Origin of the sequence: Paenibacillus sp. MB22_1, from assembly GCF_047200555.1 — a bacterium.
Classification (GTDB): Bacteria; Bacillota; Bacilli; order Paenibacillales; family Paenibacillaceae; genus Fontibacillus; species Fontibacillus phoenicis.
In genome coordinates, this window is sequence record NZ_JBLADV010000001.1 from 403,699 (window position 1) to 459,190 (window position 55,492).

61 protein-coding genes and 1 pseudogene (2 of these 62 running past the window's edge) are annotated in these 55,492 nt (G+C 54.0%); 48 read left to right on the top strand and 14 right to left on the bottom strand.

Annotated features, from left to right (window positions below; translation table 11 throughout):
- The 11 genes from ACL02P_RS01725 to ACL02P_RS01775 form a co-directional block, all read left to right on the top strand.
- Positions 1-1,607, top strand: the 3' portion of a protein-coding gene (locus ACL02P_RS01725) for a recombinase family protein (protein WP_412836714.1). It extends 37 nt beyond the left edge of the window; 1,607 of the gene's 1,644 nt are visible here — the last part of the coding sequence; its start codon lies off the left edge, out of view; it ends in the stop codon at positions 1,605-1,607.
- Complete coding sequence (sigK, locus tag ACL02P_RS01730; RefSeq protein WP_157268721.1) at positions 1,561-2,094, top strand: RNA polymerase sporulation sigma factor SigK; 534 nt, start codon at positions 1,561-1,563, stop codon at positions 2,092-2,094. The genes ACL02P_RS01725 and sigK overlap by 47 nt, the downstream gene beginning before the upstream one ends.
- A gap of 179 nt (positions 2,095-2,273) precedes the next feature.
- The gene (locus ACL02P_RS01735; RefSeq protein ID WP_036624286.1) at positions 2,274-2,924 is read left to right on the top strand and encodes a TetR family transcriptional regulator; all 651 of its coding nucleotides are present in this window, start codon (positions 2,274-2,276) and stop codon (positions 2,922-2,924) included.
- Between the two features lie 80 nt (positions 2,925-3,004).
- Positions 3,005-3,892, top strand: coding sequence for a transporter substrate-binding domain-containing protein (locus ACL02P_RS01740; protein WP_036644787.1), 888 nt, complete (start codon positions 3,005-3,007; stop codon positions 3,890-3,892).
- Between the two features lie 92 nt (positions 3,893-3,984).
- A complete protein-coding gene (locus tag ACL02P_RS01745; RefSeq protein WP_009224296.1) occupies positions 3,985-4,629 on the top strand; it encodes an amino acid ABC transporter permease in 645 nt (214 codons plus the stop codon).
- Positions 4,630-4,648: 19 nt separating this feature from the next.
- Positions 4,649-5,395 carry an amino acid ABC transporter ATP-binding protein gene (locus tag ACL02P_RS01750; protein ID WP_009224295.1) on the top strand — a complete coding sequence of 249 codons (747 nt, stop codon included), beginning with the start codon at positions 4,649-4,651 and terminating at the stop codon, positions 5,393-5,395.
- A gap of 22 nt (positions 5,396-5,417) precedes the next feature.
- Entirely contained in the window at positions 5,418-5,840 is a 423-nt protein-coding gene (locus tag ACL02P_RS01755; protein ID WP_412837304.1) for an OsmC family protein, read from the top strand.
- Positions 5,841-5,950: 110 nt separating this feature from the next.
- Positions 5,951-6,850 (top strand): manganese catalase family protein, encoded by a 900-nt coding sequence (locus ACL02P_RS01760; protein ID WP_009224293.1) that lies wholly within the window; start codon positions 5,951-5,953, stop codon positions 6,848-6,850.
- A gap of 157 nt (positions 6,851-7,007) precedes the next feature.
- A complete protein-coding gene (locus ACL02P_RS01765; protein ID WP_009224292.1) occupies positions 7,008-7,865 on the top strand; it encodes an ABC transporter ATP-binding protein in 858 nt (285 codons plus the stop codon).
- A complete protein-coding gene (locus tag ACL02P_RS01770) occupies positions 7,858-8,514 on the top strand; it encodes an ABC-2 transporter permease (RefSeq protein ID WP_412836715.1) in 657 nt (218 codons plus the stop codon). Before ACL02P_RS01765 ends, ACL02P_RS01770 begins: the two co-directional genes overlap by 8 nt.
- A complete protein-coding gene (locus ACL02P_RS01775; RefSeq protein WP_085168734.1) occupies positions 8,511-8,876 on the top strand; it encodes a GntR family transcriptional regulator in 366 nt (121 codons plus the stop codon). The genes ACL02P_RS01770 and ACL02P_RS01775 overlap by 4 nt, the downstream gene beginning before the upstream one ends.
- On the opposite strand, the gene ACL02P_RS01780 is transcribed toward ACL02P_RS01775, so the two are convergent.
- From ACL02P_RS01780 to ACL02P_RS01790, 3 genes are all read right to left on the bottom strand, one after another.
- Complete coding sequence (locus ACL02P_RS01780; RefSeq protein ID WP_412836716.1) at positions 8,877-10,160, bottom strand: glycoside hydrolase family 27 protein; 1,284 nt, start codon at positions 10,158-10,160, stop codon at positions 8,877-8,879. It abuts the gene before it with no gap.
- 114 nt (positions 10,161-10,274) lie between these two features.
- Positions 10,275-11,156, bottom strand: coding sequence for a helix-turn-helix domain-containing protein (locus ACL02P_RS01785; RefSeq protein WP_412836717.1), 882 nt, complete (start codon positions 11,154-11,156; stop codon positions 10,275-10,277).
- 472 nt (positions 11,157-11,628) lie between these two features.
- On the bottom strand, positions 11,629-11,922 hold the full coding sequence (locus tag ACL02P_RS01790) for a TRAP transporter large permease subunit (protein ID WP_083791439.1): 294 nt from the start codon (positions 11,920-11,922) through the stop codon (positions 11,629-11,631).
- On the opposite strand from ACL02P_RS01790, the gene ACL02P_RS01795 reads away from it, so the two are divergent.
- From ACL02P_RS01795 to ACL02P_RS01810, 4 genes are all read left to right on the top strand, one after another.
- The gene (locus ACL02P_RS01795; RefSeq protein WP_036644670.1) at positions 11,855-12,058 is read left to right on the top strand and encodes a hypothetical protein; all 204 of its coding nucleotides are present in this window, start codon (positions 11,855-11,857) and stop codon (positions 12,056-12,058) included. The two genes, ACL02P_RS01790 and ACL02P_RS01795, sit on opposite strands and share 68 nt — an antisense overlap.
- A gap of 115 nt (positions 12,059-12,173) precedes the next feature.
- Positions 12,174-12,392, top strand: coding sequence for a hypothetical protein (locus ACL02P_RS01800; protein ID WP_009224279.1), 219 nt, complete (start codon positions 12,174-12,176; stop codon positions 12,390-12,392).
- Between the two features lie 5 nt (positions 12,393-12,397).
- Positions 12,398-12,847, top strand: a complete 450-nt coding sequence (locus ACL02P_RS01805) for an S-layer homology domain-containing protein (RefSeq protein WP_412836718.1) — start codon at positions 12,398-12,400, stop codon at positions 12,845-12,847.
- A complete protein-coding gene (locus tag ACL02P_RS01810; RefSeq protein ID WP_036644667.1) occupies positions 12,844-13,077 on the top strand; it encodes an S-layer homology domain-containing protein in 234 nt (77 codons plus the stop codon). Before ACL02P_RS01805 ends, ACL02P_RS01810 begins: the two co-directional genes overlap by 4 nt.
- 57 nt (positions 13,078-13,134) lie before the next feature.
- Here ACL02P_RS01810 and ACL02P_RS01815 read toward each other — a convergent pair whose 3' ends face one another.
- Entirely contained in the window at positions 13,135-14,115 is a 981-nt protein-coding gene (locus ACL02P_RS01815) for a glycoside hydrolase family 43 protein (protein ID WP_009224277.1), read from the bottom strand.
- A 232-nt stretch (positions 14,116-14,347) separates the two neighbouring features.
- Here ACL02P_RS01815 and ACL02P_RS01820 point away from each other — a divergent pair, with 232 nt between their 5' ends.
- The gene (locus ACL02P_RS01820) at positions 14,348-15,568 is read left to right on the top strand and encodes an oxalate decarboxylase family bicupin (RefSeq protein ID WP_260071885.1); all 1,221 of its coding nucleotides are present in this window, start codon (positions 14,348-14,350) and stop codon (positions 15,566-15,568) included.
- Here the strand turns inward: ACL02P_RS01820 and ACL02P_RS01825 are convergent.
- From ACL02P_RS01825 to ACL02P_RS01835, 3 genes are all read right to left on the bottom strand, one after another.
- Positions 15,553-15,936, bottom strand: coding sequence for a hypothetical protein (locus ACL02P_RS01825; protein WP_260071884.1), 384 nt, complete (start codon positions 15,934-15,936; stop codon positions 15,553-15,555). The two genes, ACL02P_RS01820 and ACL02P_RS01825, sit on opposite strands and share 16 nt — an antisense overlap.
- Before the next feature lie 2 nt (positions 15,937-15,938).
- Positions 15,939-16,538, bottom strand: coding sequence for an ImmA/IrrE family metallo-endopeptidase (locus tag ACL02P_RS01830; RefSeq protein WP_260071883.1), 600 nt, complete (start codon positions 16,536-16,538; stop codon positions 15,939-15,941).
- A gap of 128 nt (positions 16,539-16,666) precedes the next feature.
- Entirely contained in the window at positions 16,667-17,017 is a 351-nt protein-coding gene (locus tag ACL02P_RS01835; RefSeq protein WP_412836719.1) for a helix-turn-helix domain-containing protein, read from the bottom strand.
- A gap of 290 nt (positions 17,018-17,307) precedes the next feature.
- On the opposite strand from ACL02P_RS01835, the gene ACL02P_RS01840 reads away from it, so the two are divergent.
- From ACL02P_RS01840 to ACL02P_RS01855, 4 genes are all read left to right on the top strand, one after another.
- Entirely contained in the window at positions 17,308-17,595 is a 288-nt protein-coding gene (locus ACL02P_RS01840) for a hypothetical protein (RefSeq protein WP_028537377.1), read from the top strand.
- A 429-nt stretch (positions 17,596-18,024) separates the two neighbouring features.
- Positions 18,025-18,957 (top strand): peptidoglycan recognition family protein, encoded by a 933-nt coding sequence (locus tag ACL02P_RS01845; RefSeq protein WP_339299699.1) that lies wholly within the window; start codon positions 18,025-18,027, stop codon positions 18,955-18,957.
- A 20-nt stretch (positions 18,958-18,977) separates the two neighbouring features.
- Positions 18,978-19,256, top strand: coding sequence for a holin (locus ACL02P_RS01850; RefSeq protein ID WP_009224256.1), 279 nt, complete (start codon positions 18,978-18,980; stop codon positions 19,254-19,256).
- A 50-nt stretch (positions 19,257-19,306) separates the two neighbouring features.
- Positions 19,307-19,573: a hypothetical protein gene (locus ACL02P_RS01855; protein WP_412836720.1), complete on the top strand. Its 267-nt coding sequence runs from the start codon at positions 19,307-19,309 to the stop codon at positions 19,571-19,573.
- A gap of 241 nt (positions 19,574-19,814) precedes the next feature.
- Here the strand turns inward: ACL02P_RS01855 and ACL02P_RS01860 are convergent, their stop codons facing one another.
- Positions 19,815-19,928 carry a putative holin-like toxin gene (locus ACL02P_RS01860; protein WP_232282255.1) on the bottom strand — a complete coding sequence of 38 codons (114 nt, stop codon included), beginning with the start codon at positions 19,926-19,928 and terminating at the stop codon, positions 19,815-19,817.
- Between the two features lie 367 nt (positions 19,929-20,295).
- Here ACL02P_RS01860 and ACL02P_RS01865 point away from each other — a divergent pair, with 367 nt between their 5' ends.
- The 6 genes from ACL02P_RS01865 (at position 20,296) to ACL02P_RS01890 (ending at position 26,207) form a co-directional block, all read left to right on the top strand.
- On the top strand, positions 20,296-21,408 hold the full coding sequence (locus tag ACL02P_RS01865) for an amidohydrolase/deacetylase family metallohydrolase (protein ID WP_412837305.1): 1,113 nt from the start codon (positions 20,296-20,298) through the stop codon (positions 21,406-21,408).
- Positions 21,374-22,477, top strand: a complete 1,104-nt coding sequence (locus ACL02P_RS01870; RefSeq protein WP_412836721.1) for a DgaE family pyridoxal phosphate-dependent ammonia lyase — start codon at positions 21,374-21,376, stop codon at positions 22,475-22,477. Before ACL02P_RS01865 ends, ACL02P_RS01870 begins: the two co-directional genes overlap by 35 nt.
- Before the next feature lies 1 nt (position 22,478).
- On the top strand, positions 22,479-23,234 hold the full coding sequence (dagF, locus tag ACL02P_RS01875; RefSeq protein WP_412836722.1) for a 2-dehydro-3-deoxy-phosphogluconate aldolase: 756 nt from the start codon (positions 22,479-22,481) through the stop codon (positions 23,232-23,234).
- Positions 23,227-24,249 (top strand): sugar kinase, encoded by a 1,023-nt coding sequence (locus ACL02P_RS01880; RefSeq protein ID WP_412836723.1) that lies wholly within the window; start codon positions 23,227-23,229, stop codon positions 24,247-24,249. Before dagF ends, ACL02P_RS01880 begins: the two co-directional genes overlap by 8 nt.
- An 11-nt stretch (positions 24,250-24,260) precedes the next feature.
- Positions 24,261-24,983 carry a GntR family transcriptional regulator gene (locus tag ACL02P_RS01885; RefSeq protein WP_009224250.1) on the top strand — a complete coding sequence of 241 codons (723 nt, stop codon included), beginning with the start codon at positions 24,261-24,263 and terminating at the stop codon, positions 24,981-24,983.
- A 204-nt stretch (positions 24,984-25,187) separates the two neighbouring features.
- Positions 25,188-26,207, top strand: a complete 1,020-nt coding sequence (locus ACL02P_RS01890) for a glycosidase (protein WP_009224249.1) — start codon at positions 25,188-25,190, stop codon at positions 26,205-26,207.
- A gap of 94 nt (positions 26,208-26,301) precedes the next feature.
- Here the strand turns inward: ACL02P_RS01890 and ACL02P_RS01895 are convergent, their stop codons facing one another.
- Positions 26,302-27,027, bottom strand: coding sequence for a hypothetical protein (locus ACL02P_RS01895; protein ID WP_412836724.1), 726 nt, complete (start codon positions 27,025-27,027; stop codon positions 26,302-26,304).
- Between the two features lie 3 nt (positions 27,028-27,030).
- A complete protein-coding gene (locus tag ACL02P_RS01900) occupies positions 27,031-27,777 on the bottom strand; it encodes a glycoside hydrolase family 88/105 protein (RefSeq protein WP_412836725.1) in 747 nt (248 codons plus the stop codon).
- A gap of 236 nt (positions 27,778-28,013) precedes the next feature.
- On the opposite strand from ACL02P_RS01900, the gene ACL02P_RS01905 reads away from it, so the two are divergent.
- From ACL02P_RS01905 to ACL02P_RS01935, 7 genes are all read left to right on the top strand, one after another.
- Positions 28,014-28,673, top strand: coding sequence for a class II aldolase/adducin family protein (locus tag ACL02P_RS01905; protein WP_323077231.1), 660 nt, complete (start codon positions 28,014-28,016; stop codon positions 28,671-28,673).
- A gap of 17 nt (positions 28,674-28,690) precedes the next feature.
- Positions 28,691-28,993 carry a hypothetical protein gene (locus ACL02P_RS01910; RefSeq protein WP_412836726.1) on the top strand — a complete coding sequence of 101 codons (303 nt, stop codon included), beginning with the start codon at positions 28,691-28,693 and terminating at the stop codon, positions 28,991-28,993.
- Positions 28,977-30,272 carry a rhamnulokinase gene (locus ACL02P_RS01915; RefSeq protein WP_412836727.1) on the top strand — a complete coding sequence of 432 codons (1,296 nt, stop codon included), beginning with the start codon at positions 28,977-28,979 and terminating at the stop codon, positions 30,270-30,272. The genes ACL02P_RS01910 and ACL02P_RS01915 overlap by 17 nt, the downstream gene beginning before the upstream one ends.
- Complete coding sequence (gene fucU / locus ACL02P_RS01920) at positions 30,266-30,697, top strand: L-fucose mutarotase (RefSeq protein ID WP_412836728.1); 432 nt, start codon at positions 30,266-30,268, stop codon at positions 30,695-30,697. Before ACL02P_RS01915 ends, fucU begins: the two co-directional genes overlap by 7 nt.
- Positions 30,698-30,821: 124 nt before the next feature.
- Positions 30,822-31,556, top strand: coding sequence for an SDR family NAD(P)-dependent oxidoreductase (locus tag ACL02P_RS01925; protein ID WP_412836729.1), 735 nt, complete (start codon positions 30,822-30,824; stop codon positions 31,554-31,556).
- Between the two features lie 56 nt (positions 31,557-31,612).
- Entirely contained in the window at positions 31,613-32,590 is a 978-nt protein-coding gene (locus tag ACL02P_RS01930) for an aldo/keto reductase (protein ID WP_016311327.1), read from the top strand.
- A gap of 21 nt (positions 32,591-32,611) precedes the next feature.
- Positions 32,612-33,265 carry a ThuA domain-containing protein gene (locus ACL02P_RS01935; RefSeq protein ID WP_412836730.1) on the top strand — a complete coding sequence of 218 codons (654 nt, stop codon included), beginning with the start codon at positions 32,612-32,614 and terminating at the stop codon, positions 33,263-33,265.
- Positions 33,266-33,384: 119 nt separating this feature from the next.
- On the opposite strand, the gene ACL02P_RS01940 is transcribed toward ACL02P_RS01935, so the two are convergent.
- A complete protein-coding gene (locus tag ACL02P_RS01940; RefSeq protein ID WP_412836731.1) occupies positions 33,385-33,507 on the bottom strand; it encodes a hypothetical protein in 123 nt (40 codons plus the stop codon).
- Between the two features lie 261 nt (positions 33,508-33,768).
- Here ACL02P_RS01940 and ACL02P_RS01945 point away from each other — a divergent pair, with 261 nt between their 5' ends.
- The 4 genes from ACL02P_RS01945 (at position 33,769) to ACL02P_RS01960 (ending at position 38,923) form a co-directional block, all read left to right on the top strand.
- A complete protein-coding gene (locus ACL02P_RS01945) occupies positions 33,769-35,850 on the top strand; it encodes a bifunctional aldolase/short-chain dehydrogenase (protein WP_412836732.1) in 2,082 nt (693 codons plus the stop codon).
- Between the two features lie 121 nt (positions 35,851-35,971).
- Positions 35,972-36,700, top strand: coding sequence for a (Fe-S)-binding protein (locus ACL02P_RS01950; RefSeq protein WP_412837306.1), 729 nt, complete (start codon positions 35,972-35,974; stop codon positions 36,698-36,700).
- On the top strand, positions 36,697-38,199 hold the full coding sequence (locus ACL02P_RS01955; RefSeq protein WP_412836733.1) for a LutB/LldF family L-lactate oxidation iron-sulfur protein: 1,503 nt from the start codon (positions 36,697-36,699) through the stop codon (positions 38,197-38,199). Before ACL02P_RS01950 ends, ACL02P_RS01955 begins: the two co-directional genes overlap by 4 nt.
- Complete coding sequence (locus ACL02P_RS01960) at positions 38,192-38,923, top strand: lactate utilization protein C (protein WP_323079110.1); 732 nt, start codon at positions 38,192-38,194, stop codon at positions 38,921-38,923. Before ACL02P_RS01955 ends, ACL02P_RS01960 begins: the two co-directional genes overlap by 8 nt.
- Positions 38,924-38,944: 21 nt before the next feature.
- On the opposite strand, the gene ACL02P_RS01965 is transcribed toward ACL02P_RS01960, so the two are convergent.
- Complete coding sequence (locus ACL02P_RS01965) at positions 38,945-39,700, bottom strand: DeoR/GlpR family DNA-binding transcription regulator (RefSeq protein ID WP_260071004.1); 756 nt, start codon at positions 39,698-39,700, stop codon at positions 38,945-38,947.
- Positions 39,701-39,956: 256 nt separating this feature from the next.
- Between ACL02P_RS01965 and rhaB the strand changes: the two genes are divergently transcribed.
- The 8 genes from rhaB to ACL02P_RS02005 all read left to right on the top strand — a co-directional run bounded on the left by rhaB (position 39,957) and on the right by ACL02P_RS02005 (position 51,027).
- Positions 39,957-41,414 (top strand): rhamnulokinase, encoded by a 1,458-nt coding sequence (rhaB, locus tag ACL02P_RS01970; RefSeq protein WP_339299659.1) that lies wholly within the window; start codon positions 39,957-39,959, stop codon positions 41,412-41,414.
- A 66-nt stretch (positions 41,415-41,480) separates the two neighbouring features.
- Positions 41,481-42,737, top strand: a complete 1,257-nt coding sequence (gene rhaA / locus ACL02P_RS01975) for an L-rhamnose isomerase (RefSeq protein ID WP_339299657.1) — start codon at positions 41,481-41,483, stop codon at positions 42,735-42,737.
- Between the two features lie 65 nt (positions 42,738-42,802).
- Positions 42,803-43,648 (top strand): rhamnulose-1-phosphate aldolase, encoded by an 846-nt coding sequence (gene rhaD / locus ACL02P_RS01980; protein ID WP_397376616.1) that lies wholly within the window; start codon positions 42,803-42,805, stop codon positions 43,646-43,648.
- Positions 43,649-44,322: 674 nt separating this feature from the next.
- Positions 44,323-45,810, top strand: a complete 1,488-nt coding sequence (araA, locus tag ACL02P_RS01985) for an L-arabinose isomerase (protein WP_412836734.1) — start codon at positions 44,323-44,325, stop codon at positions 45,808-45,810.
- Between the two features lie 152 nt (positions 45,811-45,962).
- On the top strand, positions 45,963-47,063 hold the full coding sequence (locus ACL02P_RS01990) for a GntR family transcriptional regulator (protein WP_009224225.1): 1,101 nt from the start codon (positions 45,963-45,965) through the stop codon (positions 47,061-47,063).
- Between the two features lie 165 nt (positions 47,064-47,228).
- The gene (gene araD, locus ACL02P_RS01995) at positions 47,229-47,924 is read left to right on the top strand and encodes an L-ribulose-5-phosphate 4-epimerase (protein WP_009224224.1); all 696 of its coding nucleotides are present in this window, start codon (positions 47,229-47,231) and stop codon (positions 47,922-47,924) included.
- Positions 47,925-47,946: 22 nt separating this feature from the next.
- Complete coding sequence (locus ACL02P_RS02000; RefSeq protein ID WP_036644640.1) at positions 47,947-49,623, top strand: ribulokinase; 1,677 nt, start codon at positions 47,947-47,949, stop codon at positions 49,621-49,623.
- 273 nt (positions 49,624-49,896) lie between these two features.
- Positions 49,897-51,027: a sn-glycerol-1-phosphate dehydrogenase gene (locus ACL02P_RS02005; protein WP_412836735.1), complete on the top strand. Its 1,131-nt coding sequence runs from the start codon at positions 49,897-49,899 to the stop codon at positions 51,025-51,027.
- A gap of 376 nt (positions 51,028-51,403) precedes the next feature.
- Here ACL02P_RS02005 and ACL02P_RS02010 read toward each other — a convergent pair whose 3' ends face one another.
- Positions 51,404-52,273 (bottom strand): LysR family transcriptional regulator, encoded by an 870-nt coding sequence (locus ACL02P_RS02010; protein ID WP_412836736.1) that lies wholly within the window; start codon positions 52,271-52,273, stop codon positions 51,404-51,406.
- Between the two features lie 134 nt (positions 52,274-52,407).
- Here ACL02P_RS02010 and ACL02P_RS02015 point away from each other — a divergent pair, with 134 nt between their 5' ends.
- Positions 52,408-53,319, top strand: coding sequence for a DMT family transporter (locus tag ACL02P_RS02015; RefSeq protein WP_412836737.1), 912 nt, complete (start codon positions 52,408-52,410; stop codon positions 53,317-53,319).
- Positions 53,316-53,940, top strand: a pseudogene (locus tag ACL02P_RS02020) (SDR family NAD(P)-dependent oxidoreductase). The gene ACL02P_RS02015 and the pseudogene ACL02P_RS02020 overlap by 4 nt, the downstream one beginning before the upstream one ends.
- Before the next feature lie 74 nt (positions 53,941-54,014).
- Here the strand turns inward: ACL02P_RS02020 and ACL02P_RS02025 are convergent.
- Positions 54,015-54,932 (bottom strand): ArsR/SmtB family transcription factor, encoded by a 918-nt coding sequence (locus ACL02P_RS02025; protein WP_009224218.1) that lies wholly within the window; start codon positions 54,930-54,932, stop codon positions 54,015-54,017.
- A 378-nt stretch (positions 54,933-55,310) separates the two neighbouring features.
- Here ACL02P_RS02025 and ACL02P_RS02030 point away from each other — a divergent pair, with 378 nt between their 5' ends.
- Positions 55,311-55,492, top strand: partial view of an alpha-N-arabinofuranosidase gene (locus ACL02P_RS02030; protein WP_412836738.1) — the 5' portion only. It continues 1,339 nt past the right edge of the window; the window shows 182 of its 1,521 coding nt (coding positions 1-182); the start codon lies at positions 55,311-55,313; the stop codon falls past the right edge of the window.

Consider the following 55,492-nt stretch of genomic DNA (forward strand, 5'->3'; position numbering starts at 1 on the left):
TGCAAGCATCAGAGGGCACCAGCCTGGATGCGCAAGTAGAATTATGTATTCGGAAAGCCAAGGATTTGGGAATCCCGAAAGCCAATCTGAAAATTTATCGCGAAGAGGGTTTTACGGGTGAGGACATCGACCGTCCGGCGATGAATGAATTGAGACAAGACGTCGCACAGGGAAAGATCGCTCGATTGATTGTTACCCATCCCGATCGATTGACAAGGGACTTAACCGATAAATTAATCCTCTGCCGAGAGCTGGAGCGGAACCAGGTTGAATTGGTGTTCGTGGACACGGAATATCGGAATACGCCGGAAGGGCAGCTGTTTTTCAATCTCATGAGCTCGATTGCTCAATATGAGCTGTCCTTAATCAAGAAGCGGACGGTACGTGGAAGACTTAAAGCGGTGGAAAAAGATAAGAAGATCATGCCCATGCGTGTGGCTCCCTATGGATATGACCTTCATGAAAATACTTTGATTATCAATGAGCAGGAAGCCGAATTTGTCCGGAAGATATACCACTGGTATGTTCATGAGAACTATACGCTTCGTGAAATCGGGGATCGACTCTATGCGTTGGGGGCGGTACCTAAACGAGGGGAAAGCAGGAACTGGAGCGCCAGTTCCATTCGAAGGGTTCTTACTTCTGAGGTGTACATTGGCAAATTCTATTACAATCGTAGAGAAACCCGGAAGATCCGCGGGGAGAAAACCAAGAACGGCACACCGAAGAAAACGTATGCGTTTCGCGAGGAGAAGGACTGGATCGAGGTTACCGTGCCAAGTATCATTGACCCGCAACTGTTTGAATTAGCCCAGGTGCAGAAAGAGAAAAACATGAAACGGTCAGGAAATGTAAAGTATGAGTATTTGTTAAAATCCATGATCCGGTGTGGACATTGCGGCAGAATGTGGCAAGCAACTACTTATACAGGCCGGGTAAATAAAGAAACGGGAGAAAAGATCCGTTACACCTGCTACAGATGTCCAAACCTCTTCCCAAAGAAGTATGGTGAAGGAGTTGAGAAGTGCCCCACTCAAACGTTACGAGCCGATATGCTGGACCATTACGTCTGGAAACTGATTCTGGAGACGCTGTCTAATCCAGATGATTATATGGAGCGGCTGCAAAGCAAATCGAATGAAATTAACCTGGAACTTCAATCCGCCGCGGACCACATCAAACGTCAGCTGGAGCAGAAGGAGAAGGAAAAGGAAAAAATCAAAATCATGTTCAAGCGGGAGGTCATTGATGAGCAGGAGATGCTTACCGAAATGCAAAAGATTAATGCCGGACTAAAGTCGTTGGAGCAAGAGCTTGCCGGGTACGAAAAGCAGTTGTCAGAACAAGCGGAGAAGGAAATATCGGCCAATCGGATTGCAGAGGTCTCCAAAGCTGTCCGATACTTCATCGAGAGCGCCGGTCACGAGCTTACCCTTGAGGAGAAGCGACATATTGTAGAGATGTTGGTTGATGAAATCATTATCCGATACGACGGGAACGAAGTACAGATTACTGCAGTCGGAGCACTAGATGAGTTAAAACGCCAACAATTTATTCAGCATGAAGTCGACATCGTTTCGTGTTCACAACCTCAAGAAATTCGATAACACCGGCGAGGATCTCGAGGACCTCATCTCCATCGGCACGATTGGTCTAATCAAGGCGATCGAGAGCTTCCGACCGAATAAAGGGACGAAGCTTGCGACCTTTGCGGCCCGTTGTATCGAGAACGAAATCCTGATGCATTTGCGTTCGCTCAAGAAAACACGCAAGGATGTCTCTTTGCACGATCCAATCGGAACCGACAAGGAAGGAAATGAAATCACCCTCATTGATATTTTGGGGACGGAAGCGGATGATGTGGTGGACCGGGTGCAGCTCAAAATGGAAAAGAGCAAAATTTACCGCAACCTGGACATCCTGGACGCGCGGGAGCAGGAAGTCATCAAAGGGCGTTTCGGGCTGGAGCATGGGGGAGAAGAACGGACCCAGCGCGAAATCGCCAAGGAGCTCGGCATCAGCCGCAGCTATGTGTCACGAATTGAGAAGCGAGCGCTCATGAAGCTGTATCATGAGTTTTATAAGAAGAAATAATGTTGCGGTTGATTGAAATATGATGATGTAAAAAGCGGGTTTGCGTTGCTGCGCAGAACTCGCTTTTTTTGTTTCCATAGCGATTTGAATGGGTCATGATTTTGCGTAATTCATTCATGGGTTGACAATATCATATAAATCCTATAGGATTTAATTACAAACTGACTGACTAGTCAATCATGTGGGGTGGGAACAGATTGAGCGGAGAGAAAGAAGCCCAAATCAACAGTGATCGCAGAGAGCATATTCTGCAAATTGCCATGAAGCGATTTGCCAAGGATGGCTATCATGCAACAAAAATTTCCGATATTGTCGCTGAGGCGGGTGTGGCTCAAGGGACGTTCTACTGGTACTTCAAAAGCAAAGAAGCGATTGCGCTGGAAATTGTGAAGGAAGGCCGGGAAAAATTGCTTGACGTCATCCGTCATGGATACCGACGGGAAGCAGGATCGGTGCAGGACATGGTACATGCCTCCGAAGCTCTGCTGGAAAGTCTGTTTCGGTTTGCCGAATCCAACCGGTATTTAATAGAGCTTATTTTCGGCAGAGGTGAAGGGGTTGAAACGATTCGCCATGCGATCCGGGAAACGAGAGCAGCTATGGAGAACTCTTTTCTTCTTAACATTCGCAGGGCGATTGAGTTAGGCATGCTCCCGGCTTCCATCGATGCTGAATTCCGTGCCACGATGATTATGAGCTTGATCGAAGGCGTCATTTCACGTTGGTTGCTCGGGTTCGCGCCGCCAGGCAGCGGGATCGAATCCAAAACGGCTCAGCAGCTTGCCGCGGAGACGGCCAGATTCGAATTTTTTGGTTTGCTTGGTGTTTAGCTTTGATTGGATAATGATCTGCCGTTTCGGAATTTTACCCATTCTGCTACCCAATAAATAAAAAGGAGAGATCATCCATGCTGAAAAGTAAGAAATCCAGAAATATGCTGTTTCTAACATTATCCGCCGTATTGCTCGTAGTTCTGGCATTGACTGGCTGCGGTTCTAACAATAACGGCAATAACGCGCCAAGCTCGGCTCCTTCCAACAATGCGGCGAACGGAGGAAGCTCCGCAAATACCGGAAGTGATTTATTGAACGAAATTAAAACAGCGGGTGTGATAAAGGTAGGGCTTATGGGGACTTACGCTCCTTACAATTTCCTGAATGAAAACAAGGAAATCGATGGTTTTGATGCTGACGTTGCGAAAGAAGTAGCCAAACGGCTCGGCGTTAAAGTCGAGTTTGCTCCGCAGGAATTCTCTGGACTGATTCCTAGTCTGCAGGCTGGAAAAATCGATGCCATTATCAGCCAGGTTACGATTACTGACGAACGCAAGCAGCAAATTGATTTTACCCAGCCGTATATTACGAACGAAGTTAAAATCATCGTAAAAGAGGATAATGACTCGATCACGAAGCTGGAAGACTTTAAAGGGAAAAATATCGGCGTGGGACTCGGCACAAACGATGAATCCTATCTCCGGAATGACGTGCTGCCGCAGGTTGGCAACTTCGAGATCAAAACCTATGACGATGTGATTACTTCCCTGCAGGATTTGAATGCGGGACGGATCGATGCCACCATCAATAACTTGTACGCCTTGAAACCCATTGTCGACAAAAACGGCTATAAAATTAAAGCGGTGGGCGATGCGATCAAATCCGACCAAGCGGGTATCGCGATCCGCAAAAATAACCCGGAATTCCTGGCCGCTCTGGATCAGGCTTTGACCGATATGAAAGCGGATGGCACCTATAACACTATCTTCCAAAAATGGTTTGGCGAAGAGCCGCCGGCAGAATAAAGAATCGTGAAAAGGATAAGGCCTTGAAGAATTCGTATTCTTTCATGGCCTTCTCGCTTTAACCATGGAATCAAAAGGGGATTCAAACGACAATGAATCTGGTATGGGATAACCTTCCTTTCTTGCTGAAAGGTGCTTATTACACGCTGCTTGTTACGGTTGTATCCATGTTTTTCGGACTGATCATCGGTTTGGTGGTTGCGATTGCGCGACTAAAAGGGAATTGGCTGGTTCGCGGAATTGCCCGCGTATATGTGTCGGTTATTCGAGGTACGCCGCTTCTTGTCCAAATTTTTATCGTTTATTACGGGGTTGTAGATTACGGAATTACGCTGGGTCCGCTGACAGCCGCTTATGTGGCATTGAGCATCAACGTGGGCGCCTATCTGTCTGAAACGTTCAGAGGGGCGATTCAGTCAATTCCGAAGGGCCAGACGGAAGCCGCTTATGCGACGGGCATGACGGGCTGGATGACGATGAGAAGAATCATTCTGCCGCAAGCAGCTCGGGTGGCCATTGCGCCTATGGGTAATACTTTTATCGGAATGCTTAAAGAGACGGCGCTGGTGTCGGCCATTACGGTCACCGAGTTGCTGCGTTCAGCGCAGCTGCTGATCGCTCAATATTATGTCTATATGCCTTTTTTCGTTGGGATCGCCGCCATGTATTGGATCATGAGCACTGTGTTCTCGGCCATTCTGAATGCGGTGGAGAAGCAGTTGTCCAAAGTATATTGAGGCATGAGGTGGAGCAAATATGATTCAAACGACAGGATTGTCCAAGTCTTTTAACGGAGCAGAGGTGTTGAAAAGCATTGATCTGCATGTAGCTCCCAAAGAAATCGTTGTGCTGCTCGGACCAAGTGGTTCCGGCAAAAGCACCCTGCTGAGATGTCTGAACGGCCTTGAGGAGCTGGACGGCGGATCGCTTGAGGTGAATGGTGTTCGAGTGGACGCATCCATGCCGTCTAAGAAGAAACAGGCCGCCTTCCGTGAAATTCGTCGTCATACGGGAATGGTCTTTCAGCAGTTTAACTTATATCCGCACAAGACAGCGCTTGGCAACGTGATCGAATCGCTGTTATCTGTGAAGAAAATGAAAAAAGAAGAAGCCGTACAGATCGGCGAACGACTGCTGGATCGGGTTGGACTGTTGGCGAAGAAGGATGAATATCCCTCGAGGCTGTCCGGCGGCCAGCAGCAGCGGGTGGCAATTGCCCGAGCATTAGCCATGGAGCCGGCGATCATGCTGTTTGACGAGCCTACTTCAGCTCTTGATCCCGAGCTTGTCGGAGAGGTGCTGGAAGTTATGCGCCAGCTGGCCCGGGATGGGATGACGATGGTCATCGTCACTCATGAAATGAAATTTGCCCGTCAGGTCGCCAATCGGATCGTGTTTATGGATGGCGGTGTAATTGTGGAATCGCAGGAACCGGAAGTTTTTTTTCAGAATACGGAGTCCGAAAGAGCTCGTAAGTTTATCAATCAACTTCAGGAGCATTAACAACAGAAAGTAGGTAATGATGATGAAGGTTATGACAACCTGGAATGGAAAACGTTTGTTTACATCAGTCGGGGATTCCGGTTATCCGGTAAGAATGGACGCTACGCCAAAATACGGCGGCGACGGCACAGGTGCAACACCCATGGAGCTTTTGCTGGCCGGACTGGCCGGATGTATCGGCATTGACATCACCATGATTCTGAATTCATTCCTTGAGAAGATCACTTCACTAGAGATCGAAGCGGACGGTACCCGGAAAGAGCAGAATCTGTCCGGCTTTACCGCCATTGAGCTGATCTTCCGCGTTGAAGGAGACATTCCAGATTATCAAATTTGGAAAGCTATTCAAATGGGCAAAGAGAAATATTGTGCTGTATCGGACTCGCTGAAGGCCGACATCAGCTACAGACTGATTCTCAACGGTCAAGAGGTTTTCCAGCCATAAACAAAAGGCACTTCCACACCAAAGCTTCGGACGATCAATACCCGTCCGGCATAATATCCGAGCTATCCCCGTAGGCTTTTAGTAATTGAGACTTATGGGGAGGTACATGCATGTTTAAACGCGTAAACCGATTGGCCATTGAATTGCCCAGACCGAAAGCCCCGGATCCGAATGGCGCCAGCGTCGTTCAGGAACTGTTAGGCGGACGGTTTGGTGAAATGTCGACGCTAAATAACTATTTGTTTCAGTCCTTTAATTTCCGGGGAAAAAGCAAGCTCAAGCCGTTTTACGACCTCGTCGCGAGTATTACGGCAGAGGAGTTTGGTCACGTTGAGCTGGTGTCGAATACGATCAATTTAATGCTGGAAGGTACGACTCGTCCCGGGGATCCGGATTCCACTCCGTTAGGGAATACGAAGGATCTTCGTTTCTCCCCTCACTATATTGAATCCGCTCAGACCTCTCTGCCGTATGACTCAATGGGGCGTCCTTGGAACGGATCGTACGTCGTTAGCAGCGGCAACTTGATCTTCGACTTGCTGCATAACTATTTCCTGGAGTGTGGTGCACGGACGCATAAGGCCCGCGTCTATGAAATGACCGATCATCCGACGGCCAGAGCAATGATCGGTTATCTTCTTGTGCGCGGCGGCGTGCACGTGTTGGCGTATGCGAAGGCGCTTGAGATCGCAACCGGAGTGGATGTCACCAAAATGCTGCCCATCCCGAAAATTGAAAATCGGAAGTTTGATGCGACCCGTCCTTGGGAAGCCGCTGGTGAGCATCGCAGATTGTATACGTTCAGCGATCATGACTATCACGGCATCGCCCAAATTTGGCGCGGCCAGCATCCGACGGACGGCGGCAGGCTGGAAGCATTTGCCGGACTGCCGGGGTACAGCGGCGAAATTCCAGAACTGGAGCCGATTCAGGAGGAATTCGCCCCCGGCATATCGCCAGAGGATTTGGTGGAAATCGCGAAACGGCTGCAACGCGCCGCTGGGCTCTGAGTTTTGTACGAATACTCTGATTTTGAACACCCGTCAACTGCATTGTTGAGCGGGTGTTTTTTTTACATATGAAAGGCAGCCTTCGATTGACGCTTCCTCCCATCCGTGATATATTGTGTATACACGATATACACAATTTAAAAAGAGGGGGTATTCCATGCTGGCATTAGATGTTCGACATATTCATAAGAAATTCCCCGCCTTTGAGCTGAAGGATGTTTCTTTCCAGTTGGAGAAGGGATACATCATGGGCTTTATCGGAGTTAACGGTGCAGGGAAAACGACGACGATCAAGTCGATTTTAAATATGACTCGGATCGACAGCGGTGAGGTTTACATTCTGGGCAAGAACATGGCGGAACATGAGCTGGAATTAAAGCAGGAGATAGGATTTGCTTTCGGGAGCATTGATTTTTACACGCGCAGTAAGATTAAGACGTTGACGGATACCATTAAGAGGTTTTATGAAAATTGGGACGATCAAATCTACTCCTCCTACATGAAGAGATTTAACTTGGATGAGAATAGAAAGATCGCCGAACTGTCAACGGGCATGAAGGTCAAATACAGCCTGACGCTTGCTTTGTCCCATGGGGCCAAGCTGCTGATCCTCGACGAGCCGACCAGCGGGCTGGATCCGGCTTCACGGGATGACCTGCTGGATCTTTTTCAGGAGCTGATTGCTGATGGCGAGGTGAGCATTCTGTTCTCCACCCATATTACCTCCGACTTGGAGAAGTGCGCAGATTATATTACCTTTATCTCAAACGGGCAAATTGTGCTGAGCGGGGAGAAGGATGAATTCAAAGAATCCTATCTCCTCGTGAACGGTTCCGAGGGCCAGCTTGCACAGGTGAAGGACCGGATGATTTCCTACAAAACGAACTCGTTTGGCTTTACGGGCTTGATCCATGCGGATGACTTTGACCCGACTTCGGGAATCCGAGCCGCCACGCCAAGCTTAGAGGATATTATGATTTACTATGCGAGAAAAGGGGGGCAGAACCATGATTAATTTGATCCGAAAAGATATCCGACTGGGTGTACATCCTCTATTATTGAGCATGCCTGTGTTAATGGGCGTTTTGATGTTTGTTCCTGGCTGGATTTACTTCATAGTGATTTTGTATTTTTGTTGGATCACCATCCCCAATATGTTTAACCAACTGAGAGCACAAAACGATTTGATGTTTACCTCGATGATGCCTGTTACGAAACGGGACATTGTGAAAGCGCGGATTATCGTGATCGCCGGACTGGAATTAGCGCATGTGGTGATTGCCCTAATCTTTGGCCTGGTCAGTCAGCGCTTCTATTCGGATATAACCTACTTCTTCTTCCCGCCGAACTTAGGATTCTTTGGTCTCTGTTTGGTGATGCTGGCGATCTTTAACCTGATTTTTATTCCGATGTATTACAAGACGGCGTATAAATTTGGTATGGCACTGCTGATCTCCACTGTAGCAGCTACATTGTTTGCAGGGATCACCCAGTGGATCGGGATCGCGAATTCGGGGATGAATCGTATGTTTTATGGGACGGAAGCGAATCAATTGGCAGTTCAAGCCTATATTCTGATCGCAGGAATCGTGATTTTCATTGCGCTTACCGCAGTGGCTTACCGGATGGCGGTCAAACGATTCCTTCAAGTGGAGATCCAATGAACATCGCGATATCCAATACTTCGGAGAAACCGATCTATCAGCAACTGTTCGAGCAAATTAGCGCCCAAATTCTAAAAGGGGAGCTGGAGAGCGGCTATATCCTGCCGCCCATCCGGCAAGCAGCTCATGAGCTGCGGGTGAGTGTCATCACCGTCAAGAAGGCGTGGGAAGAACTTGAGCGGCGCGGCTTGATCCATACGGTGACCGGCAAAGGGTGTTTTGTCGCTGAATTTTCCCCCGAAGAGATGCAGCGCATCCGCAACGAAATGGTGATGGAACAGTTGGCTAGCGAAGTGTCCTATTACAAGTCCTTTGGTCTGACCTTGGATGAGATGATTGAGTTGTTGAAGAAGGTGTACTGACTATTCCAACCGATACAACCGCACCCCGTGCGGCGGGATCGTAGTCCGAAGCTCCCCAGCCGTCGTAAGCTCCGCGGGAGCTTCGCTCCACAGCTCGGTTCCGGAAGAAATGTCGGATAAACCGATTTGCTCCAGAGGGAGCTCCAGCGGCAGCGCGCTTTCCCCTACATTAAAAACAGCTGCATAGTTGAACCCTTCGGGATGTTCGGCCGTCCAAACGATCAGGTCGTCTTGCCGAAGGGCTTCTTTGGCGCCGCGGCTTTCCCGGTGCATCCGCAGCACCTCGCGGTTGGTCAGCAGCGACAAGGTCCATTCGTCATTGTCTCGGAGTTCCCCGCCAAAGATCAACGGCGAACGGAAAATGCTCCAAAGCGACATCATCGTTAATTGCTCGTCGCGGGTGAACCGGGTCCAGCGATCCGCCCCGCCGCCGTCCACCGAGCGGATGCCGATATGCCCCAGCGGCAGCATGTCGCAGTCCGGCCATGACCCGGCTTGCGGGACGCCCTGCCATGCCCGGCAGCGGTCGAACATGTCCCTTAGCAGCGGCCACTGGTCCCAGAAATCGTCCGTCATGCGCCACATGTTAGCCTGTTCGGCGAAGAAAGCTGCAAGCTCCACCGGAGCCGGTCCGGGGGATAAGCTGAGCACCATCGGACGGCCGCAGCGCTTGATCGCCTCGGAGATCAATGCAATTTCGGCTTGGTGGGTGCCGTAAAGCCGGGAAGTGGCAATATCGTCCACTTTTACGAGATCAACGCCCCATGAGGCATATAAGGCAAAAAGCGAATCATAATAGGCCTGCGCTCCTTCTTTGGAGGCATCCACACCGTACATATCGGTATTCCAGGGACAGATCGAATTGGGATGTGCAATATCACGTGCGGTTGCGGTCGTCCCCAAGATCGGTGTGGCGGCGTGAACGGCTTGCCGCGGAATGCCGCGCATGATATGAATGCCGAATCGCAGCCCGAGGCTATGCACATAATCCGCTAACGGCTTGAAGCCTTGGCCGCCGGCCGCAGAGGGGAAGCGATTCTCGGCAGGCATCAGCCGGGAATAGCCGTCCATCACAAGCGGAACAAACGGCCGATATTGAGAGGAATGGGCTCCCGGTTCATACCATTGAATATCCACGGTGATATAGCTCCAGCCGTAGGCTCTGAGATGCTTCGCCATGTATTCCGCGTTGCCGCGAATCTCTTCTTCCGTCACGGCTGCGCCGTAGCAGTCCCAGCTGTTCCAGCCCAGCGGCGGAGTTGGTGCAATCTGCTGATGGTCCATTTTCAAAACTCCTTTATTGGATGGATAATTATTGCTCTTGATAGGTTCATCTTACCTAAAGGAGTTTTGTGATATCTATAGTAACTTTGAGACGATCATAGCAAAATATTGCGGTCAATCGAAGAAAAGCTTGCGATAGACCAGACTTTCGCCTCCGCTGCGGAACTCTCCGGGGGTGAGCCCGGTCAGGCGGCGGAAGGCCTTAATGAAGTAACTTCCGCTGGAGTAACCTACCCGCTCAGCAATGGTCTCAATGCTTAGTGACGTACCGCGAAGCAGGTCCATCGCTTTTTCGGTGCGGACACGGGTCAGATAAGCGCCTGGCGTAAGTCCCGTACTGTCCGAAAACCGGCGGATCAAGTGGTACTTGGACAAGCTAACATGCTCGGAGAGCTGATCGATGCTGATCATTTGCGCATAGTTGCTCTCCATCAACTCGGCGGCGCGTTTGACGCTTTCCGGCCAGTTCTCTTTGTCTTTCCGCGACGTGACCTGCATTCTGGCTAATTCTGTGACGAACTGATAAACGCAAGACGAGGCGATGAAGGGATCGGTGATGCGACCTGCCCCTGCATCGGTGACGATCATACGCGCCAACCGCACCGGTGCGGAGTCTGCGGGAAGATGAAGAACTTCTCCGGCTTCGCTGAGGAATCTTCGCCATAAGGGGAGAACCACATTCGGCCGGAACAGCAGGAACAAGAACTCCCAAGGCGCTGTAGCTTCTTCCGGGTAATAATAGCGATGGGAACTCGGAATTTCGGCGAGGAACGCTTGTCCGGCGGTAACGCGGTGAGATCGCTCGCCCAACTCAAAGACACCTTCTCCGGAGAGGGTATATTGGAACAGGAGCAAAGGCCCGTCCGTTCGCTCTAATCCATCCCAATAATAAGAGGGATCCGTGATCGAGTCATAGCCGGCGGCAAATAATACGCACAGCGGGAGTTCCTGATCTTCAGCGAACCGGAAGCCATAAGTTCCTCTTGTCATGACCATAGGGAGCCTCCTTACCACTTCAAGTTTGGAACGAAAAGGCCATTATCCCATAAGTATAAAGGAGAAAACATACGGTGGAAAAAGAAATGCAATAACAAGCCCTTGTCAGGCACCAACACTTTCGTTTTATAAAGCAGGTGGATAAAAGTTCCTTCTTACGCATCCCATCATGACCTGTTATAGTGGACCCGGAAAAACCATATAAGGGGAAGGTCATGATCAAAGTACTTATCATTTACGATGAATCCAATTATCCCGCATCATTGGTTTGCGACCTTAAGCGTGAAGCCATTCAGGTGGAGAGCGTGCAGGACGGGGGAGAAGGCGCTTCGTAAAACCGCTGTTTTCAAGCCGGATGTATTGATTCTGGATCTAGCCGCTCCCCAATATAAAAGGTACGAGGGTTACCGCGTGCCGCTAGATAGTAGCCAGCCAGGGGTGATTGTGCTGAGTGAACAAAACGACATTGCCGTTAAAGTGCGTGCCCTCGAACAGGTATCATGAACAAAATGATATAAGGGTTATCTGATACATCAAGGAACAGATCAGTCAGCAAAGAAGGGACTTGCAGATAAGCGAGAATCCAGCCGAAGGCATCGCTTGCGGCGATCTGGAACAGCACCATCGCCACCGTGCGAAACGTCCGCTTGAACACAAGGCCGACCTGACGAAGCGGGACGTCCCGGTAAACAAAGAAGGTGGGGACAAACGCATATACGCAAGCGATTGCCCCGGCTTTCGTCGCCGTAAACCAACCGCTGGCAATCCCGGGTCATTCCAGTTTGGCGGCTCCGCAGTACGGCATGAATCCGGGCGATAACCTCTTCCGGAACAAAAGGCTTGATCATGTAATCGTCCGCCCCGCCGTCCAAGCCCGCCAGCCGGTCCGGGGCGTACGGTGATGTGGAAGGTCGGCTACTCAATTAATGGATAGCCTCAACGCTGTGGGCGATCGCCTGTGCGCAATTTTACACCGGTGATGATCTGGCCAATCTGGATAGCTATGGCCTGGAACTGTTGACCAACGATGAGGTGATTGCCGTCAACCAAGCCGGCCGTCCGGCGCATGCAGTCTCAATGGCTACCAATCAGCAGGTGTGGTACGCCAATAATGGAGAAGGAACGTACACCGTAGCTTTGTTTAATCTGGGCACTAAAGGCGCATCCATGAATGTGAAGTGGAGCGACATCTTGTCTGGACGGCGCCGCTTCGGTCCGCGATTTGTGGGCCCATAAGGAGCTTGGCGATTTGCATATCTGGATTGTCCAACAGCCTGCACACGATCAAGCTGGTGAAAAAATCAGGCCGATTTATGCTGGATGCGTTTAGAGTGCAAATTCCCGACCTGATTAACCTCACCGAAGCGACCTTTGATCAGGAGCCGTCCGCTCAAGAGGATATCCAACATTTCAGCACCTTCGCTTTGGTGAAGATGGCCGCAGCATTGTCGACGCATAAAGCCTATATCAGCGGTTATCCCGGGGGTCTGTTCAAACCGGAGAACCGTATCACTCGTGCGGAGATGGCCGCCATGTTGGCCAAGGCGGTGGATCTGAAGGAGACGGCAGAGGCGCATAGATTCAGCGATGTTCCGGCAGGTCATTGGGCTGCCGAGGCCATTGCCAAAGCGTCCCGCATAGGCCTGATGCAAGGGTATGCCGATGGCAGCTTTAAGCTGGACAGCCGGTGACATGGGCGGAAATCACGGCGATCGCCGTGAAGTTTATGAGGTCTGCCGCGGGGCAGCTGGGCGCAGGCTTCTCGGACACCGCCGGCCATTGGGCGGAAGAGGCGATCCGTTCGGCCCAAGCGGCGGGAATCGTCAGCGGTTATGCTGACGGCAAGTTCCGGTCTGCGAGATTGCGGAGGCGTCAACGGAGCACACGGCGATGCCGAGAGCGGAAGGCGGGGAGCAGCTGAAATAAAATAAGGGGAGCGCCGACGGCTTGTTTAGCCGATTGCGCTCCCTTTTTCCCCTTATTTATATGGATCGATGGTTTGAATGGTGCCGTCCGGATTGTAATGCAACTCGGTGTATTTGACGCTGCGTTTGTGGTTCACGCCGCCGGACAACGAGCTGTCATGGTAGAACAGGTACCATTTATCTTGGAATTGCACGATCGAATGGTGTGTGGTCCAGCCGATGACAGGCTCCAGGATTTTACCTTTAAATACGAAAGGACCTTGCGGGTTCTTACTGATCGCATAAACCAGTGTATGGGTCGTTCCGGTGGAGTAGGACAGGTAGTAATACCCGTTGTATTTGTGCACCCACGGCCCTTCGAAATAACGGCGATCCTCGTCTCCGGCTAACAGCGGATTGCCATCTTCATCCACAATCGAGATTTCCTGCGGTGCCGATTTGAAGGTAAGCATATCATCGCTAAGCTCGGCGAATCGCGGTCCCAGTGCTGGAGCGTCCGGTGCTGGTCCTTCGGCGTCCGGTTTGAAGGTGCCGGTTTGCCATTTCTCCAGCTGACCGCCCCAAAGTCCGCCGAAATACATGTATGCACGATTGTCGTCATCCACGAGCACGGCCGGATCGATGCTGAAGCTGCCTGGAATATAGCTTTCTTCCGCCTTGAAAGGTCCGGCAGGCGAAGAGCTGGTGGCTACGCCAATGCGGAAGATGCCTTCTTTGTCCCGTGCGGGGAAGTAGAGGTAATACGTATTGTTCTTGTAAGCTGCATCCGGAGCCCACAATTGCTTGCTGGCCCATGGGATATCACGCAAATGCAGCACTTCGCCGTGGTCGACGCACGGAGAGTTGAAGTCGTCCAGCGAGAGGACATGGTAGTCCTCCATCGCGTATTGGTCGCCGTTGTCGTTGTCGGGACCGTCGTGATCAATGTCATGGGATGGATAAATATAGATCTTGCCTTCATACACATGGGCAGATGGGTCTGCCGTATAAATGTGTGTAACAAGTGGTTCATTCGGACGTACAGGTTTTTCCACAAGGATTCCCCTTTACCTAGTTAGTTTGTTGACTAAACTTACTAACTTTAATTATACAGAAGCTTGGGCAACTATCAAGCTCTTGAAGTTAGTTTCTCCGAAATCGTCGGATTTTATGGGAAATGTGGGAATGAATCACAACATATTTTTGCTAATTCAGGAATAGGATCACTGTGTAAATATGAATTGGTAAAAATTAACAATAGCATGTCCAGAACGAGGAGTGATGTGAATGTCGGATCATTTGGATTCATCCGATTCAAGACAGCCGGAAAACCAAGCTGCCGGGATATCGTCGATCCCCCAGCCGATCCGAGATGATGGCAGCGGAGCCACCGATACCGGCCCCCGGGACGTGATGCGGGATCGCGAAAACCCCGATATGCTGGTACCTCCGGTGACCGATAACGGATTGATTCCGAATCTGAAGTTCTCTTTTTCAGATACGCATATGCAGTTGAACCATGGGGGATGGTCCCGGGAAATTACGGTTCGGGAGCTGCCGATCGCTACGACGCTGGCGGGGGTCAATATGCGTCTGACGCCGGGGGGAGTGCGGGAGCTGCATTGGCATCAACAGGCGGAATGGTCGTTTATGATCTCAGGAAGGGCACGGATCACGGCGGTGGATCAGGACGGACGGAACTTTATCGCCGATATGGGCGTGGGGGATTTGTGGTATTTTCCACCGGGGATTCCTCATTCGATTCAAGGGCTGGAGGAAGGCTGCGAGTTTCTGCTAGTATTTGATGACGGTAATTTCTCCGACTTAAATACGTTGTCCATCTCGGACTGGTTTGCCCATACGCCGAAAGAGGTGCTTTCCGCGAATTTTGGCGTACCTCGTAAAGCGTTTGACCGCATCCCCAAAGAGCAGGTGTATATCTATCAGGACCGTGTCCCGGGGCCAATCGACACGCAAAGGATCGAATCGCCTTACGGAGAAATTCCTGTCAGCTTCAAGCATAGCCTGCTGGCCCAGAAGCCGATCCAAACGCCGGGCGGGACCGTGCGAATTGCGGATTCCAGAAATTTTCCCATCTCCAAGACGATTGCGGCCGCCCTTGTGGAAATCAAGCCCGGCGCGATGAGGGAGCTGCATTGGCACCCGAACAACGACGAATGGCAGTATTATTTGTCCGGGAAAGGACGGATGACCGTATTTGCTGGTAACGGCGCCGCCCGGACATTTAACGTTAGAGCAGGGGATGTGGGGTATGTTCCGTTTGCCTATGGCCACTACATTCAAAATACCGGTGACCGCAGCATCTGGTTCTTGGAAATGTTCCGCAGTGACCGGTTTGCCGATATATCGCTTAATCAATGGATGGCGCTGACGCCGCGGGAGCTGGTGCAGAGCAATCTGAATGTGGGGCCGCTGCTGATGGACGCGCTTCGCAAACAAAAGTGGCCGGTGGTAAAATACGACCGCCCCAATCAACCTCGCTCATAACCCAGGACTTCCGTGGCGTCGTCCATCTGCAAGACCAGGCGCTGGATATCAGAGGGATCGCCGCAGCGGGCAGCGATTTGCGGTAGACGGATGCCAAGCACCCTTCGCGATGGAACGGAGGTCGTCGTGCCCGGCTCGCAGACTGTGGTATATTCCGACGGTTCCTGCTTGGGACGAACCAGATCCTCCAGCAGGACAGATACGCAGGGCAGATCGCCAAAGTCCTCGGACGTAAACGGCTCAAATGGTCCCGAAACCGGGAGGTACAGCGTCTCCGACCAATCCACGTCCCCCGGCTGAATATCCACAATCAACTGCAACGGACGAATGGAATCGGTGTAAAAATCGCAATACGCCGCAATCCGCATCCCTATCGCCCTCCTCGACCACCGATTTGTCGTTCCAGCTGGGACAGCACCCGCCGGGTTTCCGGCGACCAGCTCTGCTCCGCTTCGCGCTGGCGGCGGGTTGCCTCCTGGGCTGCTGCGATGAGGCTGCCTTGCAGCACCCGCCGTTGGATTTGGTCCAGCCGCTGCTCCGCCAGCTCCAGGGGGACCTGGAACTGTTCGGCGATGTAGACAACCGCTTCGCTGCGATGATCCGGCACTGGCAGCTTAGCGAACATAAAGAAAGGAATGGCGGCATACAGCACAAACTGCTCGGCCTCGGTCTCTTGGGCATGCATGAACAGTTCGGTCATCCTCCGCTGATCCCCGGCATGGCGCAGCACATGGCAAAGTTCATGGAAGAAGACGACCCGGGCCTGATCCGACTTCATCATTTTGTTCAGGAAGATCACATTCTCCTCGTTGTCCGAAAAGGACGGGTGATTCCCGTAAACCAATCCGATCCCAAAGGCTTCAGCGATGCGGTCGATGTCGAGATCGGCGGGGGACGATATCCCGTGGTTCAGATATTTTGTATTCATCCACTGCTCCAGATGGGTCTCACGATAATAGGCGTACAACATTCAAGTCACCTCTTGAATAAGAATGTATGTTCGGTATAAGATCCGAAATAAGGGCCCTTAGGATCAGGGCCGTTGTACTTGTCTTGTAGACTTTATATGTAGTTATTTATCTTCGAATGATTTAGCCTTTAGGCCTCGTCTCCGTCCAGCAGCTTCTTCTTCTGCTCCCGATACGCTTTGAGGGCTGCCTCCATCATGGCGATTTCATCCGCCGTATACGCTTCAGGTCCTCCGAAAAAAGACAAGCTCATGCCTTTCTCCGCTGCAGGAGACGGGTCGTTGGTCCGGCCCAGCAAATAATCGGCGCTGGTATCCAGAGCGTCAACGATATTACGCAGCACCTCCGGATCCGGCTTGCGATCGTTTGTCTCATACCGGGACAGCTGAACGACCGAAATTTCGGCTTGGGAGGCGAGGTCTTTTTGCGTGAGCTGACGTAGTTCACGAAGATATCTGATCCGTTCGCCTAAGGTTTGCATGGTTACTCCTCTTCCTAACCGTTTCATTTAGTGTAGCACAAGTTGCCAAATTGGTAAAGTCAGATGGTAAGATTGGAATTTATTTATATTACCGAAATGGTAATTTCGTTGCTTGACATTGCCAAATTGGCAACATATAATCAGGTTACGGTTACCAAATTGGTAAAAAAGAGGGTGGAATACACTCTATCCAAACTTTTCTTGGACAAGCTCAATTGAAGATAAGGAAGATGGGGATTTCCAAAATGGTAATAAACTTCGCTTAAAGAAACTTAAGAGAGGTGAGATTTATGGACATGACTGCACTAACTTCGATCACATCGGCCTTAGCGGCAATTAGTGGGATAGCATTAGGGTGGGCCGGGCGCTCGAAAGCGATGCGGAGGGAAGCTGAGGAAGCGGCTGAAGCTGAGGCGATGAGACGAACAGAGATCGTAAATCTCAAGAGACTCATTGACGACATGAAAATCGAGCAAAAGCTGCAAGGCCAGCGATTTGAAGCCTTCTCCGAGCGGCTGACCCGAGTCGAGGAATCGGCGAAACAAGCCCATAAACGGATCGATCGGCTGGAGGAATAAGCTCTTGGGTATGATTGAGGTATATGGAAGAGTATGCTAAGATAACAATAGAAACAAGGAGGCTGCGCCACAGCCTCCCCGGTACAACACTTGGGTGGGAAACCTCCAAATGTTCATCAGAGAATAACCCGCACCGTGGCGCTAACCTGGGCGGGTTATTTTCGTTTATATCAGATAAGTAAGCAGTGCAAGGACAAACATGCCAAGCATGATCACTTCCGAAAACGAAAATTGCAAACGTATCACCTCCCATCGGGAGGCGATACTGTCCCACCCAAGTTCAGTTGTACATGCTAAATTATACCAGAGTCTGCTAAATTATCGCAGGCTCTTTTGTTTTATTAAGAAAATCCTAGATTCGTACTCACAAGTGCACAAGCGAAGGGGGCACCTTGCGGAATAGCATAAATGGAAGGGGTGAAATCGCTTATGGATACACAAAAGTACCGAATTGAAAGGCGATACATTGCAAAGCGGCCTAATGTCCGGCCAGGGACGAGGTTGACGACGGGAACCCCGGAGTTTTTTGTGGCGCATGACACAGGGAATCCGGGGGCAACGGCGGACAACCACTATGCCTATTTCAACTCGCTGAAGGATCGCACGGCCTCGGCCCATGTGTTTATTGATGATACAAAAATCCTTGAAATTATCCCGACAGGTACCGGCCCCGATCCTGCGGAGAAAGCCTGGCACGTGCTGTACAACGTGAAGACGGACAATGATTTATTTGGCTATGATGCCAACGATGCGGCCATCGGGGTGGAATTTTGCTACGGCGGGCGCATAAAATTTACGGAAGCGTACAAGCGGTATGTCTGGTATTTGGCTTATTGCTGTTACAAATGGAACAAGAACCCTTACGTCTTTATTCCATCTCACAGGCAACTTGACCCGGCGCGAAGACAGGATCCCGACAAAGCTCTGGCTACAGGCGGGAAAACGATGAACCGATTGCTGGACGATATTTCAGCCGAACTCAAGACCATGCGTACGCCTAGCCCGACGTCAAACTCGAATACGTCGTTTACGCCATTGCCCGCTTCCATCGCCCAGTCGCTGATCGACAACTATGTTTCACCCGCATGGTTTGCTTCACGTGCCAAAGGGGATCAGGTTGGCATGACGCATTTTCACAATTTGGCGAACAATCTTCGGGTGGCCTCAGGGATTCCGCTAGCCTCTTCGTCCACCCCCGGCCCACTGATTCCGCTGCCAAAAAGCAATGCGCAGGAAATCATCTTCCGCTGGCTATCGCCGGCTTGGTTTAAGGCACGGGACGAAGGAAATATGGCACGGGCGCAGCATTTTCACAATCTGGCGAATTACCTGCGCCGGGCTGCGGGCATCCCAGAGCAATAAGAAGGAGGGAAGTCATCGTTATGCAAAACGAGATTTTAACCAATGTATTGGCGTTTGCCTCGGTCTTGTCCGTATTTGTATTAGCTTTGGTGCAACTCGTGAAAACGACCTTCAACCTGCCCAAAAATCTAATCCCTTTCATCGGCGTGATTATCGGCGTACTGGTCGGAGCAGCGGCGTACCCATTTACGGAAATGGAGCTGGTGCTGCGACTCTGGGCGGGCGGTTTGGCGGGTTTGTCGGCCACCGGATTGTTTGAACTCGGGAACAATCGCCAGGGAAGAACGAAGGACAAATGAGGGGCTTACGGTCATAGAGCAGCATGATCTGGCTTGGAGGCCATTTCCACTTGAATAAAGAACATTTGTTTGCATATAATACAAACAAACGTTCCTATTTGGAGATGATCCTGGTGGAAAAATACATCGGTCGAACTGTAGAAATCATCTACGTTGACCGTACAGGCAAGATCACGCAGCGGCGGATCGAAGTTCATGATGTGCGGGGCGGTTTGGTTCGGGCGTCATGCCTGACTTCCCATGCCCCTCGGGCTTTTCGGATCGATAACATATTAGCTTGTGTACCTGTGGCAAAAGGGCGGCATACTGCCTCCTGAGCCTCCTATATTTTGGGCCGTTCGCTTTGCGAGCGGCCCTTATTTTGCATTTTTCAAATCAGGATGGTTGGTAGGTGCATTGTCAATACGTTTTTCTTTGTGATAGAATGAAAGCAAATAATCTCCATAAAATAAAGAGTGAAGATGCGGGAACATCTTCACTCTAACAACAGCCGCTTTGAAGAGCGGTCGGCTGTAGTTGGTAAAAGGAATAGACCCTTACCTACCACAAATGGGGGGTCTATTTCTTTTTGTTTTGGTTTGACGTAGCTACGATCGTAATGACCAAACCGATGAGTGCTATTAATAGCGCTCCGAATTGGATCATCAGAGACAGTGCGTCTTTAACCTCCACAGGCATCACCTCCCATCGGGGAGACTAGCCGACCACCCATCTAAGCCTTCTGTTGTCAGGACTATTATACCATATTTGGTAGAGTTAGTATAAAAGCTGCGAATTACTAGAATCCCCCGGTCACTTGCAAAGTGATACGGGGGTTTTTTTGCTTAATGCACAGTGTAAATTTACAACTTTTTCGGATATTATCGTAATTTCGTGGGATATTTCATGAACTCCCGGGAGGTTAAGATTAAATTAAGCGTAAGAGAAATGCAACAGCAAAACATTATAACGTTATATTCTCAAGAGCGAAATTCCGTGTTATGCTAAATCCAATCGGAGGCAGGCATGACAACGATCCATTAAAAAGAGGCGAGCTATGATGAAGGAAAGAGTCGTTTACCGCCATCTCAAAAGAGTTAACGGGGAAGAGATCGACATCGTTATCGAGGACGGCATCATCGCTGAGATCACTGGAGCCGGTCAGGCTCGCGGCGATCGGGAATGGGATGGGACCGACCTATACGTGTCCAGCGGTTGGATCGATATGCATGTCCACGCGTTTCCGGAATTCGACCCGTACGGCGACGAAATTGATGAGATTGGCGTGAAGCAGGGCGTCACGACGATCATTGACGCCGGCAGCTGCGGCGCGGACCGGATTGGCGATCTTGTGGCCAGCGGCAAGCGGGCGGAGACCAATTTGCTGGCTTTTTTGAACATCTCGCGGATCGGTCTGAAACGCATCGACGAGCTGTCTGAATTAGCTTGGATCGACCGTGAGCTCCTGAAGGCCGCGCTCGCCGATTATCGCGACTCCATCGTTGGCCTGAAAGCGCGAATCAGCCAAAGCGTAGTCCGCGAAAACGGGGTCACTCCGCTGCGCATCTCGCGGGAGCTGTCGCTTGAGACAGGAATGCCGCTTATGGTGCATATCGGATCGGCGCCGCCCGATAGCAGGGAGGTCATTCCGCTGTTGCAACGAAAAGATATCATTACCCATTATCTCAACGGTAAAGCGAACAATTTGTTTGACGAAGCGGGCGAACCGCTCCCGGTGTTAACCGAGGCGATCGGCCGAGGGGTGCATCTTGATGTGGGCCATGGCACGGCGAGCTTCTCGTTTCGGGTGGCCGAGGCGGCGAAGCGACAAGGGATCCACCCCGACACGATCAGCACCGACATCTACCGGGGGAACCGGCTGAACGGTCCGGTGTACAGTATGGCCAATGTGTTAAGCAAATTCCTCTATCTCGGTTATCCGCTTGAAGAAGTTATTGCTGCGGTAACCACTCGTGCCGCACAATGGCTGGGCCGAGAAGAGCTTGGCCGTATACAGGTCGGGGACCCGGCCCATTTAACGTTGTTTGCCGTTAAGGAAGAACCTGTGGAACTCGTTGATTCGGAAGGAGAACGGCGCGTCTCGAACCGCCGTATCGAAGCTAAAGGAGTGATCGTCCATGGAAAATTTATTGAATGCAAAGTACGGGCTTAAGCGCGTGATCAACGCCAGCGGGCGGATGAGCATCCTTGGTGTATCCGCGCCAAGTGACACGGTGATGGAAGCGATGAAGCGCGGCGGCCAAAGCTACGTCGAAATCGCCGACCTCGTTGACAAGGCGGGAGACTATGTCGCCAAGCACGTGGGATCGGAGGCGGCGGTGGTCGTAAACTCGGCCTCCAGCGGCATCGCTTTATCGGTAGCGGCGATTGTGACGCAGGGCGACCGGCGTAAAAGCTTATGTCTGCATCAGGAGGAAATCCCCCGTAACGAAATCATTATGCTGAAGGGCCACAACGTGCAGTACGGCGCTCCCGTGGAAACGATGGTGTACCTCGGCGGCGGCAAGCTGGTTGAGGTTGGCTACGCTAACGAAGGGCGGGCCGAGCACATCGAAGACGCGATCGGCGACAGAACCGCGGCGATTCTATATGTGAAATCGCACCACGCCGTGCAGAAGAACATGATCTCCGTCGAAGAGGCGTGGGAGGTCGCGAAACGGAATCAAATACCGATGATCGTCGACGCAGCGGCGGAGGAGGATCTGCAAAAATACGTGAAGTTCTCCGACTTGGCCATTTACAGCGGCTCCAAGGCGATCGAGGGCCCGACCTCCGGTATCGTTGCCGGAAAACGCACGTACATCGAATGGGTGAAGGTACAGCTGCACGGCATTGGTCGGAGCATGAAGGTGGGCAAGGAAACGACCTTTGGTCTGCTGCAAGCTCTGGACGAATACGCCGTCAAACCAGACAACAGCGAGCGCGAGAAAGAGGCTTTGCAGACCTTGATGCCGTTGAGTGAGCTCCCGGGAATCCGGGTCTCCATCGTGCAGGACGAAGCCGGGCGAGCGATTTACCGGGCCCGGGTGCAGGTCGACCCGCAGCAAGCCGGAATGACGGCGAAGGAGATGGTACATGCGCTGCAAACCGGCGAAATTGCCATTTACACCCGGGATTATGGAGTTAGACAAGGGTATTTTGATATCGATCCTCGCCCGCTGATGGGGGACGATATCCAGATCATTGCCGCAAAAATTCGCGAATTGGCAGGAGGACGTTAAGATGTCGCAAATCGCAAAACGTTTTTATAAAAATCGGGTAGCCCTCAACGTACTAGCTAAAGATATTGCGAACGCCAAGGCAGTGTTCGAAGCCGCGGAAGGTCATGTTCTCGTTGGGGTCCTTTCGAAGGACTACCCTACCGTTGAGGAAGCCGTAACAGCGATGCAAGCATACGGCCGGGAAATCGACGATGCGGTGTCGATTGGCCTTGGCGCCGGCGATAATCGCCAAGCGGCAGTTGTTGCCGAGATCGCCAAGCGTTATGCCGGCAGCCACATCAATCAGGTGTTCCCGGCTGTTGGGGCGACCCGGGCGAATCTTGGCGGGCAAGACAGCTGGATCAACAGCCTGGTATCCCCGACAGGGCAACCGGGATACGTGAACATCTCCACCGGTCCGGCCAGCGCCGCCCAGGAGAAGCCGGCGATCGTTCCGGTTGAAGCGGCGATCGCGCTGGTGCGTGATATGGGCGGCAACGCGCTCAAATATTTCCCGATGCAAGGCTTAAGCCGCGAAGAAGAGCTTCGCGCGGTGGCGGATGCTTGTGCGAAGGAAAATTTTGCGCTGGAGCCGACCGGTGGAATCGACCTGGACAATTTCGAGCCGATCCTGCGCATTGCCTTGGAATCCGGCGTACCGCAGGTCATTCCGCACGTATATACCTCGATCATCGACAAGGAGACCGGTTACACCCGCACCGAAGACGTGCTGCAGCTGACCAAAATCATGAAACAGCTGGCGGATGCTTATGCCTAACCGCCGCATAGCAGCCTTCGGTGAAGTGATGATGCGTCTGCAGGTCCCGGGGTACGAGACGTTAGCGCAGGCGGATACGTTGAAGTATTCTTTTTCAGGTACCGGAGTAAATGTGGTGTCGGCCTTATCCCGCTATGGGCATGTTGGTGCACTGGTTACGCGGTTGCCGGATAATCCGCTGGGCGATGCCGCCGTCGCCTATCTACGCAAGCTGGGCATTGACACCGCCCACGTTGTCCGGGGAGGCAAGTACGTAGGCATGTACTTTTTGGAGAACGGCTTTGGTGTGCGTCCCAGCCGCGTCACATACTCGAACCGGTTGGACAGTAGCTTTAACACCGCGCCGGAAGGAATCTACGATTTCGAAAACATCGCCGCCAGCATGGAGGCGATCCATTTCGACGGGATTACGCTGGCAATGAACGACGGCGTACGATCCCACATGAAGGCGCTCGCCGAAGCGGTTAAGCGGCAGGGGGGCAAGGTGATTTTTGATTGCAACTACCGGCCGTCCCTTTGGGGAGAAGGCGGATATGCCCAGGCGAAACCGCATTATGAAGCGATGCTGCGGTTGGCGGACATCGTGATGATGAATGAAAAAGACGCGCTGCTGACCTTGGGAATGGCCACGGACCAACAGGACCGGGAGGAGCAGCTGAAGGAGCTGATTCCGGCCGTGGCAGCAAACTACGGCATTTCCGTAATTGCCGGAACGCACCGCCAAATCCACCGCAACAATACGCATTCGCTGCGCGGATTTCTGTACAAGGGGGAACGTTTTGCGTTCTCTGATCAGCTCACGTTCTCCGTCTATGATAGAATAGGGGCAGGAGACGCTTTTGCGAGCGGGATTATCCATGGGGAGTTGCAGGGCTTTGCCCTGGAGAAGACTGTCCGGTTTGCGGCGGCAGCGGGCATGCTGGCCCATACCGTGCCGGGCGATACCCCGATGGCGACGGAGGCCGAAATCCTTCGGGCGATGGAGCAATCCGCCGCTGGCGATGTGGAAAGGTAGGGAACAGGTTCGTGATGTTGTCCCGCAAAGATAGACCGTTATATTTACAAATCAAAAACATCTTGAAGGAACGTATCTTACACGGCGTATACCCGCTAGGTTCGAATATCCCTTCTGAGCCTCAGCTGGAGCAGGAGTTTGCTGTCAGTAAAATCACCGTCCGCGGTGCGATTCAGGAGCTCGTCCAGGAAGGCTATCTGGAGAAGGGCAGCGGCAAAGGCACCAAAGTGATCCGCAATAAAGCCGCCTCCAAGTGGTCGAAATGGAAGCACTTCACGGAGATTCTGGTGGAGGAAAGCCATCAGATCCGCAAGGAGTGGCTTCGCGCTGAGACGGTGCGCAACGAGGCGGGCTCCGAGCTTCACCAGCTGTTCGGGGAGCGTTGCTTGAAGCTGGAACGTGCGTATTATCTCGACGGTGAGCCGTATATTTTTTACGAGCATTATTTGGCCGCCCCTTGGAAAGAACCCTCGGAACCGGAGCTTGAAGATTTCCGCGACCATTCGCTCTATGAAGTTCTGGAGGAGTGGGGCGTATCGCTGGACAAGCTGAGGGACGAGTTCGCGGTGTCGCTTCCGCCAGCCGAGGCAAAGCAGTTTTTGCGGTTAGCCGACGGGGTGCCCGTGCTCAAGCGTTCGCGTTATTCGCGGGATGTCCAAGGAAGACTGGCCGAATATAGCATCGGCTACTATAATACGGAGCTGCAAAGTTACATCGTTGATTATGACGCATAACGCGGCTGCTCGAATGAACATCAGGCCCCAGATTGTTGCTCTAAATGCAACGACCTGGGGATTTTTTATGCGAAAAAAATGATCAGAAATTATTCAGATGTTTTCGAAAGTTTATGGGATATTTCCGCCAGAACGCCGGGGCTATAATAACAATACAGATTTTTATATCTAGATTGTTATAGGGGTTTAGGAGGAGGAGCGCAGATGAAGATCACGAGACATCCGGAAAATCCAATCGTGGTACCGGGCGGTTTTGAATGGAGAAAAGTAACCGTATTCAACCCGGCGGTGATCATCGATAACGGCAAATTTTATATGATCGAACGGACGGCGGGATCGCTGACACCGTGCAAAAACTACCTGGGGTTGTTGGAAAGCGAAGACGGTGTCCATTTCACCCACGTAAAGGACGAGCCCATCGTTACGCCGGACATGCTGGGGTTCCCGTACGGCAGCGTGCAGGACCCGCGGATCGTTAAAATCGACGATACGTTTTATATGAACTATGCGCTGCGTCCATGTGCAATGAGCTACTATCCGACGGGACGAGGCGTTCCAGAGCGTTCGATTCCGAAATACCCGGACGGATGGGGCGAGCAGGAAGGCCATTGGTTGACGCGTTCATCCATCCTTGCCTCCAAGAACCTGATCGACTGGGAATTCGTCGCCGACACGACGCCGCTGGACATCAATGACCGCGACAACATCCTGTTCCCCGAGAAGATTAACGGCAAGTTCGTGCTGCTGCGGCGGCCGGAGGAATACGTAGGCGAAGCGTACGGCACGGAAAAAGCGGCGATGTGGATCACCTACTCCGAGGATTTAATCCATTGGGAAGAGCCGAAGCTGCTGGCGAAAGCGGAGAACATGGCTTGGGAATCGCGCAAAATCGGAGGATCGACGCCGCCGGTGCGGACGGATCGCGGATGGCTCGTGCTCTATCACGGCGTGGACGACGAGGTGGTTTACCGCGTGGGGGCTATGCTGCTGGATCTGGAGAACCCGGAGAAGATCATCGCCCGCACGAAAAACTTCATCATGGAGCCGGAAACGTACTACGAAAAATTCGGCTACCAGATTCCAAACGTCATTTTCCCGACGGGGAATGTCGTCAAAGACGGGTTGCTCTACATCTACTACGGGGTAACGGATACCGCGATCGCGCTGGCGACAGTGCCGCTGGATGAACTCGTGGATTATATTCTGAATGAGCCGCAAGACTAAAGGTTGCCTTTGAATAACCGCACTAAAGCGGTTTTTCAAAGAGTAAGACTTGCAAACGCTTCCCATAAATTATGTGAAAAAATATGACATGAATTTACGGGTTTGACAGGATATCCTTTAAAAATCGGCTGAATATTTCGGATATAATCGAAAATTTATGGGATATAGTCGATCGGAGTTGGCTTTTATAATAAGTCATATAACAGGTGTCGAAATAAAAGCGTTCATCTCCTGTTATGTTTATGGAAGTCATCAAAAATAACAAGAGAAGAGGGTTGATTATGGGCAAAACAAACAGAGGCAAGAAATGGGTATTGCTCGGTTTGGTTGCGGTGCTGACGCTGTTCGCGGCGGCCTGCGGCAAAGAAAACGCGTCAGGCGGTAACAGCACCGGCAACGCCGGCGGCTCTGCGCCAAGCTCCTCGGCCAGATGATCAGAGATCTTCTCCAACATGCTTGTAACGTAGTACGCGAAGCCCGGCCCGAAGCGCTTCCACGGATAACCGCCCCGGGGAGGGTCCGCAGCCTGCGGGGAGGTTTTAAACGTGCCGTGGAAAATTTCGTCCGGCGCATCGAATTGCAGGTTCAACACCTCATCCAAAACGGCGCAGGCACGTTCCACATCTCCTTCACCGTTCCGGATCAACAAACCGACAGCGTAGTGCGCACTGCCGCGGGTCGAATGCCACTCGCTCCGCCCGTCCTCCGCATTTCGCAGCATGTGTTTTGCCTCGTCATAATGACGATCCATCTCCTCCATCGCCTGCTTCACCAAAAACACTTGCTCCGGTGTCATTTGCTCCAGCATGCTGCTCGCCATCTTTCATCTTCCTTCCTTGCTAGACCTCAGGGCCTTCAACCGCAACACTTCCACAGCAGCCAGCATCATAATGCCGATGCCGTGATTGTCGTTTCGAACCGTCCGCAGATCCTCCATATAATAATCCGGAGAGAAGGAATACCGGGAACCGCTGCAAACGCCATGTACATTGCCCTGGCGGTCAATCACCTGCGCGGCGAGCCCTCTCCAGCCTTTAAGCGCCGCCTCGATGTAAGGCCCCTCACGATCAAGCCAACCGAAGCGGACGCCACGTGAAAAGGCATAAACGAACATCGCGGTACAGGAAGCCTCCAAATACGCATCTGGCCGATTGAGGACCTGGTGCCATAACCCGGAATCGGATTGAAGTGCGGCAATGCCTTGGCTTAATTCACGGAACATCGTCAGCAGCTCCTCCCGATCCTCATGCGTTTCGGGCAGCCGCTCCAGCAGCTCGCTTAACGAAAACAGTACCCAGCCATTCCCCCGCCCCCAAGGGATTAGGGTTGGTTGGCCGTATTTAAAATCATAAACATGGGACATGACCTGCTGATCGCTCATATACAAATAACGCTTAAACCGTAAAAACTGCTTCGCCGCTTCATTGATGGCGTCAGCCTCACCCGTCACCATCGAATAACGGGTGAGAAATGGGGCGCTCATATACAAATCGTCCGCCCACATCGTATCGGCCGAATATTCTCCTTCACAACGCCGGTAAAAAGCTCCGCTGATGCATCTGTTTATCACCCATTATTACGGGTATCGTTATGGCAATGAAGCGTGGATTCGTCATGCTGACCATGAAGCCGATCGGTTCCTTGAGGAATTCGCCGAATTCAACACTCTCGCGGAGTTTAATTCGACCACCTATTACGGAGTCGACCTCACCGTGCTCGGCTTAATCCGTAAATTTGCTCGAACCGATCGTTTCAAAGCGATAGGACATACGATTACAAGCATCATAAAAAAAGGAGAACAACGCAATGCAAAACATGGAAACGCGCCAAGAACTGTGCAAATATGCCCGCAAAATCGTAGCGAGCGGGTTGGTTGTAGGGCCGGGCGGCAACATCAGCGCCCGGGCCGGCGACAAGATGTACTTGTCGCCCAGCGGCTTCGCGCTGGAGGAGATCGAGCCTGAGCAGTGGATCGAAGTGGATATCCCAACCGGGGAGGTGACCGATATCGGCCTGCGCCCGTCGTCCGAGGTGCTGATGCATCTTTACGGCTACCGCCAAAAGCCTGACATGGGAGCGATGGTGCATACGCACCCGGCCCATTGCATCGCTTTTACGCTGATTGAGCGGGAGTTGCCGATCATGTTCCCGGACCAGGCCGCATTGGTTGGCCGAACGGCATTTATCCCTTATTTGATCCCAACCACGGAATTGCTGGCGAACGCAGTCGCCGAGAAGGTGAATGAGGCGAGCTCGATTTTGCTGGGGAACCATGGGCTGGTGACGACAGGCCGAAATTTGCGGGAGGCCTACTACCGGACCCAGGTTGTGGAGGAGAGCGCGAAAATTTACTTAAGCGCGAAAGCGGCGGGAACGCTTGTCCCGTTAACGGATCAGGAGGTCGCAGATATCGCCGCACTTGAAAGCGAAGACTACCGGATTGCGCTGCTTCAAAAAATGAAGTGATCGGACGGTGAAAACGCATGTCATCGGAACAACAACACGTTCCTTGCGTCCTCGCGTTTGACTTGGGCGCGAGCAGCGGCCGGGCATTCATTGGCGAGATCCGTTCCGAAAGCCCGGATAACTCTACTGGTGCCACTGCTGATGCGCCCGGCGTTCGGAAGTTGCACATCACCGAGATCCACCGTTTCCCGAACGTTCCGGTTCAGATCGGCGGGCACCTGCATTGGGATACGCCGATGCTGCTGCGGGAGATCAAAACCGGCATTCGCAAAGCGTTCCAGGCCGGATATCGGCCGGAGAGCTGTGCCATCGACACCTGACACCTGGGGCGTCGATTTTGGCCTGTTGGATCGAAACGGCGAGCTGTTAGGCATCCCGTACCACTATCGGGATCGTCAAACCGAAGGGTTGGTCGAAGAGGTATCCGCCCTGGTTGGTGCGGAGCGATTGTTCCGCGAAAGCGGACTGCAGTTTATGCCTTTTAACACGTTATATCAGCTATATGCCATGAAAAAAGCCGGATCCCCCAAGCTCGACTTGGCCGAAACGCTGCTGTTGACGCCGGATCTGCTGAGCTATTTCCTGACCGGTCGGCGGGTCTGCGAATTTACGATGGCGACCACGACGGGGCTGTTCGACCCGGGGCGGGGCGCGTGGAACTCCGCGTTGATGGAGCAGCTGGGCATTCCAAGCACGATCTTCCCCGATCCGGTTCCCCCAGGGACCGTGATCGGGGAACTGACGGCGGAGGTGTGCGCCGAGCTTGATGTGCCGCCGATCAAAACAATCGCCGTCGCCTCGCACGACACGGAGTCCGCAGCGGCGGCGGTACCGGCAGATTCGCCGGCGTTCGCCTACCTTGTCAGCGGCACCTGGTCGCTGCTGGGGACGCAAATGGCGAAGCCCTTGCTGACGCCGGCGGTGCTGGAGCGGCAATTTTCCAACGAGGGCGGCGTAGACGGCACCTACCATTTGCTCAAAAACATCATGGGCCTATGGATCCTCCAGGAATGTAAACGCAAATGGGAGCAGGCCGGCGAAGCCTATACCTTCGCCGAGTTGGTGGAATTGGCGGAACGGGCCAAGCCGCTGCGCAGCTTGATCGATCCGGATGATCTGCGGTTTATGAATCCGGCTGACATGCCGGAAGAGATCCGGGCGTATTGCCGGGAAACCGGCCAGCCGGTGCCGGATTCGCCGGGGGCCTTCGCCCGCTGCATCCTCGAGAGCCTGGCACTCCGCTACCGCCAGGTGCTGGAGCAGGCCGAGGAGCTGACCGGCTCTCGATTTGCCGGGCTGCATATGGTGGGCGGCGGCATTCAAAACGAACTGCTCTGCCGCTTAACTGCGGAGGCGATCGGCCGTCCGGTATGGGCGGGACCGGTGGAGGCCAGCGCGATCGGCAACCTGCTGGTCCAGCTGCGGACCGGCGGCTGGCTTAAAGACCTGCAAGAAGGCCTGGAATTGGTGAAGGCTTCATTCCCGTTTCAAGTGTATGAGCCGAAGCAAGAGACAGAGCCGGAGAACGAGAAGCGCACAGCCCTCTGGGCTGCCGCTTACGAGCGATTCGAACGACTGGGGAGGTCGATCCTATGTTAAAGGGCATATCCAGCCTGCTTTCGCCGGAACTGCTAAAAATATTAATGGAGATGGGGCATTCGGACGAGATTGTGCTTGCTGACGGCAATTTTCCAGCCGCGAGCCATGCCCAGCGATTGATCCGTTGCGACGGCCACGGAATCCCCGATTTGCTGGAAGCGATCCTGCCGTTGTTCCCGCTCGACAGTTACGTGGACCATCCGGTCGCATTGATGGCGGTGATGCCCGGTGATCCGGTGGAAACGCCAATCTGGGACGAGTATCGCAGGATCGTAAGCCGTCACCATCCAGCGGCTCAGCCGTTTGAAGAGGTCGAACGGTTCGCTTTTTACGAACGGGCCAAACAGGCGTATGCGATCGTCTCTACCGGGGAGAAGGCGTTATACGCTAACCTAATTCTGAAAAAAGGCGTTGTCACATTGTAAAGCTCATACTCGCAGGGGGCTGCCGAAAGGCATGCCCTCTTTTATCGTTGGATAAAAGCGTTTACAATAAAAGAGATTGCGGCCTTCTCAGGAAGAACGGGCGGGCTTCGAAGGAGAGGAGTGGATGGCAATGAGGTATACGGCATTGGTGACCGGCGCTGATTACAGCATCGGACTGGAATTGGTGCGCAAACTGCTGGAGGAAGGGCACCAAGTCTTTGCCGGGAGATTTAACCACAAGGAACAGGCGTTGCCGGAGCTGGCTTCAGCGTACGGAGAACAGTTGACCCTCGTGGATCTGGACGTGGGCAGCGATGCCAGCGTACAGGCAGCAGCAGCCAAAGTGAAGGAGCATACGGAATCGCTCGACCTGCTGATCAATAATGCGGCGATCTTGGGCGATATTGAAACGACGGTGCTTGGCGAACTGAACTTTGAAGAAATGCTGCAGGTGTATAACGTGAACGCGCTAGGAAGCCTGCGTATGACAAATGCATTAATCGGGCTGATCCTGAACAGCAACGGTCGCACGATCGCCAATATCTCCTCGGAAGCAGGCAGCGTTGGCCAGTGCTACAGAGACAGATGGTTCGCTTATACGATGTCGAAGGCGGCGGTGAATATGCACTCGAACGTCGTACACAACGGCATAAAGGCGCAAGGAGGACAAGTGCTGGTGCTGCATCCCGGTTGGGTGCAGACCTTTATGCGCGGCGAGAAGGATGCCGCGGCTCCCCTCACACCGGAGCAATCCGCTGGCAAACTGTGGGGCATCATCCGCGAGGCGATGGAACGGGAGGACAAACCTCTTGAGAAGCCCGTATTCCTCGATGTGGATGGACACGTTTTGCCGTGGTAGGTTTAGAGCCTTTTTTTCGTTCGTGAACTTATTCTATAAAAATGGAGGAATCAGCAATGGAATATACGTATTTGGGTCGTTCCGGATTAAAAGTGAGCAAGCTGTGCCTGGGCACGATGAACTTCGGAGTGAACACCGACGAGAAGGAAGCGTTCCGAATCATGGATGCGGCGCTGGACGCGGGAGTGAACTTCTTCGATACGGCCAACATTTACGGATGGGGCAAGAACGCCGGAAAGACTGAAGAAATCATTGGCCGCTGGTTCGCCCAAGGGGGAGGACGCCGGGAAAAAGTCGTGCTGGCGACAAAAGTCCATGGCGATATGAGCGATCCTTTGGATGGTCCAAATAGTCCGGCAGGGTTGTCTTCCTACAAAATCCGCCGACATCTGGAAGGCTCGCTGCGCCGGCTGCAAACCGACCATATCGAGCTGTACCAAATGCATCACATTGACCGTAACGTATCCTGGGATGAACTGTGGGAAGCGTTCCAAATTGCGATTGTCCAAGGAAAAATCGGTTATGTCGGGTCCAGCAACTTTGCCGGTTGGGACTTGGTGAAGGCGCAATATGAGGCGAAGAACCGCCATATGCTTGGCCTCGTCTCGGAGCAGCACAAATATAATTTGCTTTGCCGTTTACCGGAGCTGGAGGTGCTGCCGGCGGCGGAGCATCTCGGGATTGGCGTCGTAGCCTGGAGCCCGCTTGATGGCGGATTGCTGGGCGGCAACGCGGCGAAGAAGCTGGCGGGTTCGCGCACAGCGAATGACAACCGCTACGAGAAATTCCGTACGCAGCTTGAGGCGTTTTCGGCACTTTGCCGGGAGCTGGGTGAAAGCGAGGCGAACGTGGCATTAGCTTGGACACTGGCGCATCCGGCGATGACTGCACCGATTATCGGACCGCGTACGTTGGAGCAGTTCCAAGATACGCTCCGTGTGGTCGAGATCAAGCTGGATGAAGCGGTGATGAAGCGATTGGATGAAATTTTCCCAGGCCCAGGCGGTGCAGCACCTCAAGCTTATGCTTGGTAAAAAGAGAGGGGGAGACGGAAGATGAGTCATGTGCGGAAGCAAGCCTTGGTGATCGGGAATAACGCGGATGCGCCGTATCATCCGCTAAATGCCGTGCAGGAACGGTTACAGCAGATCCTGAAGGAGGATTTCGAGCTGACGGTCAGCCTGGACTACGACCAGTTGGCTGGAGACTCGCTGGAGAACTACGACCTCTGTATCTCGTACACCGACCGCTGGGAGGAGGCGGTTAGCGCAGAGCAGGCGGCGGGACTGCTCACTTACGTAGCGAACGGCGGCGGTCTGCTTGTCGTGCACAACGGAATTTCGCTGCAGGTGCGCCCGGAGCTGGCTCAACTGATCGGCGCTAAATTTACGGAGCATCCGCCTTACACAGAGCTGGAGTTTGGGGTGGCAGCTGACTTTGGGAATGCAAGCCATCCGGTTGTGGAGGGAATCGAGCCGTTTACGCTGGCAGAGGAGCCTTACCGCTTCGAATTTGATCCGTTTTGTGCCAAAAAGGTGCTGCTCACATACCGCCATGAGGGCCAGGAATGGCCGGCGGCTTGGGCGCATTCTTATGGACTTGGCAAAGTGGTGTTCCTGATGCCGGGGCATCATCTGCCTTCGTTCCAGCATCCAGAAGTGGCAAAGCTGCTGCGGGGCGGAGCCAAGTGGGCGGCAAAAGCAAAATAAGTTGAAAGAAGAACTGATCCTATAGCACTTCAGTTGCTTATGGGGATCAGTTCTTTTTTTTGATGGGAGAGGGTGGGGGAGGAGGTACTCGCTGCCGGTCTTTTTAACGATTATCCCGTTTAGACAGGTGAAGAACTCGGGGCTCCGTTCCCCATTCCCCGTTTCCCCCTGCTGGTTGCCCATTGCTCGTTGCCTGTTACCCGCTGCTCGTTGTCCGTTGCCCATACCACGTTCCCCGTCATCTACTGCCGATTCTCCGTTCCTCGCGGCCAACAACGATTCCTTCTCGGAAACTGAGCCTCCCGAGACCCTGAAATCCAGAGCTCCTGAGCGAGAGGGATAATGGTGCAAAAGAGGGGGCTATGGGGGACAACAGAGGCAGAGAACAAAGTTAATTTTTTGTGAAAGCGCTATACCCAAAACAACCCAAATCGTTTAAAATTAAAACAAACAAAAATAAAGAAAAAACCAAACAAAACAAAATGGAGGTAATCGAAGGGATTATGGTACAGAACTTATGGGACTCATCTAAAGCAGCGGTTTTATCCTCGGGTTTGGAGCAGCTCGTCTACCGTTCGAATCTGCTTGGTGCAGATCGCCGGGTATGCAACTGGGGCGGCGGCAACACGTCAAGCAAAACAATCGAAAAGGACTTCCGCGGCAGGGACGTCGAGGTCATGTGGGTGAAGGGCAGCGGCTCGGATCTGGCGACGATGAAAGCGGGCAATTTCACCGGATTGCGCATGGACGATATCCGTCCGCTGTTTGAGCGGGAGGAAATGACAGATGAAGAGATGGTGGCTTATCTGGCGAATTGCATGATCGACGCCAAGCACCCTCGGGCATCGATTGAAACGCTGCTGCATGCATTTTTGCCGTTTAAGCATGTGGACCATACGCATCCGGATGCGATTATCAGCTTGTGCTGCTCCGACAACGGCCAAGACATTGCCCGGGAAATCTATGGCAACCGTTTCGTCTGGGTTCCCTACATCCGTCCAGGGTTCACGTTGTCAAAAATGATCGCCGAAGGTGTGTTGGCCAACCCCCATGCGGAGCTGGTGCTGATGGAGAAGCACGGATTAGTGACCTGGGGCGAGACGCAGGAGGAATGCTACGCCAAAACGATAGCCATTATCAATGAAGCGGAAGCGTATATTGAAGCAAAAAGCGCTGCTCAAGCCGAGGAAGGCCGCGTATTTGGCGGGCAATCTGCCAAGCCGTTGGAAGCTGAACAACGCCGGGCGATTGCTGCCGAGATCATGCCGCTGGTTCGGGGGCTGGCCAGTGGGGAGAAGCCGGTCATCGTGACGTTTGATGATGAGGCGGATGTGCTCGAATTCGTTTGCAGTCGGGATGCAGGCGAGCTATCACAGGTTGGCGCCGCTTGTCCCGATCACTTGGTGCATACCAAGGTGGTGCCTTTGTTCATCGACTGGAAGCCGGATGCCGCCGATGTCGCCGGTTTGAAGGAGAAGCTGAAGGCAGGCACCGCGGAGTACAAAGCGCAGTACCAGGCTTATTTCGAACGCAACAAGCAGGCGAATGACGTGATGTTTGATGCGGCACCGCGGGTAATTTTGATTCCTGGCATCGGGATGTTAAATACTGGAAAAAGTTGGGTGAATTCCAAGCTCAGCGGAGCGTTATACCATCGGGCGATCGCGGTGATGAAAGGCGCGACGGCCATTGGCCGTTTCGTATCGCTCAGCGAAAACGAATCCTACAACGTTGAATATTGGCCGCTGGAGTTGTACAAATTGTCGCTGGCTCCTGCCGAAGCTGAATTTTCGCGCAAGGTTGCGTTTATCACTGGAGGCGCTGGCGGCATCGGAAGCGAAACGGCACGCCGATTGGCGGAAGAAGGGGCTCATGTCGTGCTGGCGGACCTCAATCTGGAAGGGGCGCAAAAAGTTGCAGCCGAGATCAACGCCAAATACGGAGAAAATCGAGCGTTGGCCGTGAAAATGGACGTAACGCAGGAGGAGCAGGTTGCACAGGCGTATGCCAAAACCGCTTTGACCTACGGTGGAGTTGATATTATCGTCAACAACGCTGGTTTAGCCACGTCCAGCCCGTTCACCGAAACGTCGCTGCAGGAATGGAATCAGAATATGTCGGTGCTGGGAACGGGATATTTTCTCGTTGCGCGGGAAGCGTTCAAGCTGATGAAGGAGCAGGGGCTCGGTGGAAGCATGGTGTTCATTGGCTCCAAAAACTCCGTATATGCCGGCAAAAACGTTACGGCCTACAGCTCCGCCAAGGCGTTGGAGGCTCATTTAGCCCGCTGTATTGCGGCGGAAGGGGGAGAACTTGGCATTCGGGTGAATACGATTTTGCCGGATGCGATTTTGCAGGGCTCGGCGATTTGGAACTCCAACTGGCGGAACGAACGAGCGGCCGCTTATGGTATTGAGCCGGATCAATTGGAGGAGTATTACCGCAAGCGTACGACGCTGCTGGTTAATATCTATCCGCGAGATATTGCGGAAGGGGTTGCCTTCTTCGCTTCGTCCAAGGCGGCGAAAACAACCGGCTGCATGCTGACGATTGACGGCGGTGTTCCGGCGGCTTTTGTACGGTAAGGCAGAATCTTTGCGAGTGAGGATTCGATTCTGAGTTGGGGATCAAATCATGGGAGGTGCGAGGATGGAGCGGAGGAATCAAGCGGACACGATAACGGTAGCGGCGAAGACGAAGACGGACATCAAAGTATCCATGTTCGCTACCTGTATCGGCGATGCGGTGTACCCGCGAATCACGGAAGCGATGGCCCGTTTGTTGGCCCGGGTGGGGGTCCGCCTGGAATTTCCGCAAGGTCAGACTTGCTGCGGCCAGCCGGCGTTTAACAGCGGGTATTGGGAGGAAGCACGGCGGTCGGCGGCTACGCTGCTGGAGGCTTTTGCGGACAGCGATTTCGTGGTCGGACCTTCCGGCTCGTGTATCGGGATGATCCATCACTACCCGAAGCTGTTCGAGCATGACCCGGTGCGGCTGGCAATGGCCGAGGAGCTGAAAGCAAAGTCGTATGAATTTACCCAGTTCCTCGTCCAGATGCTGGGCATAACCGATCTTGGGGCGGTGTTTCCGCATAAGGTCACGTATCATCCGTCCTGTCACGGTAGCCGGTTGCTTGGCATTCAGGAGGAGCCGATGGCGCTGCTCCAAAACGTCAAGGGTCTGGAGCTTGTCCCGCTTCCGTTTGCGGAGGATTGCTGCGGGTTCGGCGGAACGTTTGCAGTGAAGATGGCGGATATTTCTGGAGCGATGGTGACGGAAAAAGCAGATCACGTGCTGGAAACGTCCGCTGAGGTGCTGACCGGTCTGGATATGGCCTGCCTGATGAATATCGCCGGTCAACTGCGCTTTCGCCGCCAGCCGGTACGAGTCATGCATCTGGCTGAACTGCTGTACGAAGGAGTGAGCGGAGCATGAAGACTGTGAAGGAACGGGCAGAGCTGGCGCTCAACAATGAGTTTTTGCGCAAAGCAGTGCGCTTTACAACCGAACGGTTGCGGGACGGGAAGCGCAAAGCCTCCGAAGACCATGGCAACTGGGAGGAATGGCGGGAACGAGGACGGCAAATTCGCCTGCATACGATCGCGCATCTCGATTATTACTTGAATCGGTTTGCCGAACAAGCCCGGGCGAATGGGGCGCATGTCCATTTTGCCGAAACGGGAGCGGAAGCGGTGAAGATCGCTTTGGAGATTGCTGCTCATAAAGCAGCCCGCTCTGTCGTGAAGTCGAAATCGATGGTCAGCGAAGAGCTGCACATCAATCGAGCGCTGGAGGAAGCAGGCATCGAGGCGGTGGAGACCGATCTGGGGGAGTATATCATTCAGCTTGCAGGGGAAGCACCTTCGCATATCATCATCCCGGCGATTCACAAGAACCGTCACCAGATCGCCGAACTTCTGTCCCGCGAGGCCGGGGAAGAGCTGCCGCCGGAGACAAGTGTGCTTGCCGGGTTTGTGCGCCGGAAGCTGCGGGAGAAGTTTCTCTCTGCGGACATTGGCATGACCGGTTGTAACTTCGCCATCGCCGAGACGGGCTCGATTGTGCTGTTCGAGAATGAAGGCAACGCCCGCATGGTATCGACCGTGCCCAAAACGCAAATTACGTTTATGGGCATGGAGCGCATCATCCCCTCCTGGAGCGACCTTGAGGTGATGGCCACACTGCTGCCGCGATCGGCCACCGGTCAGAAGCTGACGGTCTACATGTCCGGCATCACCGGCCCACGCCGTGCGGCGGATGGAGACGGTCCGGAGGAGATGCATATCATCATCCTCGACAACGGCCGGTCCGAGCAGCTGGGCGATCCGGAGTTTCAAGAGCTGCTCAACTGCATCCGCTGCGGCGCTTGCCTGAATGCTTGTCCGGTCTATCGCCATATCGGCGGCCATGCCTACGGCGGAACGTACAGCGGCCCGATCGGAGCGGTGCTGACGCCGGCGCTCAACAAAAACGTAGCGGAATGGGACGATATCGCTTCGGCCTCCAGCTTGTGCGGCGCTTGTTATGAAGCGTGCCCGGTCAAAATCCCGTTGCACGACATGCTCGTTTACTTGCGGCGGCGCAAGGTTGAGCAAGGTTATGGCAACAAGCTGGAGACGGCGGGGATGAAGGGCTTCGCTGCGGTGACGTCCAGCGCCAAACGGTATCATCGGGCACTTAAGGCGGGGAGAGTTGCCCAACGGCTTGTCGTACGCAACGGGGAAATCCCGGCGCGCATCGGTCCGCTTAAGGGGTGGAACCGATATCGTGTTGCGCCAAGCCTGGCGAACCAGCCGTTCCGCGAGCGCTGGGATACGCTTCAGCATGAGCTGCGGGCTTCCGTTGCCCACACCGTGACCGCCCAGGCAGCACAGGAACGGATGAAAGCGGCACTGCAAAAGCGGGGGAAAGAAGGTCAAACCAATGATGGATAACGAATATAACGAATGGCTGAAAACAAAGGAAGCGGAAGCGCGGCAGAAGCAGGAGCAGTTTATGAATCGGATTGCCGGGAAGCTGAAACGGCCGCGGCAGCAGGAGGCACCGGTGCATCCGTTTCAGGGAGCGCCAACGTATTGGCGCGAGCTGGAATGGAGTCTGGAGGAGCGAGCTGCGCGCTTTGAGGAGAATTTTACGGCAGCCGGGGGGCATGTTGCACGGCTTCCCGATCTTAAGGCGGCCAAGGCGTTTATCACGGCCAAAGCGCAAGAGCTTAGCGCCCGTTATGTCCTGCGCCAGGACGATCCGTTACTCACGGAGCTCGGGCTGGATGAGGCGCTTGCCGCCGAAGGGGCCCGGGTGTCCGTGTGGAACGGGCATCGTTCCGAGGCGTGGATCGCTCGGGCCGCAGAGGCGGACTTCGGCATCGTGGCGGCGGACTATGCCGTCGCTTACACCGGTTCGCTGGTCGTTCAGTCCGCGGCGGAGAAAGGGCGCTCGGTCAGCTTGCTGCCGACAGCGCTGTTCGCCATCGTCCCCGTAGAGCGGCTAAAAACCCGCCTGGGCGAGGTGCTGGAGACGTTTGATGCGGCCGGGCGAGAAGCCCTGCCGGCCGGCATCCACTTCATCTCCGGCCCCAGCCGTTCAGCGGATATTGAAAACGATCTCACGATTGGGGTGCACGGCCCGGGCATCGTGTTCGCCCTGCTGGTTGGTTAAGCCGAGTGAGGACATCGTGCGCTAATACAGGACTTCGATGTTCTTGCTTTGCAGCAGCTCCAGCCAAGCATCCGAAGGGCGCTGGTCGGTGATTAAATAATCGATCTGCTCCCAATCGGCCAGCTTGATGAAGGCATTTTTGTCAAACTTCGTATGGTCCGCCAGCAAAATCACTTTGTCGGCATGGCGAAGCATATGCTTCTTCAACTCGCATTCCGGCTCATTGGAATCGGAGATGCCTTTGTCCGGCGTCATGCCTTTGCAACTGATCACTGCGGTGTCAACGTTGTATTTCTGCACCGTTTCCTGGGCGGCGGGACCGACCAGCGACAGGGAACGGGCGCGCAGCGAACCGCCGGTGGAGATGATGTTCAGGTTCGCGCTGGCGAATTCGTGGAGGACGCTGACAGAATTGGTGATGACGGTGATGTTGTTCTTCGAATGCAACGTCTTCAAAAATTCAAAGCAAGTCGAGCTGGGATCCACCATCAGCGTGTCACCGTCGTTCACCAGATCGATGGCCTTCAGCGCGATAGCCCGCTTGATCTCCACGTTCAGCGTGTTCCGCGTCGTATACGGCAAATCTTCGTTCGTATGCCGGTTGAGCATCGCACCGCCGTAGGAACGGGTCGCGATTCCTTCTTTCTCGAGCTTTTCCAAGTCACGGCGGATGGTCTCCTCCGTTACTTCGAACATCCGGCTGAGTTCGGACACCAGAACACGCTTGTCCTGATACAGCAGGTCGATGATTTTTTGCTTGCGTTCTGCCGCCAGCATGGCGTTCACCTCGGGATCCGTTCTTATTGTCAAGACGCGAGAGCCTTGATTCCTTCCCATCATAGCGAGAAAAAGGGGCGCTTGGCAACCGGTCTTGAGGAAGCGGGCAGGTGCGGCGAATGGAGTTTCTTCACGGAATAGACAAAAACAAAAGAAAAACAACATAATATTTCTTTGTTTGCGTTGACTTCAAAAGAAAACAGACATAGGATGAAATTAGGAACAGGCAGCATTCCAGAGCGAGGTGCGCTTAGCGATGAGAGATTACGTTGCCGTGGATATCGGCGCCTCCAGCGGGAGGCTGGTAAGGGGAACCCTGCAGGACGGACAATTGTTGCTGCAGGAAATCCACCGGTTTGATAACGGGTTTTCTGAGCGTGACGGGCATTGTTATTGGGATATCGACCATTTGTACCGGGAAATTCTCCGCGGTCTGCAACAGGCGAAAAAACTCGGAATCGGCCGTTGCACGCTGGGCATCGATACGTGGGCGGTGGATTATGCGCTGCTGGACGGGGAAGGAGAGCGGATCGGCGAGGTGTACGCTTATCGTGATGCCCGGACGATCGAGGCGGTCCCCCAGCTACACGCGGTTATCCCGTTTTCACGGATCTATGAGAAAACCGGGATTCAGCATTTGGCCTTTAATACGCTGTATCAGTTATATGCGCACGATTGTGAGGAGCTGGCGAAGGCCAAGCACATCTTGCTTGTGCCGGATTATCTCTATTATTTGTTGTCCGGGAAGCGGATCAGCGAGATGACAAACGCCTCAACTACCGCTTTGTTGAATCTGCAAACCCGCGACTACGACCCGGAATTGCTCGCGCTGCTGGGGCTGTCCCGGTCGAAGTTTCCGGCTCTGACGGAGCCCGGGACACGGCTGGGGTCAATCAAATCGGAGCTGGTCCGGGAGTATGGGCTGCCCGAATGCGAGCTGATCGTGGCGGCGACGCATGATACGGCTTCCGCCGTGCTGGGCGTTCCGGCCAGCGGCGATTCGTGGGCATATCTCAGCAGCGGGACTTGGTCGCTGATCGGGGTAGAGCGGCAGACGCCGCTGGCAACGCCGGAAGCGATGGAGCGCAATTATACGAATGAATGGGGCGCGTACGGCACGTACCGTTTTTTGAAAAACATCATGGGAATGTGGCTGATCCAAGAGGTCCGCAAGGATTACGGAAAACAGCACAGCTATGCGGAATTGGTGGAACTGGCCGAGGCCGTGACGCCGTTCCGTTCCTTGATCAACTGCAACGATGACCGTTTCCTAAATCCTGCGCAGATGACCGAAGAAATCCGGCAGTATTGCAAGGAGACGAGTCAGCCCGTTCCGGATATGCCGGGTGAGGTGGCCAGGTGTATTTTTGACAGCTTGGCCTTATCGTACGATGTTTACCTGCGGGAACTTGAACGGCTGACCGGACAAAAGCCGGAGACGCTTCACATCGTCGGCGGCGGCGCCAACAATGAGCTGCTGTGCCAATGGACCGCGGACGTGGCGGGCATTCCGGTAGAAGCCGGGCCAACGGAGTCCACGGCGCTGGGGAATCTGTTGGTGCAGATGATCAGCAGCGGCGCGATTCGCGATATCGGCGAGGGGCGTGAGCTGATTCGGCGGTCTTTTCCGATTCGGACGTATGTTCCTCGGGGGACTCATGCCGGTGAGATTGCAGAGGCACAAAAACGGTTCGCGGATTTGCTGGCGCGGTGACGATTGGATCGACGATTAGAGTATTGGGCGGATAGATAGATTAGTTATGCCAAAGGAGGAGCAAACATGGACAACGCGATTCAAACCAGCTACAACGAGGCGAAAAAGCTGTATGAGCGCCATGGAATTGACGTCGACGCCGCGCTGGCCCGACTGGCTCAAATCAAAATTTCGCTGCATTGCTGGCAGGGGGATGACGTTAAGGGATTCCTTCATAAGGATCAGGAGCTGGGCGGCGGCCTGGCGGTTACCGGCAGTTATCCAGGCCGTGCGCGGACGCCGGACGAACTGCGTCAAGACTTGGACCAAGCGCTTCGCTTGATTCCGGGTCAACATAAGGTCAACCTTCACGCGATTTACGCGGATACGGATGAACCGGTTGAGCTGGACGCGCTGGAGCCGAGGCATTTTGCCGGTTGGGTCGATTGGGCGAAGGAGCGGGGGCTGGGGCTGGATTTTAACCCGACCTGTTTCTCGCACGAAAAAGCCAAGGACGGGTTTACGCTCAGCCATCCGGACCCGGAAATTCGCAAGTTTTGGATCGACCACTGCAAGGCGTCGCGCAAAATCGCTGAATCGTTTGGGCGGGCGCTTGGGCAGCCTTGCGTCACCAACGTCTGGATCCCGGACGGCTTCAAGGATTCGCCGGTGGATCGGCTTACGCCGCGGGCCCGTTTGATGGAGGCGCTTGATGAAGTTTTTGCCGAGCAGATCGACGAAAAATACAACATTGACGCGGTGGAGAGCAAGCTGTTTGGCATCGGCTCGGAAAGTTATGTCGTCGGCTCGCATGAATTTTACATGGGCTATGCGTTGTCCCGGGGCAAGGCGGTCTGCTTCGACGCCGGCCATTTCCATCCGACGGAGACGATCTCCAACAAGCTGTCCTCCTGGCTGTTGTTTGGCCGCGCACTGCTGTTGCACGTCAGCCGTCCGGTGCGCTGGGACAGCGATCACGTTGTGACGATGGACGACGAGCTGCTGGAAATCGCCCGCGAGTTGGTGCGCGGGGAGCTGCTGGATCGCACACATATCGGTCTCGATTTCTTCGATGGCAGCATCAATCATATCGCGGCTTGGGTCATCGGAACGCGCAACACCCAAAAAGCGCTGCTGCGAGCGATGCTGGAGCCGATTGACACATTGAAGCGGCTGGAACTGGACGGCGACTACACGTCCCGGCTGGCGTTGGTCGAAGAGTTTAAATCGTATCCGTACGGAGCGATTTGGGATTACTTCTGCGCTTCGCAAGGTGTGCCGGTGCGGGAGGCGTGGCTGGCAGACGTGAAAGACTACGAGACGAAGGTGCTGGCGGCGCGGTAACGAAAGCACCCGCATTTTTTAAGCATTATATACTTGAGTAAGGAGAGGAACCTACTGTGAGTACGATGTTATCGGAAGTGGAGAAAGGTTGGCGGATCCCGGGATTGGAAGTCCCGTTTATCCGGGAGATGGCGGAAATCACGTACCATATGTGGCGGCTGGGCTGGGATGAGCGCAACGGAGGCAACATCAGCTATCTGCTCCATGAGGCGGAGGTAGAAAAATATATAGGAACCGCCTCTGCTTCGGAGCGTCGAAAGCTGCCGCTGACGTTTCCGGTGAAGGAGCTGGCGGGAAGATATTTTATCGTGACGGGCTCGGGCAAGTATTTCAAAAATGTGATCTCTGATCCGGAGGCGAACTTGGGCGTGCTGCGAGTGGCTGAGGACGGCGACCAAGTCGAGGTGCTGTGGGGCCTTCGGGATGGGGCGGTACCCACTAGCGAGTTGCCGGCGCATTTTATGAGCCATATCGAGCGTTTGAAGGTGGACCCGGCGCACCGGGTCATCATGCACTGCCACGCCACTCATGCGCTGGCGATGACGTTTGTCCATGAGCTGGACGAGAAAAAGCTGACGAAAACGCTGTGGGAAATGTGCACGGAATGTCTCGTGGTGTTCCCCGACGGTATCGGGATCGTGCCGTGGATGGTGCCCGGCAGCCCGGACATCGGGCGGGCGACGGCCGAGAAGATGCGCGAGCACCGAGTCGTGATTTGGCCGCAGCACGGGATTTTTGGCACTGGTACGACGATCGACGAAGCGTTTGGCTTGATCGAGACAGTGGAGAAGGCTGCGCAGATCTACATGCTGCTTGGCGACCGCCCGGTGCTGCAAAAGATCACCGACGCTCAGCTGCGCGACCTGGCCGCCGCGTTTGGCGTGACCCCGCAGCCGGGGATTTTGAGCTAACGGGTGGAAGAGCAGAAGCTAGGGGCAAAGGATAATAAACGGAGCTGTAAGTGGTGAACAAGTAGGATAGTGATAGGGAGTTAGAATAGAGGAGAGAACTAAAGTAGAAATGTACAGAGAACGAAAACGGACTCCCGTTGCATGGGGGCTGTTTTTGTGCGTGATGAGGCTGCCTCGAAAGGAACTTGATGGTAACGGACACAGGGGACGTTATTCAAGCCAATTTGAAGGATTTTTCAATTTAACGGACCGAGGGGCCCTTATTTCGCATAAATAGCAGCTATATGGGCTCCGTGAGGCTGAATAAAGTCCATGGAGTCCGTTACAACGGGAAATATCCGGGTAATGGGCAAATAAGGTCTTTTAGGTCCGTTTTGTGCCGGATCAGCTCTCCTTTGCTATGTAGCTCTGAAATGGTTTGGTTTATCACTATCCATTTTAACCTACGAGATGTAGCAATTTGGAGGGCTGTCTTTTGTTTACGTTCATCTTAGCTAGCGCTTGATGGTGTTTTGCGAATATCAATTTCGTGAACCCTATTGTCAATTGAAGCAGAGGGAAGTACAATGAGGGTAATTCAACTTGTACGTACAATTAGTGAATTGATGTCGGAAAATCTAATATGGTATGTACAAGTTAATGAGCAATCATTTTTCATAAGGAGGCGCTTTGGCATGAAATTGAAACCGCATTCTTTTTGGTTCGTGACTGGAAGCCAGCATTTATACGGCCCTGAAACGCTGGAAGAGGTAGCGGGCCACTCCCGCATTATCGCAGAACAACTGGACAAAGACCCGGCGATTGGGTTCCCGGTGGTGTTTAAACCGATCGTCACGACGCCGGACGAGATCTATAAGCTGATTCTGGCCGCCAATGGCGACGAGACTTGTGCGGGGATTATCACTTGGATGCACACGTTCTCGCCAGCTAAAATGTGGATCGCCGGCTTGTCCCAACTGCAAAAACCGCTGCTGCACTTCCATACGCAGTTTAACCGCGATATTCCGTGGGAAACGATCGATATGGATTTCATGAACCTGAACCAATCAGCCCACGGTGACCGCGAGTATGGGCATATCGGTGCCCGGCTTGGGATCAATCGCAAAATCGTGGTCGGGCATTGGGAGGACGAGGAAGTCCGTGCGTCGCTGGCGGGCTGGATGCGGACGGCGGTCGCTTATGCTGAGAGCCGGCAGCTGAAGGTAGCGCGCTTTGGCGATAACATGCGCGAAGTGGCGGTGACCGAAGGTGACAAGGTCGAAGCGCAAATCAAATTCGGTTGGTCGGTGAACGGGTATGGCGTTGGTGATCTGGTGCAGGTGCTAAATGAAGTTACCGATGCGGAAGCCGAAGCGCTGCTGAAAGAGTATGCCGAGCAGTACACCATTACGCAAGCCGGTTTAAACAGCGGGCCGATTCGCGACTCCATCGCATATCAGGCGAAGCTTGAAATCGCCATGAAACGGTTCCTGGAGCAAGGCGGCTTTGGCGCGTTCACGACGACGTTTGAGGATCTGCACGGACTCAAGCAACTCCCGGGTCTGGCTGTGCAGCGGTTGATGGAAGCCGGGTACGGTTTTGGCGGGGAAGGCGACTGGAAGACTGCAGCTCTGACTCGTGTGCTCAAAGTGCTGGCAAACAACAAAAGCACCTCGTTTATGGAGGATTACACGTATCATTTTGAGCCGGGCAATCACATGATTCTGGGCGCGCACATGCTGGAGGTGTGCCCGACGATTGCGGCGACGAAGCCGACGATTGAAGTGCACCCGCTGGGCATCGGGGGTAAGGCCGATCCGGCGCGGATGGTGTTCGAAGGCCAGGCGGGTCCGGCGGTTAACGCTTCGCTTGTTGATCTGGGCCATCGCTTCCGGTTGCTGGTCAACGTGGTGGACGGCGTGAAGGTGGAGAAGCCGATGCCGAAGCTGCCGGTGGCCCGCGTATTGTGGAAGCCGCAGCCTTCGCTGCGCGAATCGGCGGAAGCGTGGATTTTGGCCGGCGGGGCGCATCATACGGTGCTGTCTTACGCGATTACGGCCGAGAACCTGTCCGACTGGGCGGAAATGGCCGGCATTGAAGCGGTGATCATCGACAAGGATACCTCGGTACCGCGCTTCAAGAACGAGCTGCGCTGGAGCGATGCGGCTTACCGGTTGCGCTAATCGCAGTGGCAGTTACGCGAGTCGCAGCTGCGTGACGTGAATCAGGCTTGCTTTTGGATAAGGTGTGGAAACAGCCCTCTGCGTTCGCCCGGCCTATGTTACAATAACGGGTAGTAAAGAGAACGGTGGCATTGGTGAAGGGTGGACGAAACATGAACGACCGGAAAATTCCGAAATATATGCAGCTGAAAAACGAATTATTGTCTTGGCTCGAGCAAGGAAAGCTTCAGCCCGGAAAACAGGTTCCGTCGGAGAACGAGATTGCCGAGCAGTTTGGCTTAAGCCGGCAGACGGTTCGGCAGACGTTTGGCGAACTGGAGAAAGAAGGCTGGCTGGAGCGTATCCAGGGCAAAGGCACGTTTGTCCGGCATCCCGGACGGCGGGAGGGCGAAGCGGTGAAGACGATCGGCATTATGACGACGTATATTTCCGATTATATTTTTCCTCATATCGTTCGAGGGGCGGAGGCGGAGCTGCGCCAGCATGGGTATCGGCTGCTGCTGTCCAGCACGGACAACACGAAGGAGAAGGAAAGGGATAGCCTGCAGCTCATGACGAGCCAACCGCTCAGCGGACTGATCATCGAGCCGACGAAGAGCGCGGAGGGGAACCCGAATTTGGGGTATTTTTTGGAGTTACAGGAGAAGGGGATTCCGTATTTGATGATCAACGCGAGATACCCCGAGCTCGAATGTCCGTGCCTGAAGGTGAACGACGAGGCGGGAGGCCGGAAAGCGGCGCTGTACTTGCTGGAAAAAGGGCACCGGCAGATCGCCGGATTTTTCAAAAGGGATGACCTGCAGGGCGTCAACCGGCTGAAGGGGTTCCTGTCGGCCCATCGGGACTTTGGGATTGCGGTGTCGCCGCAGCATGTGGTGACGTTTACGACGGAGCAAAAAGGCGACTATATCTATCAAAAAGCGCTGGAGCTGCTGCAAAAATCGGAGGATCGGCGGCCAACGGCATGGGTGTGCTACAACGACGAGTTAGCGGTGCGGCTGATGGACGCTGCCGCCGCGTGCGGCTTGCGGATTCCGGAGGATTTGTCCGTCATCGGCTTTGACGATTCCAGCCTGGCGGCGGCCTCGGGCACGAAGCTGACGACGCTGACCCACCCCAAAACGGCGATGGGCGAGCTTGCCGCCCGCCAGCTGATCGGGATGATCGAGCGGGGGGAAACGCCGGGCGATACGGTGTTTGAACCGGAGCTGATTGAACGGGATTCGGTGCTGGAACGAACGGTTTTGAAATAAACTGGAACGAGAGAACGAACGGGAACTAGACAACTTGGCGGTGTCACCGTCCTGCTGAAGTTTGGCGGGGCGGTGCCGCTTCGGTTGAAACAGGTGCTTGGTAACTTGTACGTACCTTTTGTTATGTTGGATGACATGGGATAAGGAAAGGGGACGAAGCTTGCGATGTTGGAAGCCTTAAAACAGCAGGTGTGGGAAGCCAATTTGGAGCTTCCGAAGTATGGACTGGTCACGTTTACGTGGGGAAACGTCAGCGGGATCGACCGGGAAAGCGGATTGTTTGTCATTAAACCCAGCGGCGTGCCGTATGAGGAATTAAAGCCGGAGCATATGGTCGTGGTCGACCTGGACGGCAACGTGGTGGAAGGGAATCTGCGCCCGTCCTCCGATACGCCAACGCACCGGGTGTTATATCGCGAATTTCCTGACATCGGCGGGGTTGTGCATACGCATTCGCCGTGGGGAACCAGCTGGGCCCAGGCAGGGCGGGCGTTACCGGCGTATGGAACGACGCATGCGGATTATTTTTACGGTGAGATCCCGGTAACGCGGCCGATGACACGAGCCGAAATTGAAGGCGCTTACGAGTTGGAAACAGGCCATGTGATCGTAGAGCGGTTTAAAGAGCTGGGGCTGGATCCGAACCAGGTGCCGGGAGTGCTTGTGCATTCGCACGCGCCGTTTGTCTGGGGCAAGGATGCGCATCATGCGGTCCATAATGCCGTTGTGCTGGAAGAGGTGGCGAAGATCGCCGCCCGGATGGAGCAGATCAATCCGAATACGCCGGCGATGGATCAGGCGCTGTTGGACCGGCATTTTTTGCGGAAGCATGGAGCCAATGCCTATTACGGGCAGAAATAATGGGATGCAGGGAGGGGTTACGATGAGCAAGGGGAAAAAATACACGATTGGCATCGACTACGGCACGCAGTCCGGCCGCGCCGTGCTGGTGGATTTGTCGGACGGCCGCGAGGTTGCCGACCATGTGACGCCATATCCGCACCATGTCATTGATGAGCGGTTGCCCGGATCTGGGATTAAGCTGGAGCATGATTGGGCTTTGCAGCATCCCGGCGATTATCTGGAGGTGCTGCGGCGCTCGGTGCCTGCGGTGCTCCAGGAATCGGGAATCGATCCGGCGGATGTGATCGGGATTGGCATTGATTTTACCGCCTGCACGATGCTGCCGGTGGATGCGCAAGGCCAGCCGCTGAGCTTCGATCCGGCGCTGGCCGATAACCCGCATAGCTGGGTGAAGCTGTGGAAGCACCATGCGGCTCAGCCGGAGGCAGATAAGATCAACGCGATTGCGGCGGAGCGGGGAGAAGCGTTTTTGGCGCGGTACGGGGGGAAGATCTCGTCCGAATGGATGATTGCGAAGGTATGGCAAATCCTCGATGAAGCGCCGGAGATCTACGAGAAAGCGGATCTATTTCTGGAAGCGACCGACTGGGTCATCGCGCAAATGACCGGCAACATCGTCCGGAACAGCTGTACGGCGGGCTACAAAGCGATTTGGCATAAGCAGGACGGGTATCCGAGTAAGGAGTATTTTAAAGCTCTGGATCCTCGGCTGGAGGATCTGACGGATACCAAACTGCGCGGCGACGTGATTCCGCTGGGGACGAATGCAGGCGGACTGCTGCCGGAGATGGCCGAGATGATGGGCCTGACGCCAGGCATCGCCGTGGCGGTGGGCAACGTGGACGCGCATGCAGCCGTGCCAGCTGTCGGTGTTGTCTCGCCGGGCAAGCTGGTTATGGCGATGGGGACCTCGATTTGCCACATGCTGCTGGGGACGGAAGAAAAGCAGGTTGAAGGCATGTGCGGCGTGGTCGAGGACGGAATCATTCCGGGCTTGTACGGCTATGAAGCCGGGCAGTCGGCTGTGGGGGATATTTTTGAATGGTATGTTGAAGAAGCGTTGCCGGCGTACGTGAAGGAGGCGGCGGAGAAGGAAGGATTGACTGTGCACCAATGGTTGGAGCGGGAAGCCGCTGCGTATCAACCGGGGCAAACGGGCCTGCTCGCGCTCGATTGGTGGAACGGCAACCGGTCTGTGCTGGTGGATACGGATTTGACCGGGATGATCCTGGGGATGACGCTGCTGACCAAACCGCAGGAGATTTATCGGGCATTGCTCGAGGCAACGGCTTTTGGCACGCGCAAAATTATCGACGCGTTTGTTCAAAACGGCGTGCAAGTTGACGCGTTGTATGCCTGCGGCGGATTGCCGCAGAAAAACCGCCTGCTGATGCAGATCTATGCGGATGTGACGAACCGTGAGATTTTTGTGGCAGATTCCAAGCAGACACCGGCCCTCGGCGCGGCGATGTTCGCAGCAGTAGCTGCAGGCGCGGAAGCGGGCGGCTACGATTCGATCCTAGATGCCGCCGAGAAAATGGCCCGCGTCAAAGAGGAAACGTTCAAGCCGATCCCGGCACACGTGGAAGTGTACGAGAAGCTGTATCAGGAATACAGCCAGCTGCACGACTACTTCGGCCGCGGCGAAAACGACGTGATGAAGCGGCTGAAGCGAATCAAGCAAGCGGCGGAGTAAGAGTGGGAGTAAGCGGGGCGAAGGAGTGGCTGGCCTGTCAAGGACTGTGCGCCTCGCCCACCTGTTGTTTATGCAGAAGGTAAAGGATCGAATACCCTCTTGCCCTAAGTCCATGGGCGCCGATTCGAGCTGGAATGGGGTGTCATGGGGTGTCGCGAGGAAAGGGATAGGGCAATTTTTTCGCTTTACGGGGAAATGCGGCAAATCGTAGGGTCCTGAAGAAGTTTTCAGAAAATTGCAGGAAGTTGATGGATGGTCAAGGGAGGGGATAACGTGCTGCAAGACAGACAGTTGGAGCAGTTGAAGGAGATTGAACTAGACCGAGGGGTGATCCGGAAGGTTGCTCCTTACTTGCGGGAACAGGGTTATCGCCATGTCCTGCTGGTGGCGGACGATCATACGTATGCGGCGGGAGAGCAGCTCATGGGTTTGCTGGAAGCGGAGGGCGTGAATACGCGCGTTGTCCTCATTCAACCGGACGCGCAAGGCGATGTGGTCGCCGACGAGATCGCGATTGTTCAGCTGTTGCTGGAGATCCGTCCTGACGAGACGGATGTGCTCCTCGCGGTGGGCTCCGGAACGATCCACGACATCGTCCGGTTTGCCGCCCACAAGACCGGCAAGCCGTTTGTGTCGGTGCCGACCGCGCCGTCCGTGGACGGGTTCACCTCTGCAGGCGCGCCGCTGATTGTACGCGGGGTCAAAAAGACGGTGCCGGCTGTGCCGCCGGTGGCGATTTTTGCTGACCTTGATATTCTCATGGCGGCCCCGCAGCGGTTGGTTGCTGCGGGCTTTGGCGATATGCTCGGTAAATACACCAGCCTGTTCGACTGGAAGTTCTCCCGTCTGACGGCGGGGGAACCTTATGACGAACAGGCGGCGGCGATTACCGAGCGCGCGCTGCGCAGCTGCGTGTCGCACGCCGATGCTATCGGCGCGCGCACGGAAGAAGGGATCCGCGCCTTGATGACGGCGCTGATCGAATCGGGCATCGCCATGCTGCTGTTCGGGCAGTCGCACCCTGCCTCCGGCGCAGAGCACCATCTCTCCCATTACTGGGAGATAGAGTACCTGCGCCAGGGTCGGCGAGCGCTGCTGCACGGTGCCAAAGTTGGCGTTGCCTGCGCCGAGATCGCCCGCGTGTACCACGCCGCGGGCGAAGGGATGCTCCCGGGCGCCGAGCCTGCGGCGCTCCGGGAGCACCGGGAGCAGGTCCGCGCCTGGCTGCGGGACCTGCCCGGCGAAGCCGAGCTCCGCGGCCTGCTGCGCAAGGCCGGCGGGCCGTCGACCCTCGCCGAGCTGGGCATCGGCGAGGAGCTGTTCGCGCGCAGCCTGCGCGAAGCCCACCGCGTGCGCGACCGCCGCACGCTGCTGCGGGCGCTCAACGAGGCGGAGCAGGCCTAGCGCGCGAACCAAGCCGCGGCCGGGCGAGCCGCGGCCGCGTTAAACGAGCCGGCTGGAGCTCCACTTTATCGGAGCTCCAGCCGGCTCGTCCTGTGAATAGCGGTAAATTATTCCGCTATTCTTCAAAAATCCGAATTTTTGGCCAGAATAACGCCAAAAATTTCCCTTATCCAGCCGGATCCCCCCTGAAATGGGGGAGAACCGAGCCACACTCCCAAAATAAGGCCCCAAAATGGCCTTATTCATCAGCAAATCCAGAGACGCAGGCAAAATAAGGCCATTTTATACCGCTATTTCACCCCATCACCGCGATCACCGCCATGATCACCGCACCGCCGTGATTACCTTGATAGGACGCGCCACGCGCCCCTTCCACTTAAGAAACTAACTTCTCCTGCGCTCCCAGCAACTCGATCAAAGCGCGGAGCGCGCTGGTTGGTTGGGAGTTTTTGCGGTAAATGATCTCGGTTTTCATGTGGCGTATCGCCTCGGGAACCTCGTGAATCCGCACGGCGCCTTCCTGCGCCTTCTGCTCGGCGACCATCCGCGGCAACAGCGAGATGCCAAGTCCGGCGGAGACGCCGCCAAGGATCGCTTCCAGCGTGCCGAACTCCATCGTGGTTACGTTGGTTCTGCCGTGGGCTTTCTTCATGTCCTCGAGCTGTTCGCGGAAGGTGCAGCCGCGGTTGTACACCAAGCTTGGCTTCGATAAGGCTTCATCCAAGCTCTCGATGCCCGGCGGAGAAATAACCACAACCTCCTCGTCGAAGACAGGAAGACGGGTGAGTTCATCATGCGTGGATCGGAAGCTCCCGAAGGCGACATCCAGTTCGTACTGCAGCACCTTCTCCAACAGGCGATCGGACATATCTGTCAGCAACATTAACTCCACCTTCGGATACTTTTCGTAATACTGGCTTAGCAGCTTAGGCATACGCACCGCCGCCGTCGTCTGCGTCGAGCCGATCAGCAGCGGGCCGCTAGGCTCGCCGGTGAAGGAGAGTGCCGACGCCGCTTCGTCCAGCAAACCGATGATTTTGTCAGCGTAATTTAACAGCATCTTGCCGCTGGAAGTTAAGGTGATCCCCCGGTTGTGCCGGTAAAACAAATCGGTCCCCAGCTCCGTCTCCAGCTGCTTGATACGGGCCGTCACATTGGACTGCACATAGCCAAGCCGGGCGGCAGCTTTCGTGATCGCCCCGTCCCGAGCAACGGCCTGAAATATACGCAATTCCGCGCTATCCATGCGAGGAGCCCCCTCTTTGATGTATTGTCATCACTAATAATGATATCAGATATCTTTATCAATCATAATACATAATTAAAAACCTCCGACACAATACAAATCATGAAACTGACGCCTAAGGAGGAAACGACTTCATGAATATTTACAAATATACAGGTTTGCTGTTGCTGACGACTTTTTTGATGGGGACGGCGTATCCCGCTGCCAAGCTGGGGATGATGCATACCACCCCGCTCATGCTGATGGGGCTCCGCTTTTTGTTCGCCGGGGGATTGCTCGCCGTATTCAGCGCCAAAAGACCTCAACCGAGAGGTGCGAAGTCTTGGCTGCAAATTTTGCTGCTCGGTTTGTTCCAATCAGTTGGGGTGATGGGGTTCACCGCCTACAGTATGCGTTGGATCACCTCTGGGGAGTCGGCGATCATCTCAAGCACCAGCCCGCTGATGCTTATCCTTTGGGGGGCTTTGATGGGTACAGCCTATCGCGTAAGGCAATGGTTTGGCGTGGTAATTGGGTTTATCGGCGTTGTCATCACCTTTGGGATACACTTGAGCGTAAACCCCGGCATGGTCTTTGCCTTGGCGGGAGCAGCCAGCTTCACGGTTGCCACGTTGATCATTAATCACATCGGTCCGGCGTTTGACAAAAGAGTGCTGGCCGCCTATCAAATGCTGCTCGGCGGCGTGATGCTGTTAATCTTCAGCTTTGCAGGGGAGCATCCCAGCTTTGAATTGAACCTGTCGTCCGCGTCCGTGGTCATCTGGCTCGTGATCTTTTGTTCCATTATTCAATTTACGATCTGGTTTTATTTGCTCAGCCACAGCGATCCAGGCAAAACCAGTTCATTCCTGTTCCTTGTGCCGATCTTTAGCGTCATTTGCAGTTGGCTGCTGCTTGGTGAGCAGATCGCTTGGTACGTTTATGTTGGCGGGGCTTTGACTTGTGTAGGGGTGTTCCTGGTGAATTGGCAGGGAAGCAGTAACAGCCAGTCGGCTGAAAAAAATAAATCGAGTGTACTTCGCTTACAGGAGGAGATGGAAGCATGAGTTACCATAACAAAGTTGTGCTAATTACCGGGGGCGCTACGGGGATCGGCCGGGCGACGGCAACGCTGCTGGCTGAACGCGGGGCAATGGTTGCCGTCAATTACTCCCGTTCAGAGGCGGAGGCCCAAGAGACTGTGCAAACCATTCAGCAATTTGGCGGCCGGGCGATTGCGATTCGCGCCGACGTTTCAAACAACGAGGAGGTCATCTCTATGGTCGCCCAAATCGTCAAGCAATTTGGAACGATCGATTACCTGGTCAATAACGCCAGCATCACCCGGTATATTGCCATGGGCGATCGTAAACGTGGGCAGTATTGCAGGGATTACGGGCAAAGGCTCCTCGGTCCCCTATGCGGTATCCAAGGCGGCGGTGAACGGTTTGACCAAATCGCTGGCCCATGCTTTGGTGCCGGATGTACGGGTGACCGGTGTAGCTCCTGGAGCAGTCAGCACGCGTTGGTGGGGCGGATGAGAGGAGCAGAGGCGGTCGCTAACTTCCCAACTGCCTTTGGACCGAATCGCTGCGCCGGAGGAGATCGCCGCACTCATCTCGTCGGTTCTGGAGCAGCCTTCGATGACAGGACAGAGCCTCACCATCGACAACGGGCAAACGATGTAAGAAGATACTCATTATGAAAAAAATCAGCCTTCAGGACCTAACGATAACCTGGAGGCTGATTTTTTGGATTGTTGCTATTGCTCCTTCACATCATACAGCACCCGAGCCAGCAGGTCCTGGCTGTAATTGCCGAAGTTCTTGCCGTAGATGGTCAGGCCGCGCTTGTTGATCGGCTTGTCGGTGACGGCGATGCGGAACGTCAGCTCGCTTTTGTAATCCAGCTTGATCTGTTCCAGCGTAACGTCGGAGATGCGGCATCCGTCGATAAAGCTGCCCTCATTGTTAATGCGGATCAGCTTCAGCATCCCGTACTGGTTCAAGTGCGGCGGCCACCAATCCGGATTAAACGTGCCGCGTGCGTCACCGAAATCCCCCGGACTCGTCCAGAAACCGATTTCGACACCGTTCAAGTAAAAATAGATGTCAGACGGATAGTTATCGCAATACCCGGGCGCCTCGGAGCCCAGCTCCATCGAGAATTGAATTTCCCGGAACGTCTGGTTTGGCTTCAGGTAATTCGGGATGCGGTATTCCAGGAAGCCCTCGGACAACCAAATAATCTCCGAGTCGATTCGCTGCGGATCGGCGAAGTAACGCGGATCGTCGAAATCGCCGATGATGCTGTCCTTCGTAGCCAAACCGCAGGTAGGGACCGCATGATAATTGCTGTAATGGCCCACCTGGATTTCCACTTCGTATAAATTGTCGACATCCTTGCTCCGGAGGTCGACCATCAGCTTGTCTTTGTTCAAATAACAAATCTTCTGAATGCCATGCTTGCCAACAGAAGTATTGATTTCGATCAGGCCGCTTTCCTCCAGCTTCTTGATGTGCATCGTAATCGCCCCGTTGCTTAAGCCCAGCTTGGTAGCCAGGTCGTTGAGGTTTAAGGCCTGATTTTTGGCCAGCAGTTCGAGGATTTGAATCCTGATCTCCGAGCTTAACGCTTTAAAAATGTCGATCCCGCTCATCAAATCCTTAATATAGATCATCGGATATTCGAACCTTCTTCCAATAAATAGTGGGTAGTTTTATTTTAGATAATTATAAACTAACTCAGTCGTTTAATAAAGCATCAAATCAAAAAATGTAAATCAGGTTCAGAAAATAGATTAAATTTGTAGTAAATGCACGCTTAATTTCAAAATATTTTAAACTAAATTTCATTATTCCATTGAATTTTCAGGCGTTTTTTCAGCATTTTCACGGGGTATGGAATCGTTTGCCTCATTAATTTTATATAAGCATAAAATGTTTTAGATAAATATATTTACAACCCCAATTTTCATATGTTATTTTATACCTGTAAACGGATTCATTCAAGGTTATTCGAAATAATTTAATATTTACTAAAACGGAAGGTGGTCAACATGTCATCAACAGCACCGCGAGCAACGATGGTCATCGACAAAGCCTTTAAAATTGCGGAAGTAGATCGGCGCATTTACGGCTCCTTTATTGAACATTTGGGCCGGGCCGTCTACGGGGGGATTTATGAGCCTTCGCATCCGGAAGCAGATCAACATGGATTCCGAAACGACGTAAAGGAGCT

What these genes read in the sequence shown, in the direction of transcription:
- rhaA (WP_339299657.1), top strand. Translation starts at nt 41,481, where the DNA reads ATGGACAACGCGATTCAAACCAGCTACAACGAGGCGAAAAAGCTGTAT.
- ACL02P_RS01775 (WP_085168734.1), top strand. Translation starts at nt 8,511, where the DNA reads ATGAACATCGCGATATCCAATACTTCGGAGAAACCGATCTATCAGCAA.
- ACL02P_RS02025 (WP_009224218.1), bottom strand. Translation starts at nt 54,932, where the DNA reads ATGATCTATATTAAGGATTTGATGAGCGGGATCGACATTTTTAAAGCG.
- ACL02P_RS02000 (WP_036644640.1), top strand. Translation starts at nt 47,947, where the DNA reads ATGAGCAAGGGGAAAAAATACACGATTGGCATCGACTACGGCACGCAG.
- ACL02P_RS01780 (WP_412836716.1), bottom strand. Translation starts at nt 10,160, where the DNA reads ATGGACCATCAGCAGATTGCACCAACTCCGCCGCTGGGCTGGAACAGC.
- ACL02P_RS01940 (WP_412836731.1), bottom strand. Translation starts at nt 33,507, where the DNA reads ATGACGGGGAACGTGGTATGGGCAACGGACAACGAGCAGCGGGTAACA.
- ACL02P_RS01835 (WP_412836719.1), bottom strand. Translation starts at nt 17,017, where the DNA reads ATGCAAACCTTAGGCGAACGGATCAGATATCTTCGTGAACTACGTCAG.
- ACL02P_RS01880 (WP_412836723.1), top strand. Translation starts at nt 23,227, where the DNA reads ATGCCTAACCGCCGCATAGCAGCCTTCGGTGAAGTGATGATGCGTCTG.
- ACL02P_RS01960 (WP_323079110.1), top strand. Translation starts at nt 38,192, where the DNA reads ATGGATAACGAATATAACGAATGGCTGAAAACAAAGGAAGCGGAAGCG.
- ACL02P_RS01965 (WP_260071004.1), bottom strand. Translation starts at nt 39,700, where the DNA reads ATGCTGGCGGCAGAACGCAAGCAAAAAATCATCGACCTGCTGTATCAG.
- ACL02P_RS01735 (WP_036624286.1), top strand. Translation starts at nt 2,274, where the DNA reads ATGTGGGGTGGGAACAGATTGAGCGGAGAGAAAGAAGCCCAAATCAAC.
- ACL02P_RS01930 (WP_016311327.1), top strand. Translation starts at nt 31,613, where the DNA reads ATGGAATATACGTATTTGGGTCGTTCCGGATTAAAAGTGAGCAAGCTG.
- rhaB (WP_339299659.1), top strand. Translation starts at nt 39,957, where the DNA reads ATGAGAGATTACGTTGCCGTGGATATCGGCGCCTCCAGCGGGAGGCTG.
- ACL02P_RS01865 (WP_412837305.1), top strand. Translation starts at nt 20,296, where the DNA reads ATGAAGGAAAGAGTCGTTTACCGCCATCTCAAAAGAGTTAACGGGGAA.
- ACL02P_RS01895 (WP_412836724.1), bottom strand. Translation starts at nt 27,027, where the DNA reads ATGGCGAGCAGCATGCTGGAGCAAATGACACCGGAGCAAGTGTTTTTG.
- ACL02P_RS01990 (WP_009224225.1), top strand. Translation starts at nt 45,963, where the DNA reads ATGAACGACCGGAAAATTCCGAAATATATGCAGCTGAAAAACGAATTA.
- ACL02P_RS01770 (WP_412836715.1), top strand. Translation starts at nt 7,858, where the DNA reads ATGATTAATTTGATCCGAAAAGATATCCGACTGGGTGTACATCCTCTA.
- ACL02P_RS01905 (WP_323077231.1), top strand. Translation starts at nt 28,014, where the DNA reads ATGCAAAACATGGAAACGCGCCAAGAACTGTGCAAATATGCCCGCAAA.
- ACL02P_RS02015 (WP_412836737.1), top strand. Translation starts at nt 52,408, where the DNA reads ATGAATATTTACAAATATACAGGTTTGCTGTTGCTGACGACTTTTTTG.
- ACL02P_RS01755 (WP_412837304.1), top strand. Translation starts at nt 5,418, where the DNA reads ATGAAGGTTATGACAACCTGGAATGGAAAACGTTTGTTTACATCAGTC.
- ACL02P_RS01785 (WP_412836717.1), bottom strand. Translation starts at nt 11,156, where the DNA reads ATGGTCATGACAAGAGGAACTTATGGCTTCCGGTTCGCTGAAGATCAG.
- ACL02P_RS01935 (WP_412836730.1), top strand. Translation starts at nt 32,612, where the DNA reads ATGAGTCATGTGCGGAAGCAAGCCTTGGTGATCGGGAATAACGCGGAT.
- ACL02P_RS02010 (WP_412836736.1), bottom strand. Translation starts at nt 52,273, where the DNA reads ATGGATAGCGCGGAATTGCGTATATTTCAGGCCGTTGCTCGGGACGGG.
- ACL02P_RS01765 (WP_009224292.1), top strand. Translation starts at nt 7,008, where the DNA reads ATGCTGGCATTAGATGTTCGACATATTCATAAGAAATTCCCCGCCTTT.
- ACL02P_RS01825 (WP_260071884.1), bottom strand. Translation starts at nt 15,936, where the DNA reads ATGCGGATTGCGGCGTATTGCGATTTTTACACCGATTCCATTCGTCCG.
- ACL02P_RS01925 (WP_412836729.1), top strand. Translation starts at nt 30,822, where the DNA reads ATGGCAATGAGGTATACGGCATTGGTGACCGGCGCTGATTACAGCATC.
- araA (WP_412836734.1), top strand. Translation starts at nt 44,323, where the DNA reads ATGAAATTGAAACCGCATTCTTTTTGGTTCGTGACTGGAAGCCAGCAT.
- dagF (WP_412836722.1), top strand. Translation starts at nt 22,479, where the DNA reads ATGTCGCAAATCGCAAAACGTTTTTATAAAAATCGGGTAGCCCTCAAC.
- rhaD (WP_397376616.1), top strand. Translation starts at nt 42,803, where the DNA reads ATGTTATCGGAAGTGGAGAAAGGTTGGCGGATCCCGGGATTGGAAGTC.
- ACL02P_RS01910 (WP_412836726.1), top strand. Translation starts at nt 28,691, where the DNA reads ATGTCATCGGAACAACAACACGTTCCTTGCGTCCTCGCGTTTGACTTG.
- ACL02P_RS01750 (WP_009224295.1), top strand. Translation starts at nt 4,649, where the DNA reads ATGATTCAAACGACAGGATTGTCCAAGTCTTTTAACGGAGCAGAGGTG.
- ACL02P_RS01760 (WP_009224293.1), top strand. Translation starts at nt 5,951, where the DNA reads ATGTTTAAACGCGTAAACCGATTGGCCATTGAATTGCCCAGACCGAAA.
- ACL02P_RS01830 (WP_260071883.1), bottom strand. Translation starts at nt 16,538, where the DNA reads ATGTTGTACGCCTATTATCGTGAGACCCATCTGGAGCAGTGGATGAAT.
- sigK (WP_157268721.1), top strand. Translation starts at nt 1,561, where the DNA reads ATGAAGTCGACATCGTTTCGTGTTCACAACCTCAAGAAATTCGATAAC.
- ACL02P_RS01945 (WP_412836732.1), top strand. Translation starts at nt 33,769, where the DNA reads ATGGTACAGAACTTATGGGACTCATCTAAAGCAGCGGTTTTATCCTCG.
- fucU (WP_412836728.1), top strand. Translation starts at nt 30,266, where the DNA reads ATGTTAAAGGGCATATCCAGCCTGCTTTCGCCGGAACTGCTAAAAATA.
- araD (WP_009224224.1), top strand. Translation starts at nt 47,229, where the DNA reads ATGTTGGAAGCCTTAAAACAGCAGGTGTGGGAAGCCAATTTGGAGCTT.
- ACL02P_RS01955 (WP_412836733.1), top strand. Translation starts at nt 36,697, where the DNA reads ATGAAGACTGTGAAGGAACGGGCAGAGCTGGCGCTCAACAATGAGTTT.
- ACL02P_RS01745 (WP_009224296.1), top strand. Translation starts at nt 3,985, where the DNA reads ATGAATCTGGTATGGGATAACCTTCCTTTCTTGCTGAAAGGTGCTTAT.
- ACL02P_RS01820 (WP_260071885.1), top strand. Translation starts at nt 14,348, where the DNA reads ATGTCGGATCATTTGGATTCATCCGATTCAAGACAGCCGGAAAACCAA.
- ACL02P_RS01870 (WP_412836721.1), top strand. Translation starts at nt 21,374, where the DNA reads ATGGAAAATTTATTGAATGCAAAGTACGGGCTTAAGCGCGTGATCAAC.
- ACL02P_RS01840 (WP_028537377.1), top strand. Translation starts at nt 17,308, where the DNA reads ATGGACATGACTGCACTAACTTCGATCACATCGGCCTTAGCGGCAATT.
- ACL02P_RS01890 (WP_009224249.1), top strand. Translation starts at nt 25,188, where the DNA reads ATGAAGATCACGAGACATCCGGAAAATCCAATCGTGGTACCGGGCGGT.
- ACL02P_RS01850 (WP_009224256.1), top strand. Translation starts at nt 18,978, where the DNA reads ATGCAAAACGAGATTTTAACCAATGTATTGGCGTTTGCCTCGGTCTTG.
- ACL02P_RS01845 (WP_339299699.1), top strand. Translation starts at nt 18,025, where the DNA reads ATGGATACACAAAAGTACCGAATTGAAAGGCGATACATTGCAAAGCGG.